Genomic DNA, 40,732 nt, shown 5'->3' with positions numbered 1-40,732 from the left:
TCCTGAAGAACATCCATACCACCATGAAGGTATATAACGAGTACGGCCCCACGGAAACAACGGTAGGTTGTATCGTTACAGAACTACACCCGGATAAGCCGGTGATCATCGGTAAGCCGATATCCGGGACATCGATCTATATCCTGGATGCCATGCAGCAGCTGGTACCGGTAGGCGTGACCGGTGAGATCTATATTGCCGGCGCAGGCGTAGCCAATGGTTATCTGCATCAGCCGGAGCTGACGGCAAAGAAGTTTGTAGCGGCACCTTTCGGCGATGGTCTGGCCTATCGTACGGGCGACCTGGCCCGCTGGCTGCCAGATGGCAACATTGTGTTCATCGGCAGAAAAGATGACCAGGTTAAAATCCGTGGTTACCGCATTGAGTTGGGAGAGATAGAAACCGCCGTGCTGGGTACTCCTGGCGTGGAAACCGTGGTAGTATTGGCCCGCTCCGGCAACGAAGGCGAAAAGGAGCTGGCCGCCTACATCACCGGCAAGGAACTACATGTAACGGATATACGTAATTATCTGTCCGGCATACTGCCGGCATATATGATCCCTGCTCACTTTGTGGTGCTGGACGAGCTGCCACTGACCACTAACGGGAAGGTAGACCGCAAACGGCTGCCAGATCCCGCAGGTATCAACACCTATGCCAGCGTTACATATGTAGCGCCCCGGACCGACGCACAAATCCACCTGGCCGCGGTACTGGAAGAAGTACTGAAGAAAAAGCAGGTAGGTCTGCGGGACGATTTCTTCCTGCTGGGAGGTGATTCGATTAAATCTATCCAGGTAGTATCCCGTTTGAAACAACGCGGTTACTCCCTCAAAATACAGGATGTGCTGCTTACACCAGTGGTGGAGCAGCTGTCAGAAAAGATGGAGCTGGTGACCCGGTATGCTTCTCAGGCAACGGTATCGGGTCTGGTGGGGCTCACGCCTATCCAGCAGTATTTCCTGGAACAGGACACTGCGTATGCCGGTCATTATAACCAGTCGGTGTTATTATTCAGTGCGACCTCAGTAGCGCCAGCGAGCTTACAGGCGGCACTGGACCATCTCTGGCTGCATCACGATGCGCTGCGGATGGTATACCGCCACGAAGCCGGCAGCTGGATACAGGAAAACAAAGGCGCTGACACGGCGGCCGTACTGGAAGTGCTGGACTATGAGCACGAATCGGCCTTTGCAGCTGCCTGCGACCGCATACAAAGCAGCTTCCGGCTGTCGGAAGGTCCCTTGTTCAAAGCGGCCTTATTCCGCAGCGCCGATGGCGACCGCCTGTTGCTGGCCGCTCATCACCTGGTGGTGGACGGCGTTTCCTGGCGCATCCTGCTGGACGACCTGTCGCAGTTGTATAGCCAGCATAGCAGTGGTATGCCATTGCAGCTGCCGCAGAAAACAGATGCCTATGCCTGGTGGTCGGGCCAGCTGCAAGCCTATGCACAGAGCGAAGCGCTGGCAGCTGCTGCCCCTTATTGGGAGCAGATCAGCACCGTGAGCGTTCCCCCGTTGCCGTTAGACCATGGGCAGGGCAGTAACCAGGCGCGTGATGCGGTGTCGCAATCCTTTTTGCTGGACAGCACTAGCACCACGCAGCTGCTTACACGCTGCTACAGCGCCTATCGCACAGAAGTGAACGATGTGCTGCTATCCGCGCTGGGACTGGCCTTACGTGAGACGTTCGGTCTGCCGCAGGCGCTGGTGACGCTGGAAGGTCATGGAAGGGAAGATATCGGTGGCGGCGTAGATGTAACCCGCACAGTAGGCTGGTTCACGACACTGTTCCCCGTGTTGCTGGACCTGGAGCAGCCGGATGCCATCAGTCAGCTGATCGCGGTAAAGGAACACCTGCACCGGGTGCCGGACAAAGGTATTGGCTATGGTGTGCTACGTTACCTGGGCGGCAAAAAAGATGAGCTGCAACCACAGATAGCCTTCAACTACCTGGGCGACTTTGGCACAGGTGCCGGTAGCGATGAGGCCCCGCAGTTCTCCTTCATCGGCGACTATCACGGCCTGGAAGTAGCGCCGGAACGGTTACGCAGCACAGTACTCAATGTATCAGGCATGGTGGTGGCAGGGCAGCTGCGGATGACCATCGGCTACAGCAAGGCCCAGTTTGAGGAAGCAACCGTGCGCCGGCTCTTGTCCTCTTTGGAACAACAATTACAACAGCTTATCACAACGCTGGCTGCAATAAATCAAACATATCCTACCCCGGTAGATCTCTCCTTTAAAGGATTAAGTCTGGCAGAAGTGGTTGCGCTGAACAAAGACGGCGACCTGGAAGATGTATACCCGCTCAGTCCTTTGCAGGAAGGCCTGTATTATCACTGGCTCACTGCTCGCGGCTCTGTTGCTTATGTAGAACAAATGAACTGCGTGATTAAAGGTCCGCTGAATATACCTGCGCTGGAAGAGAGCTATGCGCGGCTTTCCGCCCGCCATACCGTGCTGCGCACGCATTTTACGCAGCAGCCAGGCAAAGGTGTGTTGCAGGTAGTAAAGAAAACGATCCCGTCGGCATTTGCCTATGTGGACGAAGCCGGAATCAATTCGGATGAATACCGGCTGGCTGACCGTGTACGCGGCTTCGATCTGCACGCCGGTTCGCAGATGCGGCTTAGTGTGCTGAAGCTGGGACCGGATATGTACGACTTTGTCTGGAGCCATCACCATACGCTCATGGATGGCTGGTGTATAGGCATTCTAATCCGCGAATACTTCGAGATATATTACAGCCTGCTGAAAGAGCAGGAACCAAAGCTGGCTGTTACCTATCCTTACGCTGACTATATCAGCTGGCTTAACAGATATGATCGTAAGGAATCATTACAATATTGGAAAGATTATCTCGCCGGCTATGATACCATCAGCAGTGTGCCGGGTACGGCTGCCAATGAAAACAAAGGATACCTTTCCAGCAAAAGCAATTTTGTAATAGACGGCCCGCTGCGCCAGTCGGTAAAGGACTTATGTGGGAAGCTGAGGATCACCGAAAATACTTTCTTCTCAACCGTGTGGGGTATTTTGCTGGGTCGTTATAATGATACCAATGATGTAGTATTCGGCAGTATTGTATCTGGTCGGCCAACAGAAGTGAAAGGGGTGGAAGAGATGATCGGTCTTTTTATCAATACAATCCCGGTGCGCGTGCGTATGCAGGATGGTGTTACGGTGGAGTCGCTGCTGAAAACAACAGGACAGGAAGCTATAGAGGGGGTGCCACATCATTACACGCAGCTGGCGGAAGTGCAATCAGCCAGTGAGCTGGAGCGTGGCCTTTTTGATCATATCCTGCAATTCCAGAATTTTCCGGTGCAGCAGATGGTGGAGGCAGATATGGAACGTACCGACCGCTCTTCTGACCTTAGCCTGATTTCTTCCAATGTAATGGGGCATAACGCCTATCACTTTACCTGTATCATTGTGCCGGGCGACAGTATTGTTTTTATGTTCAAGTACAATGGCAATATTTATGAAGAAACGCAGATCGCCCGCTTACAGGAACATATCACCAACCTGGTGGCCCGCATCGTGGAGAATCCTGCTGCTACAGTGTCGGAGCTGGACTATCTGGGTGCTGCCGAGCAACAGGAACTGCTGGAAACCTTCAGTCATGCTACCAATGATTATCCATCTGAAAAAACTATTGTTGATCTCTTTCAACAGCAGGTGAGCAAAACACCTGATGCTCCGGCACTGGCCTTCAACGACACGGTGCTGAGCTATCGTGAGCTGGATAATAAGTCTGACCAGCTGGCCAGCTATCTGCTCACGCAATATAACATTGTACCTGATGAGGTAGTCGGTATTATGCTGGACCGCTCCGAAAATATGATCATTGCCATTCTCGGCATCCTCAAGGCAGGTGGCGCTTATGTAGCTATAGAGCCTGATCAGCCCAAGGCACGCAAGGCCTTCATTATGCAGGATACCGCCATTAAAGCGCTGATTACCCAAACGGATTATGTATTTGAACTCGACTATTATAATGGCGGAATATACGCGATAGATATTCAGCTGGAAGACAACATAGTGCCGGTGAAACCCGTGGTGGATCTACACCCGGCGAACCTGGCCTATGTGCTCTATACCTCCGGATCCACGGGGCAGCCCAAAGGTGTGATGATCAGTCACCGTTCCCTGGTGGACTATAGCTACGGCGTGCGCGCAAAAACGAACATCGGCAGTTGCAAAACCTTCGGCCTGGTATCCACTATTTCCGCCGATCTCGGTAATACTGTTATCTATACTTCCATCCTGATGGGTGGCTGCCTGCGCATTTTTTCTGCTGTAGATATTATGAGTGCATTGCGTTTAAGCAGCGCTAATGTAGACTGTATGAAGATCGTGCCTTCCCACTGGAAAGCGCTGCAGGAGCCTGACCGCCTGTTTGTACCTGCCAAATGCCTCATCTTCGGCGGAGAGCAGCTCACGCCGGATGTGCTCACGCATATCCGTGGGCACAACGGCAAATGCGAAGTGTACAACCACTACGGTCCATCGGAAGCCACGATCGGCAAGCTGTTGCGCCGCATCGATGTTGCTGCACCCCGTATTTCTCTCGGTATGCCTTTCTGTAACGGTCATGTGTATGTGCTGGACAACCAGCAGCGTCCTTGTCCAATAGGTGTGGCCGGGGAGATTTGTATCAGTGGCGACGGGCTGGCTGCGGGTTACCTGAACCAGCCGGAGCTGACGGCATCACGCTTTGTATCCAATCCATATATAGCCGGAGAGCTGATTTACAAAACCGGCGATCTTGGCCGCTGGCTGCCGGATGGTAGCATCGCATTCCTGGGCCGTAAAGACGATCAGGTGAAGATCCGCGGTTACCGCATAGAGCTGGATGAGATCACAGAAGCATTACAGGAGCACCCGTCTGTAGATACAGCGGTAGTGCTGGCCCGCGATAGCCAATCGGGCGAACGGGAGCTGGCTGCCTACTACGTATCCTCGTTGCCGTTAGGTGCGGAGGAGCTGCGTACCTTTCTCTCGAAATCGCTGCCATCGTATATGCTTCCCCGTTATTTTGTGCAACTGGATGCAATACCGATCACTTCCAACGGGAAGATCAACCGCAAGCTGTTGCCCGATCCTGAAACCGGCAGCGGGCGCACAGGAGAAACCTATGTGGCGCCGGAAACGCAGACTGAATCACAACTTATAAAGATATGGGAAGAAGTACTGGGGCTCACCGAGATCGGTGTGACCACCAGCTTTTTTAACCTGGGAGGAAACTCGCTCAAAATAATCAAGATGTCGCAGCTGGTGAACCAGGTATTTGGAGTGACCTTTTCGATCGACCGGTTCTTCGAATACCTGACTGTCCGCGATATCGCCCAGGCGATTGAACAGCAAAGCCTTTCCGGTGATGGCAATACCGCTGCACAGGAAACGGATGTAATCATCTTTTAAAGAAAATGTTATGAAACAGCCAATAGCAATCATCGGTATGTCCGTGAAAGTGGCGGATGTGGACACGCCGGAAGGCTTGTGGAAGCTCATTGAGCAGCACGAGCATGCCTTCCGGCCGTTGTCAGCCATACGTCAGAAAGATATGTTTGATCGTTTCGGGGAATTCGATATCGCTGTGAAGGGGTATCTCGACAGGATAGACCTGTTCGATAACGAGTTTTTCAGGATAGCGCCGGCAGAGGCAGAGCGGATGGACCCTGAGCAACGGCTTATGTTGGAAGGGGCCGTGAAAATGTTGCTGAATGCAGGTTACAGCCTGTCGTCACTGCGTGGGCAGTCCGTCGGTATCTTTCATACGTTCGGGCAATCGTTGTACAAAACATTTTTTGACGATCTCTCTAATCTCTCCCTCACCGCACATATGCCGGGGATGGTAGGCACCCGTGTGGCTAATTTCATGGACTGGCGTGGGCCGGTGATAGGGTTCGATACTACCTGTTCCTCTTCACTCAGCGCATTATACTATGCCTGCGAAAGCGTATCCAGCGGAGATTGCAGCATGGCGCTGGTAGGAGGAGTGGAGTTGGGAGTAACCTCCAGGGAGCGTGCGCGCAACTCGCCGGTAATATCACGCAAAGACCAGTGTCTGCCTTTTGACAAGGACGCTGATGGGACACTGAGCGGTGAAGGTGCCATCTGCATCCTCATCAAACGCCTGGATGAAGCTGTCCGCGACGGCGACCCTATTCATGCCATTATCAGAGGTGCGGGCATCAATCATGGCGGCGCACTCATACAAAATATTTCGGCGCCCAGCCCGGTGGCGCAATCTGCCGTGATCCGGCTGGCCTGGGAAAACAGTGGTACTGATCCTGCGAGGGTGCGCTTTATAGAAGCGCATGGCACCGGTACCGTACTGGGTGATCCTATTGAATTCAGCGGACTTACCAGCGCCTTTGAAGGCGTGCCAAAGCATAACGGACCGCTATGTTCTATCAGCTCTATCAAAGGGCAGCTGGGGCATCTGGGTGTTGTTGCCGGTATGGCAGGTCTGGTGAGACTGGTGCTGGCATTGCAGCATCAGCGGCTGTTGCCGCAGATAGGGTTCAGTGAGATTAACCCGCATATCAACGAAACAGATGCGCCGGTGAGCATACAACGCACCATGGAACACTGGGAAAGCGAAGTGCCGCGCACCGGCGGCGTGAGCTCCTATGGCCTCACCGGCACCAATGTGCATGTAGTGCTGGAAGAATATGTGGCGCCAGTACCCGAATACCACCCTGCCACGATTTTCGCATTGAAGGTGGCGGGAACTTCCGCATCAAGAGCTAAAAACATCAGCCATTATCTCGCAGATTATCTCGACCGTTATCCGGATGTGCCGTTGCATCAGCTGTGTTATACGGTCAACAAGATCATGGATAGTGACCCGTACGGGGCGATGATATTGTTCCGCGATAGCGCCTCCTTGCAACAACAGCTGCGCGCATTGACCTTTGATACACCGCGCACCGCAGCGTCGCGGCAAGTGTCTCTGTTAATCCCCGCCGTGCTGAAACGCACGCAGCTGGCAGATTTCCTGGCGTCCAGCGATAAGTGCCGCCTGGCTTTCGAATCATTACTACAACAATACGGACCAGTAACTGCTGCGCAGGAAGCATTCCTGCTGCATTACTGTGCCGCCACACAGCTGATACAAAGCGGTATTCATCCGGTGCGCATCATTGGTGCGCAGTCAGGCCGTTTACTGTCGTTATTATTATCTGGCAAGATGTCGATGGAAGCAGCGTTGCAGCAGTTTACGGCTACCAGCGGGGATACTTTCAACGCTGCCGGCTTTCTGAAATTTTTGCAGGAGCTGCCATCATCCGAACAGCATCTGCTATTGGTGATGGGCACAGAAGGCAGCATGGCCAGTACTTTGAAGGATTGGCAGCCACCAGCAAATGTAAAAGTGGTGGCCCCGTCTGCAGAACAGGATACGGGCCTGGAACTTGCAGCGGCCTGTTATCACCTTGGTTACCCGTTATCCGGCTTGCCGCTTACACGCGCAACTTTCCTGCAAAACCTGCATCTGCCTGTGCTGGAACCCAGAAGATGCTGGCCGGAAGTGAAACCCGCTTTTACCACCACCGTTACTGTACCGCCACCTGTTGAAGATGATGTGCAGCAGTCGTTCAGCGAAAGCGCCATCATCGCAGGAATACAGGAGATCTGGCGGGAGAAACTGAAGATAGAAGAGGTAGGGCCGGAAGATGATTTTTTTGACCTTGGCGGCTCTTCCTTGCTTGGGCTGGACGTACTCCGGCAGATCGAGAAAAAATTCGCTATCAGCCTGGAATATGCAGACATCTTCGATTTTTGTACCGTGGCCCAGCAATCTGCCCTGATCCTGGAAAAGTTTGCAGAGAAAGGCATCAGGCCGGCGGCGAATACAACAGAGACGCCGGCTCCATCACTTGTTGAAGACCGTGTTCCGGCCTATGACAAGTTGGTGCAGCATATCAAGGGCCAGCACCCGGAATTGGGCGTCCCGCCTGAAAAGATCCTGCTCACCGGCGCCACCGGCTTCCTCGGTGTGTTCGTGATCCGTGAGCTGCTGGCCACCACCAATGCCCGGATCATCTGCATCATCCGCGCAACAGACGACGAAGCCGCACAGGCACGACTGGCCAGCACGTTACGCAGTTACTTCCCGGAAGTGCAACTGGACGAAACGCGCATTATCGGTATCAAAGGTGATATAACCCGCGAGGGGCTTGATCTTACCACTGCTGGCAGACAATTGCTTACAAATACAGATACCGTTTTTCACCTGGCTGCCAACGTGAGCCACTTCGGGAAAGTCGTACACACAGAGCAGATCAACTTTGAAGGTACGATGCATACCATCGCATTTGCGAAGCAGGCAGGTGTTACCCGTTTTAATCACTTCTCTACCACTGCCGTTGCCACCGGCGGATATATTCCCCAGGTGCCCGTAGCCGATTTCTATGAAACGGACCTCGACCTCGGGCAGTTGTTCGGCCGCCGTATCTATCCCGCTTCCAAATTCAAGGCAGAACAATATCTGCAGCTGCATAAAGGGGAGATACAGGTGAATGTTTTCCGCATCGGGAACATCAGCGGAGAGCTTTATACAGGCCTGTTCCAGCAGAACATCTCTTCCAATAGCCTGTACCAGCGGCTGAAAACACTGGCAGGTATCGGGTGCTATTGTGACGAGATATTGGAGCATGCTTTTGCGGCCACGCCTGTGGACCAGGTAGCCGCCGCCTGCGTGCGTATTTCACTGCACCGTAATGATGACCTTTCTGTTTTTCACATCCTGGAATCGGCGCCTATCCGGTTACGTCAGATGGTGGAACAGCTGGCGCAACATCAGATACATCTTCGCCGAACAGACCAGGAGAGCTTCCTGAAAAAAGTACAGCAAGTGATCAGCAGTACAGACCTGGCTGCCGATAACTTCATTCTCGGTGTGATGAAGTATGGTACCACTGATCCGGAGAACACCCGCTTTACTGTCCGCAATGAGGCCACCCGGGCTTATCTCGAAAGAATAGGTGCTGCGATCAGCTATGATCATGAGCAGTATGCCGGCACAGTGGTACGGTATTGCATTGAGCAGGGATTTATCAAAGCGCCGGTAGCCGGCAATGCCTGAAAAACTTTAGGTGGACTTACACACGAAAGCCACTCGTTATTTAATACAGAACTAATTTTTAAATCAACACTAGATATGAAAAAAAATACCTGGTACGCGAAACCTAACCTGGTGGTGGAACCCTTATTTGACAGATGGTATGCCTGGTCGCACCTTATTTCCCCGGCTACTTCAGCGATGAACGTAGTGAACCGGCATTTGAAAATTATGGATTCCTATATCCAGAATCCGCACATCCATGCTGCCGCCGCCAAGAATCCCAAAATGCGTGGTGGTCCGTTCGTTGATCTTCCGGTAAGCAGGGTAGAAGAAGTGAAGGCGCTGCGTGCCGCCACGGTAGCGGAAAAAGACTATCATCTGCGCTTTGCTGCTGCAATAGTGGAATTGAACCAGCTGCTGAAAACTGCTGCCCGCGGCTTTTCTATGGATACCCTGTACAGCAAGGTGCCGGAGATACTCCGTGGAAAAGTGGAGCTGGTATATGATCTCAATAACAATCCTTCGTTCCGCTTCTTTGAACCGCTGTTGTATAAAAACGAGTGCTATCACGAAGCTTCCCAGAGCCTGGCATTGTGGATCACCAACAACGATGAGAGACCCTTCGTATTGAGCACTCCCCGCCTGGATGAACCGAACGTGATCCATGTGGAGGTGCCGTTCAAACATCCCGGTATTGATATGCTGAGCCGCATGCGCCGCATCCCCGGTGATATTGAAGAGATTGCACAGGCATTCAACATCCGTGAAGAAGACCGCGCCCTCTTCAATACTTTCTTTACCCAGGAGCCACCGGTAGCTTATAACCGCTATGAGGGCGACAAAATCCGCATGCGCTATTTCGGGCATGCCTGCATATTGGTGGAAACAAAAGAGGTAAGCATCCTGGTGGATCCTGTGATTAGCTACCACGGCTATTCTACAGACGTGACCCGCTATTCGGAAGCGCATCTGCCTGACAAGATCGACTATGTGATCATCACGCATAATCACCAGGATCATATTCTTTTTGAAACACTGCTTTCACTACGTAACCGTATTGGTCATATCGTGGTGCCCCGCTCAGGTAACGGCAGCATGCAGGACCCCGGCCTTAAACTGATGTTCAACGCCATCGGCTTTAATAATGTGCTGGAGATTGGAGAGTTCGAGTCTGTTGGTTCCGGTATTTGCCAGATCACGGGGATTCCTTTTATCGGTGAGCATTCTGACCTGGACATCCGCTCCAAACTGTGCCACCACGTAAGGATAGGGCAGTATACGCTGATGTTTGCCGCCGACTCCTGTAATGTAGAAGCAAAATTATACGAAGAAGTATTTAAGGTGACCGGCACGGTTGATAGCCTCTTCCTGGGTATGGAGTGCGATGGTGCGCCGCTGTCGTGGTTATACGGGCCGCTGCTTTCAGAAGATATGCCCCGTGATATGGATAATTCCCGTCGCCTGGCCGGCTCTAACTACGAGCGCGGAAAAGCCATGGTGGATGTTTTTAAGCCGAAAGAACTTTACGTATATGCGATGGGGATGGAACCGTGGCTGGAATTTATCAGCTCCATCAAATACACGGACGAATCCAACCCGATCGTACAGTCCAACAAATTGATCAATGAATGCCGCCAGAACAATATTATTTCAGAAAGATTGTATGGAGAGAAAGAATTGTTCTATGAAATAGAAGCCATGGCCGAGTTGTAGTTACAACCGGCCATGGTAGCCGGTACAGCAGCAAAGAACCTTCAAGCAAGCACTTATGAAACGAATCCTTAAACTCGCCTTGCCGCGCACCGGTATAATAGGGCTGTTAAAATATGTATGCCTGGGCATCCTTTCGGGGTTGTGCAGTTTCCTTTTTATCAATACCGTTACCCGCGTGGTGACACTGATTATTGCCGGGGAATATACCGTGAGCAAAGAATACATGATCCTGTTCACCTGTATCATCCTGGCCTTTATGTGGGTAAGGCGAACATTATCGCTCGCTATCATCCATTTGTCGCAAACCCTTTTCTGGAGCCTGCGAAAGGAGATTTTGTCGCTGGTGCTGAAGGCAGACTACCAGCAGCTGGCCGGCCGGCGAACGGACGTGCATGCCGCCGTGGTGAGTGATGTGAACATCCTCACCAATGCTTCCATGGGCATTATAGATTTTTTTACGGCGGCTATACTGGCGGTATCCTGCCTCGTTTACCTGGCTACCATTTCCATGTTGCTGTTTGGGATCACGCTGGTGATCGCGCTGCTAGGCATCACGGTATACCGGCTCCGTGCCAGGGCCAACGTACGTAATTTCCAACAGGCCCGGGCGCTGGAAACCAGCTTTCAGGAGAACTTCAACGCCATCCTCAACGGTTTCAAGGAGATCTATATGGAGCCAGAAAAAGGACGATATATCTTCAACGAGAAGATAGGGAAGATCGCTACGGAAGCCTTCCGGAATAACACCAAAGCCTATACGGGATTTCTGAATAACCAGATCACCGGGCAGGTATTGTTCTACATCCTTATCTCGTCTATCCTGCTCGTATTCAGTGTTACGCTGAATATCCCTTCCGGTAATACGGTAAGTTTTGTATTCACTTTACTTTACCTGCTGGGGGCTATAGAAACCATTATGGTACTGCTGCCCAACCTGGTGCGCGCACGGGTGGCCTCTAATCACCTGATGGACCTTAAAACAAAGCTGGAAGAAACGGATTACCATACGCATTCGTTAAATGGAAACCCCTTCACAGGCGGATTTGAACAGATCGTGATCAGGGGACTGGAATTCCATTATATTGCAAAAGAGGAAAAAGCATTCAGCGTTGGACCCGTTAATTTCGATATCGCCAAAGGCGAAATAGTATTCATTTATGGCGGCAACGGTAGTGGTAAAACTACTTTCATGCATACTGTGCTTGGGCTGCACATCCCCACAGCCGGCCAGATATGGTTGAATGGTGTGAAAGTAACCGAAGATAATTACGCGGACTACCGCGCCATGTTTGCCGTTGTTTTCAGCGACTTCTATCTTTTCAATGATATCGCTGGCGTGCAGGAAGTAGACCTGGCCCAATGGAACTATTATCTGCAGCTGTTTGAACTGGAAGGAAAAGTGACCCTGGAAGGACGTACCTATTCGACTACCTCACTTTCCACCGGCCAGCGGAAAAGACTGGCGCTGATCACCGCGCTGATGGAAGGCAAACCTGTACTGGTGATAGACGAGTGGGCCGCAGACCAGGACCCGCATTTTCGCAGGAAATTTTATACAGAGATCATCCCTATGCTGAAGCAGGAGGGGATTACTATCCTGGCCATTACACACGATGATAAATATTACCATTGCGCCGATAAGTTGTACAAGATGGATTACGGAAAACTTATGGTGGAGAATGTATCCATTTATCAATAAACTACTGTCATGAAAAAAGCACAGTTATTCCTCTTGCACTTTGCTGGTGGCAACAGCTATTCTTTCCGCTTCCTGGAGCGCTGGCTACCTGACTTTGAGCTGGTGCCGCTGGAGCTGCCAGGAAGAGGAAAGAGAATCGGTGAGCCTTTACTGCGTGAGTTTACGTTGGCCGTGCGCGATATTTTCCGGCAGGTGACCGCGCGGTACAATAACGGCCATTTCCTGTTGTATGGTCATAGCATGGGCGCCTATCTTGCGCTGAGCGTGACCTCTATGCTGGAAAAAACCGGTAGGATGCCAGCCTGTCTCATCGTGAGTGGAAATGCCGGGCCCGGCATGTATGATCCGCAACGCCGTTACCTGATGGAGCGGGAGCCTTTTATCACAGAGCTGAAGCGCCTGGGTGGCATACCGCCGGAAATACTGGAAAATGAAGAGCTGTTCAATTTCTTTGATCCCGTGCTGCGCGCCGATTTTGAAATAGCAGAAAGGAATAATGCCGCTGCCACCGGCGCCGTGAACACACCTCTCTTCGCCATGATGGGTAGCCAGGAAGAGAAATCCGCAGAAATCGATAACTGGCGCAAGTTTACCAGGTCCAGGTTCGGCTACAGAATACTGGAAGGTAATCACTTCTTCATTCATGATCATCCACAACAGGTAGCAGATATCATCCGGTCCTGCCATCAATATTCATCTTTCTAAAAAAAAATGCTATATGCTATCTTACCCTCCTTACACACTATCACCTGCTGAAAGAACCACTGCTAACCTATTTCTGCGACATAGTATCAAAATATTACTGTTGCTGTTATTGCTGCTTCATCCTTCCTTACAGACACTATACGCACAGTCGCCCGCATCAGCCGATATCAGCGGGACCGTTGTGAACAGCGAAGGAACACCCCTGCGCGATGCCGTCGTGTTACTGAAAAGAACTGCCGATTCGGTTATTTATAAAACAGCCCTGAGTAATGAACAAGGCGTTTTTGCCTTCAGTGCTGTAAAAACGGATAACTACTTTATCGAGATTAATATCCTCGGGTTTGAAAAATTGCGCCGCTACAATTTACAGATGGGCAGTACCGCGATCTCACTCGGGAAACTACCGATGCAGAGCGCTTCAAAGGTTTTAACTGGTGTGGAAGTAAGAGCCAGGATACCACTGATAGAACGACAGATCGATAAAACGGTGGTGAATGTAGAGAATAGTATTATTTCGGAAGGCGCCAACGTGCTGGAAGTGATGGAACGCTTACCCGGGGTTCAGGTGGATCAGAACGGGGTGGTGGCCATTAACGGCAAAAGAGGGGTGATGGTATTTATGGATGGCAAAGCGGTGATGATGTCGCCGGAAGATATTGCGGACCAGCTTCGTGGGATGGCTTCTTCCAGTATTTCGAAGATAGAGATTATCGCCAAACCTGGCGCACGCTATGATGCTGCCGGCAGCGGTGGTATCATTAACATCGTCAGGAAAAAAGTGAAAAAGGAAGGCTTCAATGGTAGCGTGAATGCGGGTTTTGGACAGAGCTACTACAGCAGGTATAATGCTGGTTTTAATCTCAGCTGGAGAAACAAATATTATAATTTCTTCTTCAACGGATCTTATCAGAACAATACGAGTTTCTTCGTCAATCATATTACGAATGATATCCTGGACAATGACGGATCAGTTAAGACCAGGCAACATGCGGATAATAATATCACCCGCGGAACAGCCGCCTATAACCCGGCAATTGGCGCCGAGTTTTATTTGTCGAAGCGGACTACCTTGTCGCTCACGGGTATCGGTGGGCTTCAGTTAGCGAAGAATACGACTGACTCAAAGGCGGTTGATTATGACGGTAAATTGTCGACAGGTAGCCAGGATTTTAACAGCGTCGTGCACGACAAACCCTTTAACTACACCCTGTCCATGCACCTGGCACACAAGATCGACAGCACTGGCAGGGAGATCTCCGGTGACCTGGACTACTCCAATTACTGGAGCCGGGCCAACCAGGATATCCGAAACCGTTATTACGATGTTGACAGCACGTTTCTGAATGAGGAGAACAGTTTCTTCGATCAACACCGTAAACTGAATATCTATGCCGCCAAAATAGATTATACCCAACCATTGAAAAATAATGCCAGACTGGAATTTGGCTGGAAGTCGAGCTACGTGGATATCAAAAATGACAATAAATTCTACAACAAGATAGGTGGTCAGAATATCATAGATTCATCGAAGTATGATAATACAGTGAACCGCGAGAACATCAATGCGCTCTATGTCAACTTTAATAAAGAATATGAAAAGCTGAGCTTCCAGGTGGGGCTGAGGGGAGAGCATACGTGGAATATCAATGAGCAGCAGTTGCAGCAATTCCGCCTGGAAAGAAATTATGTACAGCTGTTTCCGTCACTGTTTATTGATTACAAACTGAACAAGGACCAGACGCTGAACATGAAGATCAGCCGGCGTACTGACCGGCCGGTATATTCTCAGCTCAACCCATTCCGGCGGCCGTTATCGCCGACACTGTATTATGAGGGGAATCCCAATCTGCAGCCGCAGACCTCTGTGAACAGCGAGCTTACATGGGCGTATAAAAACCAGCTGTTCATTACGTTCGGCTATGATAATTTCCAGAACTACATCGGAACGGTGCCACGGCTGGACAGTAATAAGGTAACGATCACGCGTCTGCCGAGCAATATACATGGTTCCTATTCTTTCAACTTCGATATCGTATATACGAAACAGTTATTGCGCTGGTGGAATACCTCCAACGCTATCTCTTTTTACCGTCAGGCATTCAATGGTACAGAAGATGATTTTGTGCTGAATAACAATGGTATCCTGTCTTTTAATTTTGATGCCATCAACACTTTTATTTTAAGTAAAACATTTTCTGCCGAGTGTAGCTTCAAGGCGGTATCGAAGCACCGCGTGATCGCTACTACTTTCGGTGGCTATTATATTCTCAGTGCCGGTGTCAAGCAGATGGTGTTTAACAACAAAGGATCGGTGGCGTTCAAGGTCACCAATATCCTGCAATCAGAAGATGAGGGATCGACCTATAGCTATAAAAACCTGAATCAGTATTGGCTGATCAACTTTTATTCGAGAGCTGCTACGATCAACTTTACTTACCGCTTCGGGAAAGGCAAAGCGCCGAAAATGCGTACAGAAAGCGGTTCCGCTGATGAACAACGGAGATCAAAAGGTGGCAGTAACTAAACCATTTGCGAAAAAAATTATGAAACAAATGAAAAAGATCAACAGCAGTGCCCTGTTTCCGATGGTGGCGCTGATCGTTCTGGTATTTGCGTTCTCGCAGCAGATGTTTGAGGTGCCGCCGCTGGGTAAGCTGTTGGACCCTTTTGCAGGCGCGGTGCAAAACGAAGAGCAGCGGAAGGATGGACTGTTGCAGCTACATGCCGGCAATGGTCTTCAGGACAGTGTGAGCGTATTCTTTGATGAGCGGCGTGTGCCGCATATCTATGCAAAGAATACCAGCGATATGTATTTTGCACAGGGCTATGTAACAGCATCACTCCGCCTATGGCAAATGGATTTTATTACTTACGCTTCCGCCGGCCGCCTCTCGGAGCTGTTTCCCAAAAAGGAGCTGCTGGAATACGACCGTAACCAGCGCCGTATCGGCATCCTGGAGGCTGCTCACCGCTCGTTAAAGCTGATAGAGCAGGACTCCGCCACCAACGCCATACTGACGGCCTACACCAACGGTGTAAATGCTTATATCAGCCAGCTACATTACCGTGAGTTTCCGCTGGAATACAAACTGCTGGACTATAGCCCCGAGCCGTGGACGAAGTTGAAGAGCGTACTTATCTCCAAAAGTATGGCCAACAACATGACCGGCTACGAAGAAGATCTTTTCCTTTCCAAGATGATGCTGGCGCTGGGAGAAGATACCTTCAACCAGTTGTATCCCGATTTCGTGGACCATAGCACGCCTGTCATGAATACCAATGTGCCGGCGGGCCCGCTGTTGGCGTATAACCAGGTGAAGAAACCGGAATACCTGACCTATTCTTTTTTATCTACCCGCCCGGTGGTAGCCAGAAGCTCCTATAACCCGGCCCTCGGTAGTAACAGCTGGGCCGTGTCCGGAGAGAAAACAAAATCAGGTCGCCCGATCCTCGCCAACGATCCCCATCTGAACCTCTCCATGCCTTGCGTATGGATGGAATTGCAGATGAGTAGTCCGGGTGTGAACGTATACGGTGTATCTATCCCGGGTTCTCCGGCAGTGGTGATCGGCTTCAATGAAAACATTGCATGGGGGATCACCAATGGCGCAGATGATGTGCGGGACTGGTACAAGCTGCGGATCACCAACGACTACAAAAAATATGAGTATGATGGCAAATGGCTGGACCTTTCTTCCAGGGTGGAGGTCATCAAAAGAAGAGGACTGGCTACCGTGTATGATACCGTTTACAGCACGATCCACGGGCCGATAGTTTTTACCAGGAGTTTTCCTGGCCACGAGCAGGACTTGCTGAACAATGCGCTGAAGTGGGAGTTGCATAATCCTTCCAACGAATTCCGCACGTTTATCAAACTGGCTACGGCAGCCAATTACCAGCAATACCGCGAGGCGATCAGCCAGTATGCCTGCCCGTTGCAGAACTTTACCTTTGCCTGTAAAGACAATACCATTGCCATCAATCACCAGGGCAAGATGGCAGTGAAGTGGCCAGGGCAGGGTAAGTTCATCCTTGATGGTACCAGCAGCAATGATCTTTATACAAAATATATTTCCACAGACAGTTTACCGCAGTTGCTGAATCCTGCCTGTCATTATGTGCTTTCTGCCAACCAGCATCCCACCTATGCGAACTATCCGCATTATTATCACGGCTATTATTCCGAAACAAGGGCTAACAGGATCCGGCAGCTGCTGGATACCGCCACTGCCATGGATGCCGCCAGCATGAAGGCGATACAGCTGGATAATGTGAACACCTTTGCCGTAGATGCTTTGCCGGTATTGCTGGCCACCATACAGGCGCAGCGACTCAATAAGGAACAGGAGCAACTGCTGGATGCCGTTCGCCAATGGAAAGGCAATTATGATTTTGATAATGAGCAGGCTGAGTTATATGAGCTGTGGTGGAAAAATGTGAAAGACTATACATGGGATGAATTTGATAGCTACCGCTTTTTTATGCGGGCGCCGGAAGATTATATCCTGCTGGAGATGATCAGCCGCGATCCTTCTAACCGGTATTTCGACAAGCAGGGAACTGCACAGGTGGAGCAGGCCGGGGATATTGTAACGAATGCCTTTACTGTGGCAGCGGCAGATTATCTCAAATTGAAAAAGAACGGTAAAGTGAACTGGGGAAGTTGTAACAAGATTAAAGTAATGCACCTCAGTAACCTTCCCGCGCTGAGTGTGCCGGAACTGGCTTCTGCAGGGCATCCTGCAGCACCTAATGCGATGTCGGCAAACTGGGGGCCTTCCTGGCGGATGATCGTGGAGCTGGGCGACCGCCCGGTGGCCTATGGTGTATATCCCGGCGGGCAATCCGGAAACCCCGGCAGTCCTGACTACGACCGTTTTATCAAAGACTGGAACAAAGGAAACTATTATCAGCTGCATTTTTATATGTCGCAGCAGGAAGCACTGCACCAGGCTTCCAGCCGCTGGTTGCTGAAATGATCATCACAAAAAAAACATCTTCATGAAAAAGAATTTGCTGCATATGCTCATCGCTATATTATTGCTCATTGCTTTGATCGTTTTGACACATCAGGCTGTATTCCTGCCATGGTGGAGCTTCCTGGTGCCTTTGCTGCTGGCGGGTATGTGGAGCATACGCATAAAATGGACCTTCCCGGTTTTTATGACAGGGTTTATCTCGGGGTTCCTCACCTGGGCGGTAGGTAATCTCTTTTATGATCAGATGGGCCACGGTTTGGTATTGTCGCGGGTGGCGCTGATGTTCGCTGCCCCTAAGATCATTGTAATATTGCTGGCGGGGGTGATAGGCGGGCTGCTGGCGGGATTGGCCTTGCATACAGGCCGGGCGCTGGTATCGCCTAAAAAGGAGGTAACAATGAATACAGGGCATAAGCTATAACAGATGCAGCGTGGTTGCTATGTTACCAAAAATTAATAGCGTAAATATTTGGGTTTGTATATATTTTTTCTCTATTTTTGATCCCATACTTAGGACTGCCGTTTAATTAATAGACCCGAAGAATTGTACCCGAATTGATGATATAATGCCCCTGAAGATTGATGCCAAAACAATGAGCTATCCTGAACATCACAACGTATTGATAGTAAGTCAGAAAACCTATGTCAGATGCTGATTTTTAACTATTGATCTACCTTTAATAACCATTTTGATACCTGATGCTTACATATATCGGTAACTGGGTTGCCTGCGCTACTAGTAGTGGATATCCCAATCCTTAAAGCAATTAAGTAACCCTGACCATCGGGTTCGTGAGAACACCATGGTACATTTAAAATGAGATAGGACAATTACACCCACCACCACTAATCTATTTTACACCTAACAAATGTTGATCGCTGGATTTAATGACATGATGTGATTTGAGATAAGAACTGGCAAGATATTCATTTGAATTTTTGTTACAGTGAATCTTCATAGACTGTCACCAGTGTAGCGCACCTGCGATGCGTAATAAATACAGCCATGTATTTGTTATGGTGGTAGTCATGCCTGGCCAGCAAATTCAACAACGTAAATACCAAAGGACCCATTTTTACTTTGAGAAGCAGCATGCACTCACTGTAGCGGTAGCTATGCCATTTTTGGAGAATAAAAATTATAAACACCTCAGATACCATGAGCAATTTTAATTCAGGCTGGTACCTTATTTATACAAGGCCAAGGCACGAAAAAAAGGTAGTCGCACAACTTTCCAGGTTAATGATAGATACTTTTTTGCCAACAATGAAACATGTTCCAAGGAAGAAGACAGGTATGCCACTTTTCCCGTCCTATGTTTTTGTGAACCTTAATAACACACAGGAATATTTCTCAGCGATTGATGCTGATGGTGCTGTGAGTTATGTTAAAATGGGCAAGCTTGCATGTCGCGTACCACAGACGGTGATAGATAGTTTGAATATCGTGGTAGGACAGGGAGAAAACCTGGCGGTTGCTACCGATCATTATATGCCTGGAGAAATAGTTGTTATTCAGAATGGGCCATTATCCGGGTTATCCTGTGAGGTAATTAAGCACAGTGGAAAAACAAAGGTCCTTGTAAGGGTAAATATATTGAACAGAAATGTAATTGCTGATATGTCGCTGCAGATGTTGCAAAGTTAATGATCCGCTGCCAGAGATACAGCGAAAAATAAGAAAGTATAAAAGAGCGAAGCTGATGCCCCGCAAATTACGGGGTATCAGCTTCGCTCTTTTTTTGTGTCCTGTGTTGCCTGGTGTGCGGTCATTTACCTGGTTAAAAGGAAGGTATTTTTAATCATTTTAGAAGAAAATTCTTTTACCAGCTTTTTTTCTGGCATAAGAATCTATATATGATAATGGTAACCAATTCATCATCAAACACAATATGGATGGGACTGCCGGGTGTTATCATCAATAAAATACAAAATGAAGGCCCCATTTCCTTCTATACTTTTATGGACCTTTGTCTGTATCATCCCGACTATGGCTATTATACAACCGCCGGAGATAAGATAGGCTGTGAAGGTGATTATATTACTGCCAGTAGCCTGACCAGTTCCTTTGGGGCCACTATTGGCAGACAGATAGAGGAAATGTGGAACATCCTGGGGAAAAATGACTTCACTATAGTGGAATATGGCGCAGGCCAGGGGCTGCTATGCTATGATATGCTGGAATATTTAAAACAGAATCGCCCTTTATATGATCAGCTACGCTATTGTATAATAGAGAAGCGATATAACCTGCGGGCGGAATGCCTGTCGGACAAAGTGTGTTTGTATAATACTATCGAGGAGATTCCCGGAGATATTGATTGTATCTTCTCCAATGAATTAATCGATAATTTCCCGGTACACCAGGTAGTGATGGACGATGAATTAATGGAAGTCTATATCGATTACCATCAACAATTTACTGAGCTGTTAAAACCGGCTGCGCCTGCATTGCAGGCGTATTTCCATGATCTCCACGTAACACTTCCCAAAGGGTACCGCGCTGAAGTAAACCTGGATGCTATTAAATGGATTCATCAGGTGGCAAGCCGCCTGAAAAAAGGATTTATTATTACCATCGACTATGGTGACCTGTCTGAAGAGCTGTATAAACCTCATAGAAGTTGCGGTACCCTGCTATGTTATTATAAACATCAGATCAGCGATGATTACTTTTGTAACATTGGTCTGCAGGATATCACCGCCCATGTAAATTTCAGTGCATTAGGCCATTGGGGAGAACTGGGAGGCTTATGTACCAATGGCATTACCCCAATGGGCTGTTTCTTACAGGCCCTTGGATTTAAAGAATTATTAAGAGCAGCCAGTGAACGCAGTAATAAGGGTGTCCTGCAATTGGCACAGGAAGAATCCCATATCAGTTACACCCTTATTTTCGAAATGGGTACGAAATATAAAGTACTTATACAATCTAAAAACATAGTGGATGCCCAGCTAATGGGGTTGCGGTTTAACCGGCCTGTCACCTGATTTTACCTTGCCAGTGCTCAAAAGTATAAAAAGTTGATTTTTTGCGGTTATCTTTAATTATTATGAAAAAGAAAGCTGCTATCAAATTGTTGCTAAGCATGCACCCGGTAGAGCGGGTTACAGTAAGTTTAGGGGTGACCTTATTGGTGTTTGCCTTATTTTATTTCTGTCACATACCTGTTAATCCATTGGTGTTTTCTGTGTTATTATGGGATGTATTTGCGCTTTCGTTTATAGCGATGGCGTGGATTATATTTTTTAGCAGGAATGTTGATGAAATAAGGACCTGGGGAAGAATAGATGACGGTAACAGGGTATTTGTGATGGCGGTAGTTATAATAGCCTCGGTTGCCAGTCTGGTTATTGTTTTATTAATGCTGTTATCTAACAATTTAGGACCATCAAAAGGAGTATATGTACCTGTTGCCATCGTTGGAATGCTGGCTTCCTGGGCGATGGTGCATACCACGTTTACCCTTCATTATGCAGATATATATTACGACGATGATGTTACTGATCCAACCAGGCATGCAGGTGGATTAATATTTCCGGAAGAAAACAATCCTGATTATATCGACTTTGCCTATTTTTCATTTGTGATAGGGATGACATTCCAGGTGTCTGATGTGGAGATCAGCAGGAAGTTATTGAGAAGAGTAGTATTGTTTCATGGACTTATTTCCTTCGTTCTGAATACTTTTGTATTAGCACTCACTATCAACTTGATTGCAGGGTTGAGGTAATAGATTCTTCTGGATGATTTCAGCAGATGCTGGGTCAGGTCAGTGCATGCACTGACCTGACCCAGCATCTGCTGAATAGAGGTTATTGGCTAATATCTGGTAGCATTGTCAAAACTAAGCTGGAATTCTGGAATTCCGTTTAGGTCGCAGAATGATTTAAAATCTTTCAGACATGACAGGATATGCTCCTCATCAATTAATTCTTCAAGATTGTATGCCTTACTTAAGAAGATTTTGTTATCCGACTTCTCAATATACTCGGTTTCGGATTTCTTAAAGAAATCAAGCTCCAGATCTGAAAAAGGCGTTGGTTTCCATGTGTTTTTTCCAATATAGAATAGCAGGCGTGTTCCAGCATCTGAAGGGTCAGGGTAAAAGGCCACGTCAGTTGCTGATATTCCTCCTGTTGAATCAAAAAATCCCGTATCACTTTGGACGGCTATTCCGAACCTTAAAATATCACCTTTGCCAATATTATTTTCGAAAAAGAAAAATTCATACAGGTACATATTTAGCCAGTCCCAGGCCCAGCCTTTAAGATCTAATGTTGCTCCTTCTTTCGGTGATTGATTACTAAATGAGGCGTATCCTTCAATTTTTCCGCCTTGAATGAAATTAGATATAAATTCAATTGTATCAAGAATTCTGCGTTGATAGAAATATAATAGCCTATAGGATTTTCTTACATCAACAAGGACTTCGCGTAGTTCTTCTTTAGTTAATTTATTCATAATTCTCTTAGATTGATATTTTGCAGATTTTCAGGAAATTTAGAATAACGGAGGAAGGATAGTTTTTTACTATTTTTAAACTTGTCGAGGTGTTGCTGTGATATGCTTATGTTTGTAGGAAGTGTATTTAATAAATCTCCACTATTAAAACCATGAACCTCAAACCACCCTAATAAATCGCGGAGGATATTCATTACCGGATTATAGGTGTCTTCCTTCGCTGCTTCTATTTCCCTGATTTTAGTTTTAATTTCATAGATGATACCGCTCCACCTTAATTTGAAAACTTTCATTTGGCCTGAAGATGTAGTGATATTTTTTGTTTGAGTATCTAATTTGTTAATTCCACCAATTGCCAGCAGGTAACAAGGCTTTTCATTGCCGTATTCCTTTATGTAAGCTTCTGCTTCGCTTATCCATTGGTACTCGTATTGTGTAAATTCATCATCGTTTCGTTTAGCTTCAATGATCAGGTCAAAATGTTTGAATCTCAGGAATACATCCGCTTCTTTATATCCATTTTCGAAATCCCATCTGGGCCAGAATTCAACATTTATTAATTGTGCTTCTAAGTGATAGAGTTCTTTGTCTGCGATTGACTTTGTTAGGATTTCCCAAAAGATTTTCGGCGGTAGATATAATAACCTTTCAAAGATAGATGAGGTAAGGGAATCCTCCGATTTTTTGAAGAATTTTTTTAAGTTGATTTCTATTTGTTCAATTACCTGGAAATTGCGGCCTGACTTTCCTGATTTTATTAAGTTTAGCATTATTAATAACTATTAAAAGCCCTGAAAGCTACACATTTTCTCGCTGATTTGTCTGGAGGAAAAGATATGTCGGGCATCTTGATAACATTTCACGAAATAGATTTGGCAATGTCAGGGGTGGAGAAAATGACGACCAGGATATATTGTCCTTGTGCAGTCCAATAGCTAATGCCGGCGGACGCTCCTTAGTTTACCCAGCAAGCCGTGAACTTTTCTGTATTAATATTTTAATGTACTATTGTCATTAGTACTCCACGTGTGAATGTAAGGAGGCTCAACCGAAATCTTTTCTAATTGTTTTTCAATGGATTTGCAGTCCCGGAATCACTTGTTATCTCTCTTTGCCCAAATTGCTGATGGCGATGCCGCCGCCTTTACGACTTTGTTCAACACCTACCACAGCCGCATTTTTTCCACCGCATTGCAGTATTGTAAGGTCAGAGAGCAGGCGAATGATATTACTCAGCTGGTATTTTCCATTATATGGGAAAAACGGGCATCCTTGCCGCCGGTAGAAGATGCAGAAGCCTGGATGTGGACCATCACCAAGAACCAGACTTTAAAGCTGCTGAAACGCGAAAGCTATCATAAATCCTATGTCAGCTATGCCAGAGCACTTTTTGAAGAGGAGAGCGATACCCCTCTGCATCAGCTGATTCTCCGGCAGAAGGGAGAAGTGATAGAAGGATTAATAAAGGCTTTGCCGGCCAGGCAGGAAGAAGTATACCGGCTATCTCGGTACGAGGGCGCCAGCTATGCCGAAATTGCGGAGAAACTGGGCATTGGTGTGGAAACGGTAAAGGAGCATATGGCAAAAGCATTAAAAAAGATGAAGGCGCAACTGTTGCTATACAGGGAGGAAATTATCTCACTGCTGGCGACTGTGTGGCTTATTAACAGAAAATAAATTTTTTTTTGGGAGATACCCCCCATTCTGAATGGGTCGGGGTACATGTTATAGTATATGCCTGATCAATCAAATAAAGCGCATCGTTTTAGCTACCTGCTGCAAGGCTGGGTTGCTCAGCGTCTGACACCAGACGAGGTGGATGAGTTTCTGCATGGATTGCAGGAAGAGGAACTTCGGGAGTTACTGGGAAAAGCCATGACGAAAGACCTGGAACAGCAAACCTATACGGGGCTGGAAACGGGCGAAGAGCGGGCAAAAATGCTGGAGGCATTACAACAAACCCTGCATACTGCATCTGCCGGATTAACGGTTACGCATACACGTAAATGGAAAATATTACGTAGTGGTATGGTGGCCGCTGCCGCTGTACTGATCGGTATACTGGTATTCCGTTACTGGCCGGAAGGTACCCATCATGATAAGGAAAATGCTGCTATCGCAGATATAGACGCGCCTAAAATCAGTCATGCGATTCTTACTTTACCCGATGGCACTAAGATAAAACTGGATGATGTCAAAAGTACGGCTCAGGTACAAAAATATGGTATCCGGTTGTCACGCATAGGCGATGGGGAAGTAGCCTATACACAGGATGGCGGCAGTGCTGGCGTATTACAGGCCCGTGTCGACAATCCCCGCGGAAGCAAAATGATGAAACTGAAACTGGCAGATGGTACCTGGGTATGGTTAAATGCCGAATCTTCCATTTCCTATCCGCTGGCATTTAATGGAGATACAAGAAAAGTAGATATCACCGGGGAAGTATATTTTGAAGTGGCGAAATTACATGGTAAAAAATTTATTGTGACGGCGCCGCAGGCAACCACAGAAGTATTGGGAACCCATTTTGATATACGTGCCTATGAGGATGATGGCGCCACAAGAGTAACCTTGCTGGAAGGCGCAGTGAAAGTAGCAGAGAACAATTCTCCCGATGTACGCAAGCTGTCGCCCAATCAGCAGGCGGTCGTAAATGCCGGGATAGTCATCAACAACGATGTAAATATAGAAGAGGTAATGGCCTGGAAAGAGGAACTACTGAGTTTTAACGAAGCAGATATTAAAACGATCATGCAGGAGGTAGGCCGCCTGTATAATATGAAGGTGGTGTTTCAGGGGAAAGTGCCGGAGCGTAAGTTTTCAGGGCGGTTCAGCAGGAAAACCAGCTTGTCCGTTATCTTAAGCGTTTTACAGAAAAGTGGTATCAACTTTAAAGTCGGTAATGGCACAATAACCGTGATGCCATAGTCAGTGTAATAAATTTAACAGTGCAATGAAGCAATAACCTGGTCAACCAACAACAACAGCTATATCAGTTTAAACGGTGAGGAATGAAAAAATAAGCAGAATTCCACCTCCTCATTAAGAAGGCTCAACCAAAAAAAACGCCCCGGAGTGCAATCCGGGGGCGCCATTGATTTGCGTTGAGTTAAGAAAAAACAAAAGTCAGTCTTGTTATTATTCACTCAAACAAAACAAAGTTATGTGTTCTAAGGCGATTATTGCCCGGAAAATTCCAAAATTCAACAGTCACTCCATTATTAAAACATTGCTTGTAATGAAAATTACGATGGTCGCTATTGTAGCAATGGTTGTCCAGGTACATGCAGCGGGCTATGGACAGGTAGTGAGCTTATCTCAAAAGAATGCAAAGCTCCTGACAACATTGAAACAGATCGAGAAGCAGACTGACTATTTTTTCTGGTATGAAAATGAGTTACTCCGTCAGTCCAAACCAGTGAATATCCAGATTGCCAATAAACCGCTCAAAGAGGCCCTGGACGATTGCTTCAAAGATCAATCCATTTCCTATGAAATCGTTGATCGTACTATTTTGTTAAGACCTAAACCTATCCCAGCCAGCCCGGGCCAGCACACTGAGCTATCCGAAGCAGACCGTAACCTTCGGGGTACTGTAAAGGATGCCGCCGGCAATCCTGTTCCAGGTGCCACCGTGCTGATTAAGAACACCGGAAAGGGTGTGGTGACCAATGCAAACGGTGAGTTTAGCATCAACGCTTCCCCCGGCGATGTACTGATTATTTCCTCTATCGGTTACCAGCGCAGGGAATTAACCGTTGGCAATAATACGGAGGTCTCCATCCAGTTGAAAATGGAGGAAGGGATCATAGATGCCGTGGTGGTTACGGCATTAGGTATCAAAAGAAATGAGCGGTCATTGACCTATAATCTGCAGACCATAGGTGGAAAAGAAGTCAATGATGTACGTAATGCGAGCTTTGTAAACAGTCTGACAGGCAAGGTGGCCGGTGTGACCATCAACAGTACCCCTGGTATTGGTGGCTCCACCCGTGTGATCATGCGTGGTCTGAAATCTATAAGTGGTAATAACGGCGCTTTATACGTGGTAGATGGGATCCCGTTACAGCAACTCTCCTCCGCCGGACAGGCAGCAGATAATTTCGGTGGCACCGATTATGGTGATGGTATTTCCAACCTCAACCCGGATGATATAGAAAGTATCTCGGTGTTAAGTGGTGCCTCCGCTGCTGCATTGTATGGTGGCCAGGCTGCTAATGGTGTCGTACTGATCAACACAAAGAAAGGAGTAGAAGGTAAGCTGCGGGTGAATTTTTCGTCGGGTGCTTCTATTTACAATCCACTTGTTAAAGTAGAAGAACAAAACAAATATGGTTCTACTACTTCTTCTACTGGTAATAAATCCTTTGAAAGCTGGGGGCCGGCATTGTCAACGCCTTCCGGTTATGATCCGAACAGCTTCTTCAAAACAGGTACGGAATTCTCCAATGCGCTCAGTGTTTCTACTGGTACGCAGAAAAACCAGACGTATTTCTCCCTGTCTTCCCTGAATTCAAAGGGCATTATTCCAAACAACAAACTTAACAGGTACAATATCTCTGTACGTAATTCTACCGCACTTATTCAGGATAGGCTGACACTGGATATCAGCGCGATGTACCTGACGCAGGAATTGCGTAATCCGCCACATAGCGGCCAGTACATAAATCCACTGGTACCGGTGTACCTGTTTCCACGTTCAGATAATTTCGACAATTACAAAAATTACGAACGCTATGATATCTCTCATAACTATAATATCCAATACTGGCCTTACGGAGATTTAAGCCTGGCCGCACAGAATCCCTACTGGACCGTTTACCGTATGCTGCATACGGTAGACAGACAGCGATTGCTGGCTAGTGTTGCGCTTAAATACAATATCACCAGCTGGCTGAATATTGCCGGAAGGGTGAAGGTAGATAACGCCACCGACAATGATATTACAGAGAACTATGCTTCTACACTACAGTTGTTCACCGGTAGTCCCAATGGTAGCTATAATCACGGTTCCACTACCAGTAAGCAAACCTATGCAGACCTGTTACTGTCTTTGAATAAGAAGATGGGCAATTTCTCCCTGAATGCAGTGCTGGGAACCAGCATTACTGATAACCAGGTGAATGGTGCCAGCATTGGTGGTGCATTGGCATCATCCGGCGTCCCTAACTTCTTCTCTGTTTCAAATATTGATCAGCTGCATATTGGCGGTGGTGAGTCCAGAAGCCGTAATCAGACGCAGGCTGTATTTCTGACTACCCAGTTAGGATATAAAAATTACCTGTTCCTGGACCTGACAGGCCGTAACGACTGGATTTCCCAGCTGGCTTTTGCAGAGAAATCACATACCTTTTATCCGTCAGTAGGATTGTCTGGTATTATCAGCGATATGGTAAAATTGCCCGATTTCATTTCCTATGCCAAGGCCCGTGCGTCGATGAGCTATGTCGGAAATCCTCCAAGCCCTTACCTGACCTATGCCCTGTACCCGGTAACTGCGGGTGTGGTAACGCCTATCGCAGCAAAACCTTTTTCTGCCCTGAAGCCGGAAAAAACGGCCTCTTTTGATGCGGGAGTAGACCTGAAGTTTATGAATAATAAACTGAATTTCTCCTTCACCTACTATAATACCAATACCACCAACCAGATATTTTCTGCCAGCCCGCCTCCAGGCTCCGGCTATAGCACCTATTATGTAAATGCCGGTAAAATCAATAATAAAGGTATTGAAACGATGGTAGGGTATGTAGGCAACTTCGGTGCATTATCGTGGAACCCTACACTGACCTTTACCCTCAACCGCAACGAGATTAAAGAGGTAATGAAAAATTACCAGAATCCATTTACCGGTAAAACAGAATCCCAGGATTCATTGTCTATCGGCGGCGGATTTATTGCAGCAGGCGGAACCCTCAGTGATATTTATCAGCGTGCATTCGTAAGAGACGCCAAAGGCAACATCGTGACCGGCACCGACGGTACATTGCAAACAACGACGAAGGCAGTGAAAGTAGGCCGGTCCAGCCCTGACTTTAACATCGGTTTCAACAACAGCTTTACCCTGCATAATTTCTACCTGAATATATTGGTGGACGGACGTTTCGGCGGACAGGTAGTTTCTGCTACACAGGCGTTGATGGATGGATATGGCGTATCTAAACAATCAGCTGCAGCAAGAGATGCAGGTGGCGTGAATGTAAATGGTCAGATGATTGATGCGCAGAAATATTATAAAGATATCCTGGGAGCCGCGAGAGCTGACATTCTGGGAGAATACGTATACAGCGCTACCAATATCCGCGTACGTGAACTTTCACTCGGATATAATTTCTCCGGAAAATATTTTAATGATAAAATACAGGGGCTCAGCCTGGGTGTAACCGCAAGAAATCTCCTGATGCTATATAACAAAGCACCTTTTGATCCGGAAGTATCTATGGCTACCGGCACCTATTTCCAGGGGTACGATTATTTCATGCAGCCCAGTCTGCGTCAGCTCGGACTTCAACTGAAGGTTTCTTTCTAAATGTTCCAACAAAAAAGATAAGTTATGAATCAACATATATCGTGGTATAAACGAATAAGCCTGATCGCGGCGGGTGCTTTATTGCTGCTGTCAGTATCCTGCACCAAAAATTTTGAGGACTATAACAGGGACCCGTCCAAGGCGACAGATTCGCTGTTGCAATACGATTACATCGGGAAAGCGATTTTCATTACCCAAATGGAGAAAAGTGTTTTCCCCAATGCCACTACAGGCGATGCTTCTGTTTACCAGGTAGGACAAAATTTATGTGCCGACGTTTTCAGTGGTTTCCTGGCATTTCCGACCCCTTTTGGTGGTAGCCGGAATAATGCTACCTACGCGTTGAATGATGGCTGGACACGCGCCTATTTCAACAATGAACTGAATAATGTGCTGAGTGGATGGCTGGAGATAAAAAGAAGAGACAGCATTTCCAATCCTGAAATTTTTGCCGTAGCGCAAATCATCAAGGTGCTGTCTATGCAGCGGGTGACTGACCTGTACGGTCCTATGCCTTATTCTGCTTATGGCGGCGGAGGATTTAGTGTGGCATATGATAGCCAGGAAACCATCTACCGTTCTTTCTTTACTGACCTTGATAAAGCGATCGCGAGCCTGGATAAATATACCAAAGCAAATCCGGGTGCAAAGCCTATTGAGAAATACGACCTGGTTTATAGCGGTGATTTCATCAAATGGATGCGGCTGGCCAATTCCATCAAGCTGAGAGCTGCGATGCGCCTGTCGTATGTATTGCCGGACCTTGCCAGACAAAAAGCAGAAGAGGCCGTAGCAGATGCACATGGCCTGCTGACAGATAATAACGATAATGCCCTGTTGCAAACGCAGGGAGGTATTACTATTGTGAACCCACTATATGTTATCTCTGAAACATATGGGGCAGATACACGTATGTCTGCCAACATGGAATCGTTCCTGACCGGGTTCCATGACCCGAGGATTGCAGCGTATTTCAATACTTCGACAGAGTTCCCGGGTGTATATAAAGGCATCAGGGCAGGAATTGATATTGTTGCTAAAGATGACCGGAAAAACTTTTCTGGTCTGCATGTAACAGTATCTACACCTATCCAGTGGATGACAGCTGCGGAAGTTTATTTCCTGCGTGCGGAAGGTGCTTTGAGAAACTGGAATATGAATGGTACCGCTAAAGCATTGTATGAGCAGGGGATACAGGTATCTTTTGCCAAAGAAAACGTTCCTGGTGTAGCTACCTATCTGGCAGATAACACCAGTACTGCAGCTCCTTATACAGACCCTGTAGATAGTAAGAATAATGTTGCTCCCGGCGCTCCTGAGCTAAGTACCATTACGATCAGGTGGGAAGATGGAGATAGTTTTGAGAAAAACCTGGAGCGTATTATAACCCAGAAATGGATTGCTATTTATCCGGAAGGTGGAGAAGGCTGGTCTGAATTAAGACGTACGGGGTATCCTAAAACATTCCCGATAGTAGTGAATTACAGTAACGGTGTGATTAGTACGCAGACCAGGGTAAGACGCCTGCCTTTCCCATTACCTGAGTATAACACCAATGCCCTTGAAGTGCAAAAGGCGGTAGGCCTGTTAGGCGGTCCGGATAATGGAAGTACCCGGTTATGGTGGGATAAGAAACCATAGTGTTATGGGTCTGCCCTTCATCTATTTACAAGCGCAAATACGTTAGCACAGTTATTTTCTATAGAACAGTGATTGAAAACAGATGCCCGGATTTTTTATTTCAAATGATGCATTCTTAATCATTAAATCAAAAAAAAATGCCAGGAACATTCTCCATTTTTACCCGCCTTTTTTCATTGGGAGCTGTCGCATTGCTGATGGTCTCCGGTTGTTCTAAAAACCTCCGCGAGGAAAAACCGCAGTCATTGACTGTTAATAAATCGATGACAGGAGGGACACTTACCTTAACAGGAGCTGGATTGGATAGTCTGATTGCCTATAAGAACAGTCCGCATCAGTTGATGATGGGTTATTACAGAACCTGGGGCGATTATGTCACCGATCCGGTTAATTATAAAACCCGCATGACTGATCTGCCAGACAGTCTGGATATCGTGAGCGTATTTACCGATTATACACCGGCTACCAATCCTTATTGGGATACGCTCAAGCTGGTATATGTTCCTTACCTGCATGCACGGGGCACTAAAGTAGTGTACACCGGCGGTTATTTTGCAGGTGCGTCTACCAATCCGACGGGACTGGCCAGTTGGGTAAGTGGTATCATGACAATGATCAATACTTACAACTACGACGGATATGATATAGACATTGAAAGCACGGCTACCGGTACCACCTTGCAGGATCAGATAGCCTGTTTTCAGGCTTTGTCGCAGTACCTGGGGCCTTTATCCGGCACAGGAAAGCTGTTGATTTATGATACCAATCAGAATGGTAATGCGTTGATGTCAGGCATCAAAAATATGGTGAGTTATGTGTTTTTGCAGGCCTACTGGCGGAATGTAACCAGCTTGCAGGGTACCTTTAATACTTACAGTTCCTATATTACTCCTTCCAGGTTCCTGGTAGGCGTATCTTATGAAGACGGCACCGGTTACCAGGCAGGCCAGATGCCCGCTTATGCGGCATGGCAGCCAACGCAGGGTACTAAGGGCGGCGTATTCGCTTATGGTATAGATATGGAAGGTCCTAATTCGGGTCGTAATTATGTAACTACTAACGCCGCTATACAGGCGATGAACCCTGCTTCGGTGTATTTTTATCAGAGTGCATCGTATGCTGGTACGATGTCGCTGCCGCTGGCAAAAGGTACCTATACTACTGCGCAACTGGCTACCGCTGGTGTACCTGATAATTGGGCTTCCTCTGTAAAAATCCCTGTTGGCTGGACAGTTATCATGTATGATAACGATAATTTCGCAGGCACTTCCTGGACACTCACTGCCAGCAATAGTGCATTGTCTTCTTTGTCGCCAAAAGCAAATGGTAAAATGTCATCTGTGAAAATCCAATAACGTTAATTTCATTAACGTCCTGTTTAACCGATACCGTGTTGCGGGGAGTAGAAATATCCATGTAAAAGATCGCAGGAGGAGATTTCCTTCTGCGATCTTTTGTTTTTGCAGATTTTATGAAGATGGATCTCCGCACATTCATTTTTATAGTAGGCCTGTGCCCGGTAAGAAGGGTGACATTCTTTTTCGCTGTTAATGTCTATTTTTAGTATATCAAACAACTGATATGCAAGTTCAGACTTTTCAGCCTTCCCCTGTATTGATGAATGTGGTTCAGCGGTATACCATCGTTGAGACAGCGGGCATGGCAGATACGTTGGTCGTGCCGCATTTTGGATTTGTACTGGCAATACAATACTGTGGCCAGGTAAGCGTGAGCGGCAGCATGTCAGGCAAAGCAGAAGAGAAGCTGATGATACCCGGTATGGTATTGTCAGGTATCAGGAATTCCTCGCGGAAGTTCTGTTACGATGCCGGTACAGGTACTATACTGGTACAGTTCCGGGAGGCAGGCGCTTACGCCATTTTCAGGCAGTCGCTGCCGGATTTTTTTGAACACTTTGAGCCGGTAGCGCATTTGTTTGCAGGTGCAGATATTCGCAGATGGTATGAGCAGATAGGCAATGCCACCAGCCACCAGGAACGGATAGGCATAATAGAACAGTGGTTAACCGCCAGGCTGCTGCATAATGATGCAGACAAACTGGTTACGGAGGCTGTAAGGCAGATACATCTTAACGCGGGTATTATATCCGTAGGCGGACTGGCACAAGCCTACGATTTAAGCATCGATACATTTGAAAAGCGGTTCAGAAAGGTAGTGGGTGCTACCCCCAAGCAATTTGCAAATATTGCGCGTATGAAGTCGCTGATAGCAGACAAGGGCAATAACAGGTCGCTGACGGAACTCGCCCATAAATATGAATATTATGACCAATCGCACTTTATAAGACAATTTCGGGGATTTACCGGGCAGTCGCCAAGAGAATTTTTTAAAACACCATATAGTTGGTAAGCCCCTGATTTTTTACAATTTGGTTGAAAACAAAGTATGTTACTTTGTAATAAAAATACCTCCATTGATAAAAAAGAAGTTAATGACTGCGGTATACATTTTATTGGGCATAGTGGCGCTATTGCTGCTGGTGCCGCTATTTACCACCAAAGATTATGTGATCCGGAAAGAGGTTATCATCAATAAGCCGGTGGCGGAAGTATATGGCTTTTTAATGTATTTGAAGAACCACCGGCAGTTTAACGCATGGCTGCTGAAGGACCCGGGTCTGCAAACAACCATTAGCGGCACAGATGGGCAGGTAGGTTGTGTACTTGCCTATACCGGTAACAAAGATGTTGGTTCCGGGGAACTGGAGTTAAAGGGCCTGGAAGACAATAAACGTGTGGCAGTGGAGCTGCACTTTCTGAAGCCATTTAAAAGCACAGCGGAAACACCATTTGACCTTACTGCTGAAGACGCCTCACATACGAGGGTCAGCTGGACCATGAAAGGACATTTTAACTACCCTATGAACCTCGCACTGCTGTTTATCAACATGGATAATTTCCTGGGTAAGGATGTTCAGCATAGTCTGGATAAACTGAAAGTGATATTAGAATCGAGATAGTCAGGAAATATACAACAACGATTTTGCAGGCAGGCGGCGTTTAAATTTACCCGGTTTTAAATATATTACAGTGGGGAAATGCTGCAAAAAAGCAGGTTTACCCTTCACTATCTGTAATTATTTAAGCTGCAGGATATGACATCTGAAAAACCAATTCAACCGGATAATACCGCGGTAAGAACTGCATTATGGCGTGCCTTGCACCTTCAGGCCGACGCAAAGCCCTATGTAATGGAAGATGAAGTCGGACTGCGGTTAGTTGCCCCTGACGATGACTGGCAGGAGCGTCCGGATATGAAATATACCAAAAGGCTGAGGGCTTCCGTTGTAGCACGTTCCCGTTTTATTGAAGATATCGCAAAGACCCAGATAGAAAAAGGTGTCAGGCAATACGTATTGTTAGGTGCCGGCCTGGATAGTTTTGCCCAAAGAAATACAGTATTAGGCCCCCAGGTTGACATCTACGAGATTGACCAGCCGGATACGCTGGCATGGAAAAAGAAAAGGTTGAAGGAAACCGGCTACGGTGTTGCGGATAATCTTCATTTTGTACCGGTCAACTTCGAAGTGTCGTCCTGGTGGAAGGAGCTGTTGAAAAGTGGTTTTGATGTGCAGCAACGTGCGGTGGTATCCTGTGTGGGTGTAACGATTTATCTTACCCGGGAAACTATCGCAGCTACGCTACAAAAAATGAAGCTGCTGGCTCCTGGCTCCACGATCGCCATCGCCTTTTATTTACCCATAGATATGCTGGACAAGGAAGACCAGCCTATGCAGGAAATAGCCATCAAAGGAGCAGCGGCAGCAGGCACTCCCTTCGTCAGCTTTTTCAGTGAAGAGCAAATTAAAGCACTCGCCAGAGAAGCAGGTCTGAAAGATATTCAGACTATCTCTACAAAAGATATGACAGATAGGTATTTTCAAAACAGGATAGACGATTTTGTACCTGCCAGTGGGGAGGTGTTTCTTGTAGCAACTACCTGATATTAATTGCCTGTCAGTTTTAAATCTTACCTGGTTTTTCTGCCAGGAGTGGAGGAGGAAGCAACAATGAAAATCAGGTGGATTTGTTATTTTTGGTACCTATTGAAATCCTAATCCTGTTTATCTTATGTTCCTCATCAAGTCATTAAATCGCTTGCTTGCTTTTTCACTGGAGATTATTATGCTGATAGTGGTAGTGTATGTACCTGTTAAAACTATTGTATCTCCCTGGGTGAAATACCTGGTGGCTGCGGGCTTATTCGCGCTGATAATCCTGTTATGGGCTATATGGGCAGCGCCCACCTCCAGGACCCGGTTAAAATTGCCTTATATCCTGGTCTTCAAATTCCTGATCTATCTTATTCCAACTTACCTGCTATACAGAGCAGGCATGCGCAACTATGCAGGGATATTATATCTGCTGGTGGCGATTTCTGAAATAGCGGCCGTGTTTTTTCATGAGTATAACTGAGTTATGAGCGGGTGCAGGCAGGTATCAATGGCGGCGCCAATCGGAAGGAAAGTTCTATCTTGAATCAGATTTATAAACCAACCGATCATTACGTATGAAACAGCTGCTATCTGTACTATTTTTCTGTGCCCTGCCTTTTTTTGCTGTTGCACAGATTGAAAATCCTGTAAACTGGAATTTCTCTTCGAAGAAAATAAATGCGAATACCTATGAAATTCATATGACGGCCATCATTGATGCAGGCTGGCATATATATGCGCAGGAAAGCGGGGAGGGGCCCATTCCTACCTCTTTCAGCCTGATGAAGAATGCTATTGTAACGCCGGCGGGAAAGGTATTGGAGCAAGGCTCCCTGAAGAAAGTGTACGACACCAATTACAAAACTGATTTAAAATATTACGAGCATAAGGTAGATTTTGTGCAGCAGGTGAAGGTAAAAGGTACCGGTTCTACAAAACTGAAAGGTACCGTTGAGTTCATGGCATGTGATGACCATCAATGCCTGCCCGCCAAAAAAGTGGATTTTGCCATCAGCATTGGAGGAAAGTAAGATAATTGAATAATGATAAAAGGAAACGCCGCCTCTGATAGCAGAGGCGGCGTTTCCTTTTATAAGTTCACAAGGGATTCACGCGTTGCTTTTGCTGGCTATCAGCGAGAAAAAATTATGTTTTTTAAGTGTATTATGCAGCGTTAACCAACAAATTTCTCTCCTGCTAAACGGATGCTTTTCAACGTTTATGCCTATACGTAGCATGTGCCTTAAGTGAATTATCATGTGTTGTCATCTGTTGAAAATCAGTTGTTTGTGATAAAATTTCCTTGTTTTTTTGATTTTTATTTTGATAAATTTGATCAGCAGGGAAATAGTATAACCGATGAAATTAGCTCACCTGGTAAATTAATCTGTCCAGACAAACGTCTACCTAAAAATTCCACGATAATGAATTGTTATTTGTACCCGATAACCATAAACAAAGCACCTATGACTTAGCAAATCTGCACTGAAACATAAACCCTGATCAACCAATTTATAACCAGAAAAATAATCCACATTATGAAGAAAAATTATCTGCGGCTTGCCGCCGTGGGCATGCTATGCCTGGCCATGTATGCCTGTAAGAAAAACATGTATATGCCCGATGAGGCAAAGGGAACTACCACTGCCAGGGCCAATGAGTCGGTAAGTGTATGGATGACCTCCGGCGACCAGAGTAAACTACTGCAGCAGCAAGGCAACGTTACCTTTGCAGCGGATGCCGGTTCTTCCGGTACTACCATTACTGTAAATGAAGGAACTACCTATCAGGGTATCGATGGTTTCGGTTTCACCCTCACCCAGGGTAGTGCCAAATTAATCAGCAATCTGTCGGCATCAGCGCAAAGCTCCCTGTTGAATGAACTGTTCAGTCCTTCCAGTGGTATCGGACTGTCGGTGGTACGCGTCGGCATCGGCGCTACCGATCTGAGTGATTATTCCTTTACTTACCGCGATGGCGCTTCCTTTAGCTTGTCTGGCCCCGACCTGACGTACACCATTCCCATCCTGAAAAAAATCCTGGCGATCAATCCGGCAATCAAAGTACTGGCCACGCCATGGACGGCGCCTACCTGGATGAAATCCAACGGCTCTTTTTCCGGCGGCACCCTGAAGGCAGAGAACTATGAGAGCTACGGACAATACTGGCTGGATTATATGAACGCCATGCGCGGACAAGGTATCGAAATCTGGGGCGTAACACCGCAGAACGAACCGCTGAACGCCAACAATGAGCCCAGCATGACCCTTACCAAAGAAAATGAACTGGGACTGATTAACAGCTATATGGGCCCTAAGCTGCGTGGCGCCGGCTTCAATTGTAAGATCATCTGCTATGACCACAACTGTGATAATACCGATTTTCCTACCTATGTTGCCAATAACAGTACTTATGTGGATGGTTCGGCATTTCACCTCTATGGCGGCAATATCTCTGCCATGACCACCGTAAAGAATGCTACCAATAAGAACGTTTATTTCACAGAACAGTATACCTCTACCAGCGGCAGCTTCTCCGGCGATTTCGCCTGGCATACCCAGAACGTGGTGCTCGGATCACTTAATAACTGGTCCAGGACCGTATTGGAATGGAACCTCGCCAGCGACTCCCAGGGTGGCCCTCACACACCTGGTGGCAGCTCTAACTCTATGGGCGCTATCACGATCGATGGCAGTACCATTACAAGGAGAGTAGGGTATTATATTATTGCACAGGTTTCTAAATTCGTACAGCCAGGCGCGGTACGTATTTCATCCAACAGCTCCGGCAATATCCAGACAACCGCCTTTAAAAACAGCGATGGGTCAAAAGTGCTGCTGGCCTATAATACCGGTTCTTCCAGCGTTTCATTTAAAGTGCTGTGGGGCAGCCAGTCATTTACCTATACCTTACCTGGTGGCTCGTCTGCAACGTTTAAATGGTCAGGAGCAGGCAGCACCGGCACTACTGCGCCTATCGGACAGAATATTACGCTGAAAGGTTTTAATAACATGTACGTTAGCAGTGAGAATGGTACACAGGCCATGAACTGCAACAGGGCAACAGCATCCGGCTGGGAAACTTTCACCGTGATCGACGCCGGCAGCGGAAAGATTGCATTGCAGGCGATGGGCAAATATGTATCATCAGAAAATGGTGCACAGGCGATTACCTGTAACCGCACCACTGTTGGCGACTGGGAAAAGTTTGACTGGGTGGTGAATGCCGACGGTAAAATATCCCTTCGTGGCAATAACGGACTGTATGTAAGTTCCGAAAACGGTACCCAGGCCATGACCTGTACCCGTACTGCTATTTCCGGCTGGGAAGCATTTGGTGTAAATCAGTAATCCTATCCAATCATTTACGTTTACCCACCAGGCCCTTGCCGGGTGGGTAAACTTATTCATATAAGATGAAATCCTTGCTGTTAAAAGTTATGTGCCTGCTAAGCTGCATGGCTGCGCAGGCGCAGGATAGTGCACAGATCCTTACTATAGATTTATCCGGTGGGTATCAGACATCGGCGCTGCAATGGTCGATTGCAGGAAATGCCGGTAATGCAGCGGTTAATGTATTGTCTGAAGTGAAATGGCGTGCACTGGGTGGCCCTGTGTTAAATGGCGGGATACGATTTACCCCTTTCCCGCGGTGGTTTGCAGGGGTAGACATATCCAGCTGTTTTATTAAAACAGGACATGCAACAGATAACGATTATGGAGCAAACGACCGTCATCTGCCTACCTATCATGCGAATTTAGACAGCGATGAAGGTTCCATATCAGCTTACAGGTTGTACGGAGGATATCATTTCCTGCAACGGAAAAGGCTGGAATTATCGGTATTTGCAGGCTATACGATCAACAAGGCAAATTTATTCCTGCTGGATCACGCCGCAGCAGTGGCCGGTGAGAAAAATCTCAGGTGTACCTACAATACCAGCTGGAAAGGTATGATTGGAGGTATATCGGGGTTGTACCGGGTTGCATCCTGGCTGGAAATAGCCGGCGACCTGCAGTACGGCCAGCTGCATTATGCCGCTGTGGCCGACTGGAACCTGATAGCTGCCTTCCAGCATCCGGTGAGCTTCCGGCAGTATGCCAGGGGGTATGATGTAAGAATGTCTTTCAGTACGGTTTTCCGGCTGAATCATTACATGGTACTGCTTGTATCCGGCGTATACAATCGTTCGGAAACCGGCACCGGAACGGATGATTTGTACCTGGATTCCGGCGCAGTGCAGACCACCCGGTTCAATGGCGCTACTACACACGCCCTTAACCTGGCTGTTGGCACCAGGTTTCAATTTTAAACTTTCATGATCAGGTCCATCCAGCTACCTTTTTTATTTTTCCTGGTAGTCATGGATTCTGCCTCCAGGAGATTTTTAATTCGTACGGCATAGGCCCAGCAAGTACCCTGGCGCATACCTGTTTTTTCCGCAATCTGGTAAGACGATATATTCCCTTTGGTAGTAAACACCAGGTATACGATGTAAAATGCTTTGTTGATCGGTATACGGTTATTTTCAAAAATAGTATCGTTCATCGGAGATTCTTCATAGGCGCATTTATTACAGCGGCGACTGAATGGTTTGCGGCCTTTGCTGAAGTTATTGTAATTACATTTTTTGCAGGAGTATCCTTTGCTCCATTTCAGGTCTGCCAGGAAGCTGTAGCATTTTTCCTGATCGGGATATTTCTGGCTGAATTCTTCAAATGTCAGCTCCGCAGAGGTGATCCTGGCATCTGTTATTTTTTCAATATTCGTTTTTAATTCGGCATTATCTTTCTCCAGTAATTTATTCATGCGGGCGATCTCCTGTGCCTGCTGGTAGATTTCCTGGGATTGTAATTCCAGCTGCCTGGTACGTTCGGCCACCTGTTCTTCCAGTAGCTGATTGGCAGATGCCTGTAGTTTGAGATGATGCTGCATGTGAAAAAAGGCATCGTCCTGCGCCTGTTTCTTTTCCTTTCTTAAAAGTCTTACCTGGTCGCCGATGGAAAAAGATAGCAAAATCATCTCCATAACAAATCCAAATACCATACTGTAATGTGCCGCTACAGACAGGTTTCCGCTGATCAGCCCCAGCACATTGATTAATTTTCCGATAGCGCCGAGAAAGAGCAGGGCGTAGCCCAACACAAAGAAGCGTGCCGGCTTAAAGCCCTTGTACCAGATAATGATACCGGCAATAAATGCTGCGAAGAGTGGTATGAAATCAAGAAATTTGTAGATAAACCATTCTTTTCTGAAAAACAGGCAAACGATAAAGAATACGGTCCGTATAACGATGATCCCGTTCAAAAGCCTGTATAGGAAAGGACTTTGTCTTTTTACACGCAATAATGTTCTGGCAAAGATGAGTGCAAATATACTCATGCAATATAGGGAGATGCCATACATGTATACATTTAGTCCGGGTGTACCCGGCCAGATAAACTGAAAGGCAATACCATCTGTGCTCATCTCATAAACGCCCACACTAACAATATACAGTACATAATACAGGTAGTGATTGAGGCCGGTGGCCATCAGCATGAGGAGGTTATAAAAACAGAAAACGAGTATCATACCATAAAACAACCCATAGGTGATATATTCCACGAGGGCATAGTTGATGAAACGCTCTGCCGTGCGGTATACCATGATGAAGTTGATTTCATTCAGCGACTTCACCCGCACGTAATAGGTATAATCGCCTTTCGACAGATCAGGCACCTGGAATTCGAAGTTCTTGTGCTGGTAAAGGCGGTGGCGGAATTGCTCTGCTGCCCCGGAATGTGCCGCGATATATTCGCCATTGGCATCGGGGAGATAAATCGTTATATCATCGATAGTCTGATCAAAAAACTCAATGATGCTTTGCTTCTTTTCTATGGAATCACCCAGGATCACATGTACCTTAAACCAGTATGCAGACTGCTGGTCTGTATTTTTGGGATAGTAGCTGGTGTTGGCTTGAAATTCA

At 47.1% G+C, this 40,732-nt stretch carries 26 protein-coding genes (1 of these 26 running past the window's edge); 23 read left to right on the top strand and 3 right to left on the bottom strand.

What is annotated here, in order from left to right; translation table 11 throughout:
* The first annotated feature begins 23 nt into the window (after window positions 1-23).
* The 11 genes from F3J22_RS25320 (at window position 24) to F3J22_RS25270 (ending at window position 21,908) form a co-directional block, all read left to right on the top strand.
* Window positions 24-5,429, top strand: coding sequence for a non-ribosomal peptide synthetase (locus F3J22_RS25320; RefSeq protein WP_205195559.1), 5,406 nt, complete (start codon window positions 24-26; stop codon window positions 5,427-5,429).
* A 10-nt stretch (window positions 5,430-5,439) separates the two neighbouring features.
* The gene (locus F3J22_RS25315) at window positions 5,440-9,099 is read left to right on the top strand and encodes a beta-ketoacyl synthase N-terminal-like domain-containing protein (RefSeq protein ID WP_167020702.1); all 3,660 of its coding nucleotides are present in this window, start codon (window positions 5,440-5,442) and stop codon (window positions 9,097-9,099) included.
* Window positions 9,100-9,174: 75 nt separating this feature from the next.
* Window positions 9,175-10,791 (top strand): MBL fold metallo-hydrolase, encoded by a 1,617-nt coding sequence (locus F3J22_RS25310; RefSeq protein WP_167020701.1) that lies wholly within the window; start codon window positions 9,175-9,177, stop codon window positions 10,789-10,791.
* A gap of 55 nt (window positions 10,792-10,846) precedes the next feature.
* The gene (locus tag F3J22_RS25305; protein WP_167020700.1) at window positions 10,847-12,490 is read left to right on the top strand and encodes a cyclic peptide export ABC transporter; all 1,644 of its coding nucleotides are present in this window, start codon (window positions 10,847-10,849) and stop codon (window positions 12,488-12,490) included.
* 9 nt (window positions 12,491-12,499) lie between these two features.
* The gene (locus tag F3J22_RS25300) at window positions 12,500-13,195 is read left to right on the top strand and encodes a thioesterase II family protein (RefSeq protein ID WP_167020699.1); all 696 of its coding nucleotides are present in this window, start codon (window positions 12,500-12,502) and stop codon (window positions 13,193-13,195) included.
* 13 nt (window positions 13,196-13,208) lie between these two features.
* Window positions 13,209-15,719 (top strand): outer membrane beta-barrel protein, encoded by a 2,511-nt coding sequence (locus tag F3J22_RS25295; protein ID WP_167020698.1) that lies wholly within the window; start codon window positions 13,209-13,211, stop codon window positions 15,717-15,719.
* 28 nt (window positions 15,720-15,747) lie between these two features.
* Window positions 15,748-18,174, top strand: coding sequence for a penicillin acylase family protein (locus F3J22_RS25290; RefSeq protein ID WP_167020697.1), 2,427 nt, complete (start codon window positions 15,748-15,750; stop codon window positions 18,172-18,174).
* 22 nt (window positions 18,175-18,196) lie between these two features.
* Entirely contained in the window at window positions 18,197-18,595 is a 399-nt protein-coding gene (locus F3J22_RS25285; RefSeq protein ID WP_167020696.1) for a hypothetical protein, read from the top strand.
* Window positions 18,596-19,333: 738 nt separating this feature from the next.
* A complete protein-coding gene (locus F3J22_RS25280) occupies window positions 19,334-19,822 on the top strand; it encodes a transcription termination/antitermination protein NusG (protein ID WP_167020695.1) in 489 nt (162 codons plus the stop codon).
* Window positions 19,823-20,070: 248 nt separating this feature from the next.
* Complete coding sequence (locus F3J22_RS25275) at window positions 20,071-21,165, top strand: class I SAM-dependent methyltransferase (protein WP_167020694.1); 1,095 nt, start codon at window positions 20,071-20,073, stop codon at window positions 21,163-21,165.
* A 62-nt stretch (window positions 21,166-21,227) separates the two neighbouring features.
* Window positions 21,228-21,908, top strand: a complete 681-nt coding sequence (locus tag F3J22_RS25270; RefSeq protein ID WP_240155173.1) for a DUF1345 domain-containing protein — start codon at window positions 21,228-21,230, stop codon at window positions 21,906-21,908.
* Between the two features lie 89 nt (window positions 21,909-21,997).
* On the opposite strand, the gene F3J22_RS25265 is transcribed toward F3J22_RS25270, so the two are convergent.
* The gene (locus tag F3J22_RS25265) at window positions 21,998-22,639 is read right to left on the bottom strand and encodes a hypothetical protein (protein ID WP_167020693.1); all 642 of its coding nucleotides are present in this window, start codon (window positions 22,637-22,639) and stop codon (window positions 21,998-22,000) included.
* Window positions 22,636-23,409, bottom strand: coding sequence for a hypothetical protein (locus F3J22_RS25260; protein WP_167020692.1), 774 nt, complete (start codon window positions 23,407-23,409; stop codon window positions 22,636-22,638). Before F3J22_RS25260 ends, F3J22_RS25265 begins: the two co-directional genes overlap by 4 nt.
* A 304-nt stretch (window positions 23,410-23,713) precedes the next feature.
* Here F3J22_RS25260 and F3J22_RS25255 point away from each other — a divergent pair, with 304 nt between their 5' ends.
* From F3J22_RS25255 to F3J22_RS25200, 12 genes are all read left to right on the top strand, one after another.
* The gene (locus F3J22_RS25255; protein ID WP_167020691.1) at window positions 23,714-24,316 is read left to right on the top strand and encodes an RNA polymerase sigma factor; all 603 of its coding nucleotides are present in this window, start codon (window positions 23,714-23,716) and stop codon (window positions 24,314-24,316) included.
* A gap of 57 nt (window positions 24,317-24,373) precedes the next feature.
* Window positions 24,374-25,567, top strand: coding sequence for a FecR family protein (locus tag F3J22_RS25250; protein ID WP_167020690.1), 1,194 nt, complete (start codon window positions 24,374-24,376; stop codon window positions 25,565-25,567).
* Window positions 25,568-25,877: 310 nt separating this feature from the next.
* Window positions 25,878-29,165, top strand: coding sequence for a SusC/RagA family TonB-linked outer membrane protein (locus tag F3J22_RS25245; protein WP_167020689.1), 3,288 nt, complete (start codon window positions 25,878-25,880; stop codon window positions 29,163-29,165).
* Window positions 29,166-29,189: 24 nt separating this feature from the next.
* Window positions 29,190-30,806, top strand: a complete 1,617-nt coding sequence (locus F3J22_RS25240; protein ID WP_167020688.1) for a RagB/SusD family nutrient uptake outer membrane protein — start codon at window positions 29,190-29,192, stop codon at window positions 30,804-30,806.
* 137 nt (window positions 30,807-30,943) lie between these two features.
* Window positions 30,944-32,161 carry a glycosyl hydrolase family 18 protein gene (locus F3J22_RS25235; protein WP_167020687.1) on the top strand — a complete coding sequence of 406 codons (1,218 nt, stop codon included), beginning with the start codon at window positions 30,944-30,946 and terminating at the stop codon, window positions 32,159-32,161.
* A 226-nt stretch (window positions 32,162-32,387) separates the two neighbouring features.
* A complete protein-coding gene (locus F3J22_RS25230; protein WP_167020686.1) occupies window positions 32,388-33,176 on the top strand; it encodes a helix-turn-helix transcriptional regulator in 789 nt (262 codons plus the stop codon).
* A gap of 82 nt (window positions 33,177-33,258) precedes the next feature.
* Entirely contained in the window at window positions 33,259-33,786 is a 528-nt protein-coding gene (locus tag F3J22_RS25225; RefSeq protein ID WP_167020685.1) for an SRPBCC family protein, read from the top strand.
* 135 nt (window positions 33,787-33,921) lie between these two features.
* Entirely contained in the window at window positions 33,922-34,770 is an 849-nt protein-coding gene (locus F3J22_RS25220) for a class I SAM-dependent methyltransferase (RefSeq protein ID WP_167020684.1), read from the top strand.
* A 127-nt stretch (window positions 34,771-34,897) separates the two neighbouring features.
* Window positions 34,898-35,242, top strand: coding sequence for a YrdB family protein (locus F3J22_RS25215; protein ID WP_167020683.1), 345 nt, complete (start codon window positions 34,898-34,900; stop codon window positions 35,240-35,242).
* A gap of 94 nt (window positions 35,243-35,336) precedes the next feature.
* On the top strand, window positions 35,337-35,792 hold the full coding sequence (locus F3J22_RS25210) for a protein-disulfide reductase DsbD domain-containing protein (protein WP_167020682.1): 456 nt from the start codon (window positions 35,337-35,339) through the stop codon (window positions 35,790-35,792).
* Between the two features lie 507 nt (window positions 35,793-36,299).
* Entirely contained in the window at window positions 36,300-38,111 is a 1,812-nt protein-coding gene (locus tag F3J22_RS25205) for a glycoside hydrolase family 30 beta sandwich domain-containing protein (protein WP_167020681.1), read from the top strand.
* Between the two features lie 65 nt (window positions 38,112-38,176).
* The gene (locus F3J22_RS25200; protein WP_167020680.1) at window positions 38,177-39,073 is read left to right on the top strand and encodes a hypothetical protein; all 897 of its coding nucleotides are present in this window, start codon (window positions 38,177-38,179) and stop codon (window positions 39,071-39,073) included.
* Here F3J22_RS25200 and F3J22_RS25195 read toward each other — a convergent pair.
* Window positions 39,070-40,732, bottom strand: the 3' portion of a protein-coding gene (locus F3J22_RS25195) for a 7TM diverse intracellular signaling domain-containing protein (RefSeq protein WP_240155172.1). Its footprint extends 221 nt past the window's final position; only the last 1,663 of its 1,884 coding nucleotides appear in the window; its start codon lies off the right edge, out of view — the gene reads right to left on this strand; the stop codon is at window positions 39,070-39,072. The two genes, F3J22_RS25200 and F3J22_RS25195, sit on opposite strands and share 4 nt — an antisense overlap.

The sequence above is a fragment of the Chitinophaga sp. Cy-1792 genome (assembly GCF_011752935.1).
Lineage (GTDB): Bacteria > Bacteroidota > Bacteroidia > Chitinophagales > Chitinophagaceae > Chitinophaga.
This window is presented reverse-complemented; position numbering and strand designations above follow the sequence as displayed.

What these genes read in the sequence shown, in the direction of transcription:
- F3J22_RS25320 (WP_205195559.1), top strand. Translation starts at nt 24, where the DNA reads ATGAAGGTATATAACGAGTACGGCCCCACGGAAACAACGGTAGGTTGT.
- F3J22_RS25315 (WP_167020702.1), top strand. Translation starts at nt 5,440, where the DNA reads ATGAAACAGCCAATAGCAATCATCGGTATGTCCGTGAAAGTGGCGGAT.
- F3J22_RS25310 (WP_167020701.1), top strand. Translation starts at nt 9,175, where the DNA reads ATGAAAAAAAATACCTGGTACGCGAAACCTAACCTGGTGGTGGAACCC.
- F3J22_RS25305 (WP_167020700.1), top strand. Translation starts at nt 10,847, where the DNA reads ATGAAACGAATCCTTAAACTCGCCTTGCCGCGCACCGGTATAATAGGG.
- F3J22_RS25300 (WP_167020699.1), top strand. Translation starts at nt 12,500, where the DNA reads ATGAAAAAAGCACAGTTATTCCTCTTGCACTTTGCTGGTGGCAACAGC.
- F3J22_RS25295 (WP_167020698.1), top strand. Translation starts at nt 13,209, where the DNA reads ATGCTATCTTACCCTCCTTACACACTATCACCTGCTGAAAGAACCACT.
- F3J22_RS25290 (WP_167020697.1), top strand. Translation starts at nt 15,748, where the DNA reads ATGAAAAAGATCAACAGCAGTGCCCTGTTTCCGATGGTGGCGCTGATC.
- F3J22_RS25285 (WP_167020696.1), top strand. Translation starts at nt 18,197, where the DNA reads ATGAAAAAGAATTTGCTGCATATGCTCATCGCTATATTATTGCTCATT.
- F3J22_RS25280 (WP_167020695.1), top strand. Translation starts at nt 19,334, where the DNA reads ATGAGCAATTTTAATTCAGGCTGGTACCTTATTTATACAAGGCCAAGG.
- F3J22_RS25275 (WP_167020694.1), top strand. Translation starts at nt 20,071, where the DNA reads ATGGGACTGCCGGGTGTTATCATCAATAAAATACAAAATGAAGGCCCC.
- F3J22_RS25270 (WP_240155173.1), top strand. Translation starts at nt 21,228, where the DNA reads ATGAAAAAGAAAGCTGCTATCAAATTGTTGCTAAGCATGCACCCGGTA.
- F3J22_RS25265 (WP_167020693.1), bottom strand. Translation starts at nt 22,639, where the DNA reads ATGAATAAATTAACTAAAGAAGAACTACGCGAAGTCCTTGTTGATGTA.
- F3J22_RS25260 (WP_167020692.1), bottom strand. Translation starts at nt 23,409, where the DNA reads ATGCTAAACTTAATAAAATCAGGAAAGTCAGGCCGCAATTTCCAGGTA.
- F3J22_RS25255 (WP_167020691.1), top strand. Translation starts at nt 23,714, where the DNA reads ATGGATTTGCAGTCCCGGAATCACTTGTTATCTCTCTTTGCCCAAATT.
- F3J22_RS25250 (WP_167020690.1), top strand. Translation starts at nt 24,374, where the DNA reads ATGCCTGATCAATCAAATAAAGCGCATCGTTTTAGCTACCTGCTGCAA.
- F3J22_RS25245 (WP_167020689.1), top strand. Translation starts at nt 25,878, where the DNA reads ATGAAAATTACGATGGTCGCTATTGTAGCAATGGTTGTCCAGGTACAT.
- F3J22_RS25240 (WP_167020688.1), top strand. Translation starts at nt 29,190, where the DNA reads ATGAATCAACATATATCGTGGTATAAACGAATAAGCCTGATCGCGGCG.
- F3J22_RS25235 (WP_167020687.1), top strand. Translation starts at nt 30,944, where the DNA reads ATGCCAGGAACATTCTCCATTTTTACCCGCCTTTTTTCATTGGGAGCT.
- F3J22_RS25230 (WP_167020686.1), top strand. Translation starts at nt 32,388, where the DNA reads ATGCAAGTTCAGACTTTTCAGCCTTCCCCTGTATTGATGAATGTGGTT.
- F3J22_RS25225 (WP_167020685.1), top strand. Translation starts at nt 33,259, where the DNA reads ATGACTGCGGTATACATTTTATTGGGCATAGTGGCGCTATTGCTGCTG.
- F3J22_RS25220 (WP_167020684.1), top strand. Translation starts at nt 33,922, where the DNA reads ATGACATCTGAAAAACCAATTCAACCGGATAATACCGCGGTAAGAACT.
- F3J22_RS25215 (WP_167020683.1), top strand. Translation starts at nt 34,898, where the DNA reads ATGTTCCTCATCAAGTCATTAAATCGCTTGCTTGCTTTTTCACTGGAG.
- F3J22_RS25210 (WP_167020682.1), top strand. Translation starts at nt 35,337, where the DNA reads ATGAAACAGCTGCTATCTGTACTATTTTTCTGTGCCCTGCCTTTTTTT.
- F3J22_RS25205 (WP_167020681.1), top strand. Translation starts at nt 36,300, where the DNA reads ATGAAGAAAAATTATCTGCGGCTTGCCGCCGTGGGCATGCTATGCCTG.
- F3J22_RS25200 (WP_167020680.1), top strand. Translation starts at nt 38,177, where the DNA reads ATGAAATCCTTGCTGTTAAAAGTTATGTGCCTGCTAAGCTGCATGGCT.